The 57,671-nt window shown below is 72.5% G+C and carries 48 protein-coding genes (1 of these 48 running past the window's edge); 18 read left to right on the top strand and 30 right to left on the bottom strand.

What is annotated here, in order from left to right; translation table 11 throughout:
• Positions 1 to 105, bottom strand: the beginning of a protein-coding gene (gene glmS / locus IG05_RS0132600) for a glutamine--fructose-6-phosphate transaminase (isomerizing) (protein ID WP_030347656.1). 1,713 nt of this gene lie to the left of the window's left edge; the window shows 105 of its 1,818 coding nt (coding positions 1–105); it begins with the start codon at positions 103 to 105; its stop codon lies off the left edge, out of view.
• Positions 106 to 151: 46 nt separating this feature from the next.
• The gene (locus tag IG05_RS0132595) at positions 152 to 409 is read right to left on the bottom strand and encodes a hypothetical protein (protein WP_030347655.1); all 258 of its coding nucleotides are present in this window, start codon (positions 407 to 409) and stop codon (positions 152 to 154) included.
• 165 nt (positions 410 to 574) lie between these two features.
• Here IG05_RS0132595 and IG05_RS0132590 point away from each other — a divergent pair, with 165 nt between their 5' ends.
• Positions 575 to 2,146 carry a purple acid phosphatase family protein gene (locus IG05_RS0132590; protein ID WP_030347654.1) on the top strand — a complete coding sequence of 524 codons (1,572 nt, stop codon included), beginning with the start codon at positions 575 to 577 and terminating at the stop codon, positions 2,144 to 2,146.
• Positions 2,147 to 2,196: 50 nt separating this feature from the next.
• Here IG05_RS0132590 and IG05_RS0132585 read toward each other — a convergent pair whose 3' ends face one another.
• Positions 2,197 to 3,069: a DUF4429 domain-containing protein gene (locus tag IG05_RS0132585; RefSeq protein WP_030347653.1), complete on the bottom strand. Its 873-nt coding sequence runs from the start codon at positions 3,067 to 3,069 to the stop codon at positions 2,197 to 2,199.
• Between the two features lie 96 nt (positions 3,070 to 3,165).
• Here IG05_RS0132585 and IG05_RS0132580 point away from each other — a divergent pair, with 96 nt between their 5' ends.
• Positions 3,166 to 4,767, top strand: coding sequence for a beta-N-acetylhexosaminidase (locus IG05_RS0132580; protein WP_030347652.1), 1,602 nt, complete (start codon positions 3,166 to 3,168; stop codon positions 4,765 to 4,767).
• A 60-nt stretch (positions 4,768 to 4,827) separates the two neighbouring features.
• On the opposite strand, the gene IG05_RS0132575 is transcribed toward IG05_RS0132580, so the two are convergent.
• The 6 genes from IG05_RS0132575 to IG05_RS0132550 form a co-directional block, all read right to left on the bottom strand.
• Positions 4,828 to 6,597: an IucA/IucC family protein gene (locus IG05_RS0132575; RefSeq protein WP_030347651.1), complete on the bottom strand. Its 1,770-nt coding sequence runs from the start codon at positions 6,595 to 6,597 to the stop codon at positions 4,828 to 4,830.
• The gene (locus tag IG05_RS0132570; RefSeq protein ID WP_030347650.1) at positions 6,594 to 7,121 is read right to left on the bottom strand and encodes a GNAT family N-acetyltransferase; all 528 of its coding nucleotides are present in this window, start codon (positions 7,119 to 7,121) and stop codon (positions 6,594 to 6,596) included. Before IG05_RS0132570 ends, IG05_RS0132575 begins: the two co-directional genes overlap by 4 nt.
• Positions 7,118 to 8,404: a lysine N(6)-hydroxylase/L-ornithine N(5)-oxygenase family protein gene (locus IG05_RS0132565; protein WP_030347649.1), complete on the bottom strand. Its 1,287-nt coding sequence runs from the start codon at positions 8,402 to 8,404 to the stop codon at positions 7,118 to 7,120. The genes IG05_RS0132570 and IG05_RS0132565 overlap by 4 nt, the downstream gene beginning before the upstream one ends.
• Positions 8,388 to 9,830: a lysine decarboxylase DesA gene (gene desA, locus IG05_RS0132560; RefSeq protein ID WP_030347648.1), complete on the bottom strand. Its 1,443-nt coding sequence runs from the start codon at positions 9,828 to 9,830 to the stop codon at positions 8,388 to 8,390. Before desA ends, IG05_RS0132565 begins: the two co-directional genes overlap by 17 nt.
• Positions 9,831 to 9,947: 117 nt before the next feature.
• Positions 9,948 to 10,790: a siderophore-interacting protein gene (locus IG05_RS0132555; protein WP_030347647.1), complete on the bottom strand. Its 843-nt coding sequence runs from the start codon at positions 10,788 to 10,790 to the stop codon at positions 9,948 to 9,950.
• Positions 10,791 to 10,831: 41 nt separating this feature from the next.
• Entirely contained in the window at positions 10,832 to 11,878 is a 1,047-nt protein-coding gene (locus IG05_RS0132550) for an ABC transporter substrate-binding protein (protein WP_030347646.1), read from the bottom strand.
• 423 nt (positions 11,879 to 12,301) lie between these two features.
• On the opposite strand from IG05_RS0132550, the gene IG05_RS48565 reads away from it, so the two are divergent.
• Positions 12,302 to 12,475 (top strand): hypothetical protein, encoded by a 174-nt coding sequence (locus tag IG05_RS48565; RefSeq protein WP_199808420.1) that lies wholly within the window; start codon positions 12,302 to 12,304, stop codon positions 12,473 to 12,475.
• Between the two features lie 39 nt (positions 12,476 to 12,514).
• On the opposite strand, the gene IG05_RS0132540 is transcribed toward IG05_RS48565, so the two are convergent.
• From IG05_RS0132540 to IG05_RS0132525, 4 genes are read right to left on the bottom strand one after another with little or no spacing between them, the layout of a single operon-like run.
• Positions 12,515 to 13,675 (bottom strand): acyl-CoA dehydrogenase family protein, encoded by a 1,161-nt coding sequence (locus IG05_RS0132540; protein WP_030347645.1) that lies wholly within the window; start codon positions 13,673 to 13,675, stop codon positions 12,515 to 12,517.
• 5 nt (positions 13,676 to 13,680) lie between these two features.
• On the bottom strand, positions 13,681 to 14,622 hold the full coding sequence (locus IG05_RS0132535) for a hydroxymethylglutaryl-CoA lyase (protein ID WP_030347644.1): 942 nt from the start codon (positions 14,620 to 14,622) through the stop codon (positions 13,681 to 13,683).
• Positions 14,619 to 16,535: a biotin carboxylase N-terminal domain-containing protein gene (locus tag IG05_RS0132530; RefSeq protein WP_030347643.1), complete on the bottom strand. Its 1,917-nt coding sequence runs from the start codon at positions 16,533 to 16,535 to the stop codon at positions 14,619 to 14,621. The genes IG05_RS0132535 and IG05_RS0132530 overlap by 4 nt, the downstream gene beginning before the upstream one ends.
• A gap of 11 nt (positions 16,536 to 16,546) precedes the next feature.
• A complete protein-coding gene (locus IG05_RS0132525; protein WP_030347642.1) occupies positions 16,547 to 18,163 on the bottom strand; it encodes a carboxyl transferase domain-containing protein in 1,617 nt (538 codons plus the stop codon).
• A gap of 97 nt (positions 18,164 to 18,260) precedes the next feature.
• Between IG05_RS0132525 and IG05_RS0132520 the strand changes: the two genes are divergently transcribed.
• The 3 genes from IG05_RS0132520 (at position 18,261) to tesB (ending at position 21,663) form a co-directional block, all read left to right on the top strand.
• Complete coding sequence (locus IG05_RS0132520) at positions 18,261 to 18,857, top strand: TetR/AcrR family transcriptional regulator (RefSeq protein WP_030347641.1); 597 nt, start codon at positions 18,261 to 18,263, stop codon at positions 18,855 to 18,857.
• Between the two features lie 735 nt (positions 18,858 to 19,592).
• Positions 19,593 to 20,750 (top strand): acyl-CoA dehydrogenase family protein, encoded by a 1,158-nt coding sequence (locus IG05_RS0132515; RefSeq protein ID WP_030347640.1) that lies wholly within the window; start codon positions 19,593 to 19,595, stop codon positions 20,748 to 20,750.
• 46 nt (positions 20,751 to 20,796) lie between these two features.
• Positions 20,797 to 21,663 (top strand): acyl-CoA thioesterase II, encoded by an 867-nt coding sequence (tesB, locus tag IG05_RS0132510; RefSeq protein WP_030347639.1) that lies wholly within the window; start codon positions 20,797 to 20,799, stop codon positions 21,661 to 21,663.
• Between the two features lie 336 nt (positions 21,664 to 21,999).
• Here tesB and IG05_RS48045 read toward each other — a convergent pair whose 3' ends face one another.
• The 3 genes from IG05_RS48045 to IG05_RS0132495 all read right to left on the bottom strand — a co-directional run bounded on the left by IG05_RS48045 (position 22,000) and on the right by IG05_RS0132495 (position 25,092).
• Complete coding sequence (locus tag IG05_RS48045; protein WP_158839068.1) at positions 22,000 to 22,425, bottom strand: hypothetical protein; 426 nt, start codon at positions 22,423 to 22,425, stop codon at positions 22,000 to 22,002.
• Positions 22,426 to 22,500: 75 nt separating this feature from the next.
• Complete coding sequence (locus IG05_RS0132500; RefSeq protein ID WP_030347637.1) at positions 22,501 to 23,289, bottom strand: phosphatase; 789 nt, start codon at positions 23,287 to 23,289, stop codon at positions 22,501 to 22,503.
• A 72-nt stretch (positions 23,290 to 23,361) separates the two neighbouring features.
• The gene (locus IG05_RS0132495) at positions 23,362 to 25,092 is read right to left on the bottom strand and encodes a PucR family transcriptional regulator (RefSeq protein ID WP_063760118.1); all 1,731 of its coding nucleotides are present in this window, start codon (positions 25,090 to 25,092) and stop codon (positions 23,362 to 23,364) included.
• Between the two features lie 190 nt (positions 25,093 to 25,282).
• Here IG05_RS0132495 and IG05_RS0132490 point away from each other — a divergent pair, with 190 nt between their 5' ends.
• Genes IG05_RS0132490 through IG05_RS0132480 form a run of 3 tightly spaced genes read left to right on the top strand, consistent with a single transcriptional unit; the run spans position 25,283 to position 29,462 of the window.
• Complete coding sequence (locus tag IG05_RS0132490; protein ID WP_030347635.1) at positions 25,283 to 26,743, top strand: sodium:solute symporter; 1,461 nt, start codon at positions 25,283 to 25,285, stop codon at positions 26,741 to 26,743.
• A 56-nt stretch (positions 26,744 to 26,799) separates the two neighbouring features.
• The gene (speB, locus tag IG05_RS0132485) at positions 26,800 to 27,780 is read left to right on the top strand and encodes an agmatinase (protein ID WP_030347634.1); all 981 of its coding nucleotides are present in this window, start codon (positions 26,800 to 26,802) and stop codon (positions 27,778 to 27,780) included.
• Positions 27,777 to 29,462, top strand: coding sequence for a thiamine pyrophosphate-binding protein (locus tag IG05_RS0132480; protein ID WP_030347633.1), 1,686 nt, complete (start codon positions 27,777 to 27,779; stop codon positions 29,460 to 29,462). The genes speB and IG05_RS0132480 overlap by 4 nt, the downstream gene beginning before the upstream one ends.
• Positions 29,463 to 29,509: 47 nt before the next feature.
• On the opposite strand, the gene IG05_RS0132475 is transcribed toward IG05_RS0132480, so the two are convergent.
• Both IG05_RS0132475 and IG05_RS0132470 read right to left on the bottom strand, forming a co-directional pair.
• On the bottom strand, positions 29,510 to 29,716 hold the full coding sequence (locus IG05_RS0132475) for a DUF397 domain-containing protein (RefSeq protein WP_030347632.1): 207 nt from the start codon (positions 29,714 to 29,716) through the stop codon (positions 29,510 to 29,512).
• A gap of 8 nt (positions 29,717 to 29,724) precedes the next feature.
• A complete protein-coding gene (locus IG05_RS0132470; protein ID WP_030347631.1) occupies positions 29,725 to 30,576 on the bottom strand; it encodes a helix-turn-helix domain-containing protein in 852 nt (283 codons plus the stop codon).
• 207 nt (positions 30,577 to 30,783) lie between these two features.
• Here IG05_RS0132470 and IG05_RS0132465 point away from each other — a divergent pair, with 207 nt between their 5' ends.
• The gene (locus tag IG05_RS0132465; protein WP_030347630.1) at positions 30,784 to 31,188 is read left to right on the top strand and encodes an ATP-binding protein; all 405 of its coding nucleotides are present in this window, start codon (positions 30,784 to 30,786) and stop codon (positions 31,186 to 31,188) included.
• A 60-nt stretch (positions 31,189 to 31,248) separates the two neighbouring features.
• On the opposite strand, the gene IG05_RS0132460 is transcribed toward IG05_RS0132465, so the two are convergent.
• On the bottom strand, positions 31,249 to 31,605 hold the full coding sequence (locus IG05_RS0132460; protein WP_030347629.1) for a peptidase inhibitor family I36 protein: 357 nt from the start codon (positions 31,603 to 31,605) through the stop codon (positions 31,249 to 31,251).
• A 331-nt stretch (positions 31,606 to 31,936) separates the two neighbouring features.
• Between IG05_RS0132460 and IG05_RS0132455 the strand changes: the two genes are divergently transcribed.
• Complete coding sequence (locus IG05_RS0132455) at positions 31,937 to 32,860, top strand: serine hydrolase (protein ID WP_030347628.1); 924 nt, start codon at positions 31,937 to 31,939, stop codon at positions 32,858 to 32,860.
• A 21-nt stretch (positions 32,861 to 32,881) separates the two neighbouring features.
• Here IG05_RS0132455 and IG05_RS0132450 read toward each other — a convergent pair whose 3' ends face one another.
• The gene (locus IG05_RS0132450; protein WP_030347627.1) at positions 32,882 to 33,259 is read right to left on the bottom strand and encodes a hypothetical protein; all 378 of its coding nucleotides are present in this window, start codon (positions 33,257 to 33,259) and stop codon (positions 32,882 to 32,884) included.
• A gap of 290 nt (positions 33,260 to 33,549) precedes the next feature.
• On the opposite strand from IG05_RS0132450, the gene IG05_RS0132445 reads away from it, so the two are divergent.
• The 4 genes from IG05_RS0132445 to IG05_RS0132430 all read left to right on the top strand — a co-directional run bounded on the left by IG05_RS0132445 (position 33,550) and on the right by IG05_RS0132430 (position 40,368).
• Positions 33,550 to 34,470, top strand: coding sequence for a serine hydrolase (locus IG05_RS0132445; RefSeq protein ID WP_030347626.1), 921 nt, complete (start codon positions 33,550 to 33,552; stop codon positions 34,468 to 34,470).
• Positions 34,471 to 34,604: 134 nt separating this feature from the next.
• On the top strand, positions 34,605 to 38,324 hold the full coding sequence (locus IG05_RS0132440; RefSeq protein ID WP_030347625.1) for an ABC transporter ATP-binding protein: 3,720 nt from the start codon (positions 34,605 to 34,607) through the stop codon (positions 38,322 to 38,324).
• Positions 38,325 to 38,429: 105 nt separating this feature from the next.
• Positions 38,430 to 38,837, top strand: a complete 408-nt coding sequence (locus IG05_RS0132435; protein ID WP_030347624.1) for a hypothetical protein — start codon at positions 38,430 to 38,432, stop codon at positions 38,835 to 38,837.
• 115 nt (positions 38,838 to 38,952) lie between these two features.
• The gene (locus tag IG05_RS0132430) at positions 38,953 to 40,368 is read left to right on the top strand and encodes a S28 family serine protease (RefSeq protein ID WP_030347623.1); all 1,416 of its coding nucleotides are present in this window, start codon (positions 38,953 to 38,955) and stop codon (positions 40,366 to 40,368) included.
• 7 nt (positions 40,369 to 40,375) lie between these two features.
• Here the strand turns inward: IG05_RS0132430 and IG05_RS0132425 are convergent, their stop codons facing one another.
• The 5 genes from IG05_RS0132425 to IG05_RS0132405 all read right to left on the bottom strand — a co-directional run bounded on the left by IG05_RS0132425 (position 40,376) and on the right by IG05_RS0132405 (position 46,357).
• On the bottom strand, positions 40,376 to 42,208 hold the full coding sequence (locus IG05_RS0132425) for a glycoside hydrolase family 3 protein (protein ID WP_030347622.1): 1,833 nt from the start codon (positions 42,206 to 42,208) through the stop codon (positions 40,376 to 40,378).
• A 172-nt stretch (positions 42,209 to 42,380) separates the two neighbouring features.
• Entirely contained in the window at positions 42,381 to 43,622 is a 1,242-nt protein-coding gene (locus IG05_RS0132420; protein ID WP_030347621.1) for an MFS transporter, read from the bottom strand.
• 100 nt (positions 43,623 to 43,722) lie between these two features.
• Entirely contained in the window at positions 43,723 to 44,523 is an 801-nt protein-coding gene (locus IG05_RS0132415; protein ID WP_030347620.1) for a sugar phosphate isomerase/epimerase family protein, read from the bottom strand.
• 76 nt (positions 44,524 to 44,599) lie between these two features.
• On the bottom strand, positions 44,600 to 45,196 hold the full coding sequence (locus tag IG05_RS0132410; RefSeq protein WP_030347619.1) for a dihydrofolate reductase family protein: 597 nt from the start codon (positions 45,194 to 45,196) through the stop codon (positions 44,600 to 44,602).
• A gap of 114 nt (positions 45,197 to 45,310) precedes the next feature.
• Entirely contained in the window at positions 45,311 to 46,357 is a 1,047-nt protein-coding gene (locus IG05_RS0132405; protein ID WP_030347618.1) for a LacI family DNA-binding transcriptional regulator, read from the bottom strand.
• Positions 46,358 to 46,568: 211 nt separating this feature from the next.
• On the opposite strand from IG05_RS0132405, the gene IG05_RS0132400 reads away from it, so the two are divergent.
• The 3 genes from IG05_RS0132400 to IG05_RS0132390 are packed head-to-tail and all read left to right on the top strand — an operon-like array spanning position 46,569 to position 49,704.
• Positions 46,569 to 47,720 (top strand): Gfo/Idh/MocA family protein, encoded by a 1,152-nt coding sequence (locus IG05_RS0132400; RefSeq protein ID WP_030347617.1) that lies wholly within the window; start codon positions 46,569 to 46,571, stop codon positions 47,718 to 47,720.
• Positions 47,717 to 48,871, top strand: coding sequence for a dihydrodipicolinate synthase family protein (locus tag IG05_RS0132395; protein WP_030347616.1), 1,155 nt, complete (start codon positions 47,717 to 47,719; stop codon positions 48,869 to 48,871). The genes IG05_RS0132400 and IG05_RS0132395 overlap by 4 nt, the downstream gene beginning before the upstream one ends.
• Before the next feature lie 32 nt (positions 48,872 to 48,903).
• Complete coding sequence (locus IG05_RS0132390; protein WP_051790524.1) at positions 48,904 to 49,704, top strand: sugar phosphate isomerase/epimerase family protein; 801 nt, start codon at positions 48,904 to 48,906, stop codon at positions 49,702 to 49,704.
• A 206-nt stretch (positions 49,705 to 49,910) separates the two neighbouring features.
• Here IG05_RS0132390 and rbsD read toward each other — a convergent pair whose 3' ends face one another.
• The 5 genes from rbsD to IG05_RS0132365 all read right to left on the bottom strand — a co-directional run bounded on the left by rbsD (position 49,911) and on the right by IG05_RS0132365 (position 55,811).
• Positions 49,911 to 50,300, bottom strand: coding sequence for a D-ribose pyranase (gene rbsD, locus IG05_RS0132385; RefSeq protein WP_030347614.1), 390 nt, complete (start codon positions 50,298 to 50,300; stop codon positions 49,911 to 49,913).
• Positions 50,297 to 51,199: a ribokinase gene (locus tag IG05_RS0132380; RefSeq protein WP_030347613.1), complete on the bottom strand. Its 903-nt coding sequence runs from the start codon at positions 51,197 to 51,199 to the stop codon at positions 50,297 to 50,299. The genes rbsD and IG05_RS0132380 overlap by 4 nt, the downstream gene beginning before the upstream one ends.
• Positions 51,200 to 51,293: 94 nt before the next feature.
• Complete coding sequence (locus IG05_RS0132375; RefSeq protein WP_030347612.1) at positions 51,294 to 53,243, bottom strand: substrate-binding domain-containing protein; 1,950 nt, start codon at positions 53,241 to 53,243, stop codon at positions 51,294 to 51,296.
• Complete coding sequence (locus IG05_RS0132370; RefSeq protein WP_030347611.1) at positions 53,233 to 54,753, bottom strand: sugar ABC transporter ATP-binding protein; 1,521 nt, start codon at positions 54,751 to 54,753, stop codon at positions 53,233 to 53,235. Before IG05_RS0132370 ends, IG05_RS0132375 begins: the two co-directional genes overlap by 11 nt.
• Positions 54,750 to 55,811: a LacI family DNA-binding transcriptional regulator gene (locus IG05_RS0132365; RefSeq protein WP_030347610.1), complete on the bottom strand. Its 1,062-nt coding sequence runs from the start codon at positions 55,809 to 55,811 to the stop codon at positions 54,750 to 54,752. The genes IG05_RS0132370 and IG05_RS0132365 overlap by 4 nt, the downstream gene beginning before the upstream one ends.
• Positions 55,812 to 57,671 lie beyond the last annotated feature (1,860 nt).

Genomic DNA, 57,671 nt, shown 5'->3' with positions numbered 1-57,671 from the left:
GACGATGCCCGCGGAGTCGTAGCCGCGGTACTCCAGGCGCTGGAGACCCTCCAGCAGGAGGGGGGCGACGTCACGCTTCCCGATGTATCCGACAATTCCGCACATATATAGAGGTATCCCTTGGCTGTCGCTGGTCCGGCCCCGGCTGGTTTCAGCCGTAGACCATGCGGCGCAGCTGCCTGAGCGTCAGCTCCGGCGGCGCCACCGCCCGGTATTTCAGGTCCGCCTCGATCCGTTCGAAGATCTCCGTGTTCACCAGGCCCTGGGCCTGGAGTTCACGGTGGCGGCGGCGGACGTACTCCTGGGCCGTCTCGTCGAAATAGGCGAGCACGTCCTGGACCACGCGCAGCGCCTCGCCCCGGCTGAGGGGCGTGGACCGCGTCAGGTGATCAAGAAGTTCGTCGTGCACCCGGTAGATCCTGGAGTACCGGCGGCTCTTTCGCAAGAATCGTGCCCGATTCCGGGCAAGCGACTGTTGAGAGTCTTATGGGGCTCTGTTCGTAAGCTGTCCATCCTGCGTCTTGTGACTCGTTGCCCGAACGGGCGAGTTTCAGACGCCATGGACATTCCTCGTATGGGAGTACCCGAGAAGCTGGCCGCGCGCATGAGCATGGCCGAGCAGCATGAGTACCTGCGCGCCAGATTCTCGCGGCGCACCATGATCAGGGGCGGCGCCGTCACGCTGGGCGCCGTCACCGGGGGCGCGTTCGTGCCGGGCGCCACCGCCCAGGCCGCCGTGCCCGCCCAGCGCACCGCCCCCGCCCCCGCCGCCGCGACCGTCGACGGTTCCCACGTCGCCCCCTTCGGCCGCCACCTGGCCTGGGGCAACGACCCGCGCACCGAGATCACCGTCTCCTGGCAGGTCCCGGTCGCCGTCAAGAAGCCGTTCATCCGCATCGGCGCCCACCCCTGGGACCTCTCCCGCAGGATCGAGGCCGAGGTCCGCACCCTGTACACCCCGGCCGGTGTCGGTGCGAGCGGCGACCACACCCAGTACTACCTGCACGCCAAGCTGACCCACCTGCGCCCCGGCCGGACCTACTACTACGGCGTCGGCCACCAGGGCTTCGACCCGGCCGCACCCCACCTGCTGGGCACCGTGGGCACCTTCACCACCGCCCCCGCCCACAAGGCGCCGTTCACCTTCACCGCCTTCGGCGACGAGGGCGTCGGCTACCACGGCCTGGCCAACAACAGCCTCCTGCTGGGGCAGAACCCGGCCTTCCACCTGCACGCCGGCGACATCGCCTACGCCGACCCCTCCGGCGCGGGCAAGACCACCGACACCGGCTTCGACGCGCGCACCTGGGACTCCTTCCTGGCCCAGACCGAGTCGGTCGCCAAGCAGGTCCCGTGGATGCCCGCGTACGGCAACCACGACATGGAGGCCTGGTACTCGGCGAACGGCTACGGCGGCGAGGAGGCCCGCTGGAACCTCCCGGACAACGGCCCCGACAAGAAGCACCTGCCGGGCGTCTACTCCTTCGTCTACGGCAACACGGCGGTCATCTCGCTCGACGCCAACGACATCTCCTTCGAGATCCCGGCGAACCTGGGCATATCCGGCGGAACGCAGACGAAATGGCTGGAAGGCCAGCTGAAGAAGTTCCGCGCCTCGAAGGACGTGGACTTCGTCGTCGTCTTCTTCCATCACTGCGCCTACTGCACCTCCACCGCGCACGCCTCCGAGGGCGGGGTGCGCCAGGAGTGGGTGCCGCTGTTCGAGAAGTACACGGTGGACCTGGTCATCAACGGCCACAACCACCAGTACGAGCGCACCGACGTGATCAAGGCGGGCAAGGTCGCCAAGAAGCTGCCGATCGGCGGCACCGCCTACCCCGAGACCGACGGCGTGGTCTACGTCACCGCCGGCGCGGCCGGGCGCAGCCTGTACGCCTTCTCCGCCCCGGACTCCTACGAGGGCCACGAGCACGAGGCCGAGTCCGTGGCCTCCTTCGTCAACACCAAGGACGGCAAGGTGAACGAGACCGTCGCCTGGTCCCGGGTGCGGTACCTGAACTACTCCTTCCTGCGCGTGGACGTCGCGCCCGCGCCCAAGGGCCGGCACGCCACGCTGAAGGTGTCGGGCATCGCCGAGACCGGCGACCGCATCGACCACTTCACGGTGTCACGCAGGGCCAAGTAGGCAGGGCCAAGTCGGCGGGTCCAAGCAGGCACCCGTGGCGCAGGCGGTCCTCACAGGCGTTTGAGGACCGCCTGCTTCGCCAGGGTGAACTCCTCGTCCGTCAGCACCCCGTCGCGGTGCAGTTCGCCCAGCTCGCGCAGCCGGCGCAGCAGCGCGTCGTGGTCCTCCCCGGCCCGCTCCCCGGACGGCTGCGGCGGGATGCCCCGCGGGCCGGGGCCGGCCGCCGAGGGGTGCGGCAGGCGCGCCTGCACGGCCGCCGCCACCAAGGCCATCAGCGGGTCCTTCCTGAAGCCCCACAGCTCGACCGCGTTCGGGTCGTACTTGGGCGCAGCCGTGACCGGGGCGCCGCGCACCAGGAACCGCAGATGCCCGTTCTCCAGGCCGGCCGCCGGCTGCCACTCCACGCCGGTGACGTCCGCGAGGGGGATCGTGCGGGGGCCCGCGGAGGCCTTGGCGTCCTCCGTCTTCCAGTTCCACTCCAGCCGCACCCGCTCCCCGTCGAAGCCCGCCGTGCCGTCCCCGGCCGAGACGGACACCGGCACCGGCGGGCCCGGCAGCAGGTAGGCGTCCGCCGGCTCCGGGGAAATCCCCTCCAGCAGCAGGGCGTTGCGCAGCTCGTCGGCGACGTACTCGGCGACGCCGTACCGGTCGGGCTCCACGGCCAGCCGGTACGGGTCGTGCGCCTCGGCCAGCCGGCCGGCGGTGGCCTGGAGCAGGGGGTCGGCGCCGTCGCGCAGCCGCAGCCTGAGCCGGCCGGCCTTCCGGCCCTGCTCGAACGAGACACCGGCCAACGCGCCCAGCGGTACGACGAGTTCGCCCAGCTCGCGGCGGAGCAGGCCCACGTTCTTGTCCCGGCCGGGGGTGATGCGCAGGGCGTCGCCGTCGAAGACCCAGGTGCCGTCCTTCTGGATGATTTCCGCCATGCGGGGATTGTTTCACCCGATCTGCGGGAGAGTGGTCTCGACCACGTCGGACGGTCAGCCCCGTCCGGCGGTCGATCCCCTCCGAAGGGAGCGCAGGTGAGACGGAACCACGGCACGACTCCCCGAACCCCCCGCGTCCTCGGCGCCCTGCTGCCGCTCGCGGCGGCCGGCGCCCTCACCCTGGGCACGGCGCCCACGGCGGAGGCCGCCGCCCCGGTCCCGCTGGACCGGGTGGTCCCGGCGCCGGCCTCGGTCACCCCGGGCGGCACGCCGTACCGCATCACCCGGGCGACCGGCGTGCGTGTCGACGGCCCGGCCGAGGTCCGCCGGATCGGCGCCTACCTGGCCGGCCTGCTGCGGCCCGCCACCGGCTACCCGCTGCCGGTCACCGACCGCGGCACCGGCGGCATCCGGCTCCGGCTGGCCGGCGGCGGCTTCGGCGCCGAGGGCTACCGGCTGACGAGCGGTGCCGGCGGGGTCACCCTCACGGCGAGCACCCCCGCCGGGCTCTTCCACGGTGTGCAGACCCTGCGCCAGCTCCTGCCGGCCGCCGTCGAGAAGAGCACCGTGCAGCCCGGACCGTGGCGGATCGCCGGCGGCACCGTGCAGGACCGCCCGCGCTACGCCTACCGGGGCGCCATGCTGGACGTCGCCCGGCACTTCTTCACGGTCGCCCAGGTCAAGCGCTACATCGACCACCTGGCCCTCTACAAGTTCAACGAGCTGCACCTGCACCTGAGCGACGACCAGGGCTGGCGCATCGCCGTCGACTCCTGGCCGCGCCTGACCACCTACGGCGGCTCCACCCAGGTCGGCGGCGGCAGGGGCGGCTTCTACACCAAGGCCGACTACCGGGAGATCGTCCGGTACGCGGCGGCCCGCTACCTGGAGGTCGTGCCCGAGATCGACATGCCCGGCCACACCAACGCGGCCCTCGCCTCCTACGCGCAGCTCAACTGCGACGGCGTGGCACCCCCGCTGTACACCGGCACCCAGGTCGGCTTCAGCTCGCTGTGCGTGCCCCGGCAGGTCACCTACGACTTCGTGGACGACGTGATCCGGGAGCTGGCCGCCCTGACCCCCGGCCGCTACCTGCACATCGGCGGCGACGAGGCGCACTCCACGAGCCACGCCGACTACGTCGCCTTCATGGACCGCGTGCAGCCGGTCGTCGCCCGGTACGGCAAGACGGTCATCGGCTGGCACCAGCTCACCGGCGCCCGTCCGGCCCGCGGGGCCCTCGCCCAGTACTGGGGCCTGGACGGCACGAGCGCGGCGGAGAAGGCGCAGGTCGCGCAGGCCGCCCGGAACGGCACGGGCCTGATCCTGTCCCCGGCCGACCGGGTCTACCTCGACATGAAGTACACGAGCGCCACCAGGCTCGGCACCAAGTGGGCGGGCCTGGTGGAGGTGCGGCGCTCCTACGACTGGGACCCCGGCGCCTACCTGCCGGGCGTCCCGGCCTCGGCGATCCGGGGCGTCGAGGCGCCGCTGTGGTCCGAGACCCTCACCACGACCGCCGACATCGAGTACATGGCGTTCCCGCGCCTCGCCGGCGCCGCCGAGCTGGGCTGGTCACCGCCGGCCACGCACAGCTGGACCGCCTACCGGGCGCGGCTGGCCGCGCAGGCCCCGCGCTGGGACGCCCTCGGCATCCGCTACTACCGCTCCCCGCAGGTGCCCTGGCCGGCCCGCTGACCACGGCGACGGGCACCCCGCGGGACCGTACCGCGGGGCGCCCGTCCGTCCGTGCCGCCGTCAGAAGCCGGCGATGGGGTTGCGCAGGCTGCCGACCAGCTGGAGCGCGCCGGACGGGTCGGCGAGATCCACCATCTGGCGGTTGTCGCGCAGTTGGAGGCGGTTGAGGCAGGACAGGGCGAACTCGGGGGCGAACATGTCGTACCGGCGGAACCTGTCGGCCAGTTCCGGGTTCGCCTCCTGGTACTCGCGGGTGACCTCGGCGACCGTGCGCCAGAAGTCGTCCTCCGCCAGGACGCCCTCGGCGGCGAGGTGGGCGGCGAGGAAGCGGAAGAAGCAGTCGAAGACGTCCGTGAAGACGGACAGCAGCTTCTTGTCCTCGGGGACCTCGACGCGGATCCGCCGCACCTCCGGCGGCAGTGCCGCGTCCGGGTCCATGACGGCGATCTCCTCGGCGATGTCCTTGAAGACCGCCCGCTGCACGGCGCCGTCCTTCAGCACCAGGACGACGTTCTCACCGTGCGGCATGAACACCAGGTCGTACGCGTAGAAGCTGTGCAGCAGCGGGGTGTAGTAGGCCCGCAGGTACCGCCGCAGCCACTCGGCCGGCGTCAGGCCCGAGCGTTCGACCAACGCGCCCGCGAGGGAGGCGCCCCGGTGGTCGACGTGCAGCAGGGAGGCCATGGTCGCGAGGGTCTCGCCGTCCCGCAGCGCGGGCACCGGGCTCTCCCGCCACAGCGCGGCCAGCATCTTGCGGTACGGCGAGTGGCGGTCGGTGGCCCGCTCGTACTCCAGGTGCCGGTAGCCGACGGCGGCCCGCTCCCGGATGATCGTCAGACCGGTGGACCTCAGCACCGGGTCGCCGTCGATCAGCCGGGCCAGCCAGTCGTTGATCGCCGGGGTCGCCTCCATGTAGGCGGCCGACAGACCGCGCATGAAGCCCATGTTGAGCACGGACAGAGCCGTCTTCACATAGTGCTTGTGCGGGGCGCTGGTGTTGAAGAAGGTCCGGATCGACTGCTGGGCCAGGTACTCGTCGTCGCCCTCGCCGAGGCAGACCAGCAGCTCACGGGCCACCTCGGCGGCGAACGTGACGCTCAGCTTGTTCCACCACTGCCACGGGTGGACCGGCATGAACAGATAGTCGGCCGGGTCCAGGCCCCGGTCGGTGAGGACGGCACGGAACCGCTCCACCGTCTTCTCGCCCAGCTCCGCCCGCAGGAACGACTCGTACTCGATCCCGGCGCCGGCCGTGAACGCGGCCCGCGAGCGGTGCGCGGCCAGCCACACCAGCCGGACCGGGCTCGCCGTCTCGGGGGCGTACGACAGGTACTCGTGCACGCCGAAGCCGAGCCGCCCGTTGTTCGCGACGAAGCACGGGTGGCCCTCGGTCATGCCGGTCTCGACGTCCTGGAAGCCGCCGCGGGCCAGCTCGGCGGAGGTCACCTGCGGCTTGGCGAGCTTGTAGCAGGTGCTCGACAGGGTCGAGGAGATCTCCTCCAGGTACACCGGCAGGATCTCGTCGCTCAGCCCCAGGGAGTCCTTCAGCTCGATGAAGAAGTCCATTGCGGCCGGCGGGAGTTGCTCGCCGTCGCGGTGCCGGGTGAGGGAGCCGGGGTCGATCTCCCAGTGGTCCAGGGCCCGCCGCACGGCCCGGAAGCGGTAGCTGGTGAGCCCGTCGTCGCTGCGGACGACGTACCCCTCGCCGTCCTCCTGCGGGGTGATCAGCCGCTCGTGCGCGAACTCGGCGAGCGCCTTGCGCAGCAGCAGCCGGTTGGCGGTCGCCCAGCGCTCGGGGGACAGATGGGCCACGGCGTCGGCGAGGGTCATGCGGTCACCGCCTTCTCGAACTGTTCGCGGGTGCAGAAACTCAGCAGGGCCCGCTTCTCCGGCTTGTCGATCTCCCGTTCGGGCACGAAGCCGACGGCCGCGTTCAGGGCGTGCACGGCCGTGTTGCGGACGTCCGGCTCGACGACGACCCGCCGCACCGACGGGTCCTCGAAGAGACGGAACATCACGGCGGTGAGGACGGCCCGGGTGAACCCGTGCACGGGGGTGTCGGTGGCCGGGGTCAGGAAGTGCATGCCGACATCGCCCGACCGCGGCTCGTACAGCCCGGCCAGCTCCCGGTGCGCGGGGTCGTACTGCTCCATCAGGAAGGCGGGCGTGCCGTCCGCGGCGAGGCCGAGCAGCGCGTGGTGGTGCTCGTCCGCCGCGATCTCCATGTAGGCGCGTTCGACGTCCTCCAGCCGCGCGTCCTGCATCATCCAGAACGCGGCCTTGGGGTGGGTGACCCACTCGTGCAGCAGCTCGGCGTCCGTCAGCGGGTCGACGGGGCGGAACGTGAAGGTCATACGGCGAACTCCTGGAAGGCGATGGTCTTCTCGACCGGGTAGTACTCCGTGCCGAGCAGCTCACGGATGATGTACGCGTTCCGGTACGCGCCCATGCCCAGGTCGGGGCTGGTGACGCTGTGCGTGTGGACGCCGGCGTTCTGGAGGAAGACCCCGCGGCCGGTGACGTCGACGGCGTAGTTGCGGGCGACGTCGAAGCGGCCGTGCCCGTCGAAGAGCAGGCGGTCGCGGACCGGGTCCAGGAAGGCCGGCGGGGTGTAGTGGTAGCCGGTGGCCAGGACCAGGCCCTCGGTACGGATCTCGAAGTCCTTGCCCTGCTCGTCCTGGTGGAAGCCGAGCGTGTACGTGCCGTCCCGGTACGCCGCCGTGCGCAGCGTGGAGTTGGTGAGCAGCCGGGTGGGCACCGGCCGGTCGCCGCTCTCGACGTCCTTCTGGTACAGCAGGTCGTAGATCGAGTCGACGAGGTCCGAGTTGATGCCCTTGAACAGGCCCTTCTGCTGCTTCTCCAGCCGGTAGCGGGTCTCCTCGGGCAGCGCCCGGAAGTAGTCGACGTAGTCCGGGGAGGTCATCTCCAGGGTCAGCTTGGTGTACTCCAGCGGGAAGAACCGCGGGGAGCGCGTGACCCAGTTGAGCTGGTAGCCGTGGACGTCGATCCCGGAGAGCAGCTCGAAGTAGATCTCGGCCGCGCTCTGCCCGCTGCCGACGATCGTGACGGACTTCTTCTTCAGCAGCTCCGCCTTGCGGTGCATGTAACGGGAGGTGTGCAGGAAGTCCCCGCCGAGTTCCCGGCACGCCTCCGGCACGAAGGGGGCGGTGCCGGTGCCGAGCACCAGGTGCCGGGCGCGGTAGATGTCCCCGGCGTCGGTGCGGACGACGTACAGCTCGTCCTCGTACGTCACCTCGGTGACCGTGGTGCCGAAGCGGACGCTGCTCAGCTGAGCGGCGGCCCAGCGGCAGTAGTCGTCGTACTCGACCCGCAGCGGGTAGAAGTTCTCGCGGATGTAGAACGAGTACAGTCTGCCCTTCTCCTTCAGGTAGTTCAGGAAGGAGTACGGCGAGGTCGGGTCGGCCAGCGTGACCAGGTCCGACATGAACGGGGTCTGGAGGTGGGCGCCGTCCAGGAACATGCCGGCGTGCCACTCGAAGTCGGGCTTGGACTCCAGGAAGACGCCGTCCAGTTCGGCGATCGGCTCGGTCAGGCAGGCGAGGCCGAGGTTGAAGGGGCCGAGCCCGATGCCCACGAAGTCGTGGGTGCGGTGCGGGACTTCAGGACGCGCGGTCAAGGGACTCTCCCAGGTACTGCTCGGCATGGCCGGCGATCAGATCGAGGACGGCGGCGATGTCGGCCGTCCGCGTCTCGGGGTTGAGCAGGGTGAACTTCAGGTAGTGGCGGCCGGCCACCTTGGTGCCCGCGACCACCGCGTCACCGGAGGCGAACAGGGCCTTGCGGGCGTAGAGGTTGGCGCGGTCGATCTCGGCGGGGTCGGTGACGGCCGCCGGGACGTAGCGGAAGACGAGGGTGGACAGGCCGGGCTCGGCGACGACGTCGTAGCGGGGGTCGGCGGCCAGCAGCTTCCAGCCCTCCCGGGCCAGGTCGCACACCTCGTCGAAGAGCTGCCCGATGCCGTCGGCGCCCATCGTGCGCAGCGTCATCCACAGCTTGAGGGCGTCGAAGCGGCGGGTGGTCTGGAGGGACTTGTCCACCTGGTTGGGGATACGTTCCTGCACCATGCGGCGCGGGTTGAGGTACTCCGCGTGGTAGGTGGCGTGCCGCAGCGTGGCTCCGTCCCGGACCAGCAGGGCGGAGGAACTGACCGGCTGGAAGAAGGACTTGTGGTAGTCGACGGTCACCGAGTCGGCCCGTTCGATGCCCTCGATGCGGTCCCGGTACTTCAGGGAGGCGAGCAGACCGCAGCCGTAGGCCGCGTCCACGTGCATCCAGACGCCGTACTGGGCGCACAGGCCGGCGATCTCCGGCAGCGGGTCGATGGAGCCGAAGTCGGTGGTGCCGGCGGTGGCCACGACGGCCATGGGGACCAGGCCGTCGCTCGCGCAGCGCTCCAGCGCGTGGGCGAGGGCGACCGTCTGCAGGCGCTTGTCGTGGTCGACGGGGATCACGACGACGGCGTCCGGCCCGAGGCCGAGCAGTTTGGCGGACTTCTGCACGCTGAAGTGGCTGACCTCGGAGGTGAAGATCCGCAGTTTCGCGAGGCTGTCGGCCTTGGCCTCCTCCCGGGCCAGCAGCAGCGCCTGGAGGTTGGACTGGGTGCCGCCGGAGGTGAAGACGCCGTCGGCGGCCGGGCCCAGGCCGGTGCGGGCGGCCGTCCAGTCGATCAGTTTGCGCTCGATGAGGGTGCCGCCGGCCGACTGGTCCCAGGTGTCCAGCGAGGAGTTGACCGCGGAGAGCACGGCCTCGCCGAGCACCGCCGGGATGACGACCGGGCAGTTGAGGTGGGCGAGGTAGCGGGGGTGGTGGAAGTAGACGGCGTCCCGGAGGTAGACGTCCTCCAGCTCGTCCAGCACGGCGGTGGTGTCGCCCAGCGGGCGGTCCAGGTCGATCGCGTCGATGGCGGGGGAGAGGGCGTCCACGCCGACGCCGGTGAACGGACGGTCGGTGGTGGCGAGTTTGGCCGCCACCCGCTCGACTCCTTCGGTCACGGAGCGGCGGTAGTGCTCCGCGGTGAGGCCATTGAGCAGGTGCGAGCGCATGGGAGGGTCCTCCGAGGGGACGGTCCGTCGGGATCAACTTAGGCTAGCCTAACCTAAGTTCCATGGTCCGGGGCGCACTTCTCCGCAACCGGTGGCCCGGAAGGGGTGCGCCCGCCGCTATTCCGCGGCCCGGAGCTGTTCCTCCGTCATGCCCTGCCGCCAGTAGCCGACGAAGGTGACCCGCCGCCGGTCCACCCCGCGTTCGCCGACGAAGTACCGCCGCAGGGCCTTCACCCGGCCGGACTCGCCCGCGAGCCACACGTACGCCCGCTCGGTGCCGGTGATCCGGGCGGCCCGTACGGCGTCGACGGCCATGGGGGCCCCGTCGTGCCGTACGAGCCACGTGATCTCCGCGTCCGCCGCGGTGCGCACGTCCTGGACGTCACCGGCGTGCGGCACCTCCAGCCAGGCCCGGACCCGGGTGCCGGCTGGCAGGGCCTCCAGGATCGCGGTCGCGGCCGGTACGGCGGTCTCGTCGCCGCACAACACGACGAGCCCGGTGTCCCCGGGCGGGCGGAACCGGATCGCCCGGTTGTCGGCGACGGCGGGCCCGAGCAGCAGCACCCGGTCGCCCGCGGCGGCCCGCGCGGCCCAGCGGGAGGCCGGCCCGGCGGGCGTGGCGGCACCCGGCTCGACCCCGTGCAGCGCGAAGTCGACGTCGACCTCGTCGGGGTCCCGGCGCAGCGCCCTGAGCGTGTACGAACGCATCACCGCCCGTACGTCGTCCGGCAGTTCGCGCCATCCCTGCCACCAGCCGTCGCCCAGCTCCAGCGGGACGACGGGCTCGTCCTGCCCGGGGTGCGGGAGGAAGAGCGACAGGGACTGGTCCCGCCCGTCGGAGTGGAAGGCGTGCAGATCGGCTCCGCCGAAGGTGACCCGGACCAGAGACGGACCGAGCCGCCTCGTCCGTACGACCTGAAGGGCGAAAAAACGGAACGGGGCGGCTACGGCCGTCGTCATCTGCGGCTCCTGAGAGTGGGGGTCCAGGGCTCTGTCGGGGGTCAGCTGACCTTCTTGGCCTTTTCGAGGGCTTCGGCCAGGTTCGTCAGCAGCGGCACGCACTTGTCGTACGACAGGATCGGCTCGGGGGAGCGGGGGATGACCTGCCCGGCCTTGACCGCGGGCAGCTTCTTCCAGGTGGCCTTGGTGATGTCCGCGGGCTGGATGGCCGAGGAGCGGTCGTCCATCATGATGATGTCGGCCTGGTACTTGTCGACGTTCTCCCAGCTGAGCGACTCGTACCAGCCGCCGCCCTGCTTCTTGGCGCTCTCCGGCGGTTCCACGAAGTTCACGCCGAGGGCTTTGAAGTACTCCAGGTCGACGGAGAGGTCGGTGCCGGAGACGTAGAACAGCTGGTCGCTCGCGGAACCGGCCATCACCTTGAGGCCGGGCTTGGCCTTGGCGGCCGCGCGCAGCCGGGCGGCGGCGTCCTCGAAGCGCTTCTTGGCACCGGCGGCCTTCGCGGCCTTCATGTCGGCGCCGAGCGACTCGGCGAGGTCCCACATGCGCTGCAGCGGCTGCGTGAGCTGGCGGTCGTAGACGGAGATGCCGACGCTGGGGGCCAGCTGGGCGATCTTCTTCTTCGATTCCTCGGGGACGTACCAGAGGGTGCCGGCGTCGTCGAACATCGTGGTGACGAGCACGTCCGGGGCGAGGGAGGCGTACTTCTCGATGCTGAACTGGCCCCAGGCGTTGCCCAGGACCGTCACCTTGCTGATGTCCATGTCGCCGGCCTGGACGTCGGGCTTGCCGGCGGTGGTCTTCGTCGGGCCGAAGACGCCCTTCACCTGGATGCCGTAGTCGTACAGCGCGGCACCGGCACCGGTGAACGCGACGATGTTCGCGGGGACCTTGTCCAGCTTCACGGTCGTGCCGCGGTCGTCCCTGAAGGACCAGGGCCCGGACTTCCCGCCCTTCGCCTCCGTGCCCGAGCCGCCGTCTTCGCCCTTGTCGTCCCCGCAGGCGGCGAGCGCGGCACCGAGACCGAGGGCGCCGCCGGCGGCGAGCAGGCCGCGGCGAGTGAGGTGGGGAGCACGGGCAAGGGGCATGGGTATGACTGCTTTCGAACGGGGCGGAGCGCCCGCCGGACAAGTTTCAAGGTAGGTTAGCCTAACCTCAGCTGATGTCCAGTGGGTGTCCGACCGCCCGGCCGCCCGGTGCGGGCCCTGTGGACGGCCCCTGGAGCCCGGGGAGTTGGCGGTACGCGGGACAGGCCGGGGGCCGCGCGGCTACAGTCGGCACCGCACGGTCGGCACAGCCGGCTGCGACGGGAACGGGTCCGACGTCCCTTTCGGGCGTGGCGGCCGGCACAGCCGGCCCCGCGTCAATCGCGACAACCGCATATACGGCCTGTACGTCGGCAGGGCCTCAGTTGGTCATCCGTATTCCGGGTGGTCGGCCTGAGACACCTGCCCTCCCGCATGCGGTTCGCCCTCAGCTCGGCCACCCTCCGGCGCAGGAGGAACCCGAGCGTGGATCTGCAGATCATCCTGGTGATTCTGGGCACGGCAGGCGTCGTGTCCGCTGCCCTGTCCGCCCTGAAGGGACTCCTGGACCAGGTGCCCGACGTGATCCGCTCCTGGCGCCGCGTCGTCGACGAGGCCCGGCGCACCCGCGCGGACGACGACGGTGACGGCACGCGATGACACGGGACCGGCGGCCGTGCGCCACCGGTCCCGTACGGCTCAGCTCACCAGCCCCAGTTCGCGGGCGATCAGCATGCGCTGGACCTCGCTCGTGCCCTCGCCGATCTCCAGGATCTTGGAGTCGCGCCACATGCGGGCCACCGGGTACTCGTTCATGAAGCCGTACCCGCCGTGGATCTGGGTGGCGTCGCGGGCGTTGTCCACGGCGACCGTGGAGGAGTACAGCTTGGCCAGGGCCGCCTCCTTCTTGAAGGGTTCGCCGGCGACCAGGCGGCTGGCCGCGTCGCGCCAGGCCAGGCGGGCCGTGTGGGCCTTCATCTCCATGTCGGCGATCTTGAACTGGATGGCCTGGTTGGCGCCGATGGGCCTGCCGAAGGCGTGGCGTTCCCTGGCGTACTTCACCGACTCGTCCACACAGCCCTGGGCCAGGCCCGTGCCGAGGGCGGCGATCGCGATGCGGCCCTCGTCCAGGATGCGCAGGAACTGGGCGTAGCCGCGGCCCTGTTCGCCCAGCAGGTTGGCGGCGGGCACCCGGACGTCGGCGAAGGACAGCTCACGGGTGTCGGAGGCGTTCCAGCCGACCTTCGAGTACGGCGGCGCCACCGTGAAGCCCGGCGTGCCGGCCGGGACGATGATCGCCGAGATCTCCGGCCTGCCGTCCGGCTTGCGGCCGGTCACCGCGGTCACCGTCACCAGGCCCGTGATGTCCGTACCGGAGTTGGTGATGAAGCACTTCGTGCCGTTGATCACCCACTCGTCGGTGTCCGGGTCCAGGCGGGCCGTCGTACGGGTCGCCCCCGCGTCGCTGCCGCCGTCCGGCTCGGTCAGGCCGAACGCGCCCAGGATCTCGCCGGAACAGAGCCGGGGCAGCCACCGCCGCTTCTGCTCCTCCGTGCCGAAGAGGTGGATCGGCATCGCGCCCAGCGACACCCCCGCCTCCAGCGTGATGGCCACCGAGGAGTCGACGCGGGCCAGCTCCTCCAGCACCAGGCCCAGGGCCAGGTAGTCGCCGCCCATCCCGCCGTGCTCCTCCGGGAACGGCAGCCCGAACAGGCCCATGCGGCCCATCTCCCGGACGATCTCGTACGGGAACTCGTGCCGCTCGTAGAAGTCGCCGATCTTCGGCGCCACGACGTCGTGCGCGAACTGCTCGACCGTACGGCGGAGTTCCTCCAGCTCGGGGCTGAGGCGGTGGTCCATGCTGATCACTGGTCCTTGTGGGAGAGAGCGCGGACGGTACGGGACGGGCTGGGCCGGCCCAGCTGTTCGGCCATCCACACGCTGGTGGCGGTCAGACGGCCGAGGTCGACCCCGGTCTCGATGCCGAGTCCGTGCAGCATCCAGACGAGGTCTTCGGTGGCGAGGTTGCCGGTGGCGGACTTGGCGTACGGGCAGCCGCCGAGCCCGCCCGCGGAGGCGTCGACCGTGGTCACGCCGTGCTGCAGCGCGGCCAGCGTGTTGGCGAGCGCCTGTCCGTAGGTGTCGTGGAAGTGCACGCCGATCACGTTCGCCGGCACGCCCTTCTCGTTCAGCAGGGAGAGCAGTGCCTGCACATGACCCGGGGTGGCCACCCCGATCGTGTCGCCGAGGCTCAGCTCGTCACAGCCCATGTCCCGCAGGGCCGTGCAGACGTGGGCCACCTGGTGCAGCGGCACCGCGCCCTCCCACGGGTCGCCGAAGCACATCGACACATAGCCGCGCACGTGCACGCCCCGGTCCTTGGCCTGCCGCACCACCGGCTCGAACACCGCGAGGGACTCGTCCAGCGTGCGGTTGAGGTTGGCCTTCGCGAAGGACTCGGTGGCACTGGCGAACACGGCGACGCGCCCGGCACCGAGGGCCAGCGCCCGGTCCAGCCCGCGCTGGTTGGGCACCAGCACCGGCAGGTCGGCGTCGAGGTCACGGACCAGCGGGAACAGTTCCTCGGCGTCCGCCAGCTGGGGCACCCACTTGGGGTGCACGAAGCTCGTCGCCTCGATCGTGGTCAGGCCCGCGCCGGCCAGCCGGCGGATGAACTCCGCCTTCACCGCCGTCGGCACGGCCGTCTTCTCGTTCTGCAGTCCGTCGCGCGCGCCGACCTCGTGGATCCGCACCCGCGCGGGCAGGCCCGGGGCCGGCACGGCCATGGGCAGTCCCTCTGCGGTCACCGCGCCACCTCCTCGTGCGGTGCGATGACGGCCAGCACCTGGTCCATGGCGACCGTGGTGCCCGGCGTCACGTCCAGTTCGGCGACCGTGCCGTCGTGCGGGGCGGAGATGACGTGCTCCATCTTCATCGCCTCCACCACCAGCAGGCTCTGCCCGGCGGCGACCTCGTCCCCGACGGCCACCTTCACCACCGTCACCGTGCCGGGCATGGGCGCGGTCAGCGAGTCGGCGCCCGCGTGGGCCGAGCGGTTCAGGGACGCGGCGACCGGGTCGTGGTCGCGCACGTGCCAGGCGTCGCCGTCGCGGCCCAGCCAGTCGCCGGCGCGGCGGAAGGTGTGCCGGACGCCGTCGAGGGTGACGGACACCCGGTCCCCGGTGACCGTGTGGACACCGCGGGGCGTGTGGGTCACCGGTTCCTGCACCCGCAGCGGGAAGGACGGCGGCTTCGGGGTGCCGCCCAGCCGCCAGCCGCTCGGCACCGAGAACGGGTCGGTCCAGCCCTCCGCGCGCGGTTGCAGCGCCGCGAGCCGCACGGCCGCCGCCGCCTCGTACACCTCCTCCGGCACCTCGGCGGGGAGCAGCTCGTCCACCACCCGCTCCACCAGACCGGTGTCAAGCTCGCCCGCCACCACCGCCGGGTGGGCCAGCAGCCGGCGCAGGAAGCCCGCGTTGGTCTGCACGCCCAGCGTGACCGTCTCCGCGAGGGCCGCCCGCAGCCGGCGCAGCGCCGTCGCGCGGTCGGGGCCGTAGGCGATCACCTTGGACAGCATCGGGTCGTAGAGGCTGCCCACCTCCGTGCCCTCGCTCAGCCCGGAGTCGGTGCGGACGCCGTCGCCCTGGGGCTCGTCGAGCAGCAGCACCGTGCCGCCGGACGGGAGGAACCCGCGCGCGGGGTCCTCGGCGCAGATCCGGGCCTCCACCGCGTGTCCGGTCAGGCGCAGGTCCTCCTGCGCGAAGCCCAGCCGCTCCCCGGCCGCCACCCGCAGCTGCCACTCGACCAGGTCGAGCCCGGTGACGAGTTCGGTGACCGGGTGCTCCACCTGGAGACGGGTGTTCATCTCCATGAAGTAGTACGACGACGGGTCGCCGCCCGGCACGATGAACTCCACCGTGCCCGCGCCCCGGTACCCGCACGAGCGGGCCGCCTGCACGGCCGCCGCGCCCATCGCGGCCCGGGTCTCCTCGTCCAGCAGGACGCTCGGCGCCTCCTCGATGATCTTCTGGTGGCGCCGCTGGAGGGAGCACTCGCGCTCGCCGAGGTGGACCACGTTGCCGTGGCCGTCGGCCAGCACCTGGATCTCGATGTGCCGGGGCCGGTCGACCCACCGCTCCACCAGCAGGGTGTCGTCGCCGAAGGAGGCACGGGCCTCGCGGCGGGCTGCGGCGATCTCCTCCTCCAGCACGCTCAGGTCCCGCACCAGCCGCATGCCCTTGCCGCCACCGCCGGCCGACGGCTTCAGCAGCACCGGCGCCCCCAGCTCGCGGGCCGCCGCCGCCAGTTCCGGGTCACGTCCGCCGGGTACGACCGGCACCCCGGCCGCCTTCACCGTCTCCTTGGCGCGGATCTTGTCGCCCATGAGCGCGATCGCGTCGGCGGGCGGGCCGATGAAGACCAGCCCCGCCTCCTCGCACGCGCGGGCGAATCCCGCGTTCTCGGCGAGGAAGCCGTACCCCGGGTGGACGGCCTGGGCGCCGGTGCGGGCGGCGGCCTCCAGCAGCCGCTCCACCGACAGATAGCTCTCGGCGGCCGGCGCCGGACCGATCCGGACCGCCGTGTCGGCCTCCCGGACGTGCCGTGCGTCGGCGTCGGCGTCGGAGAAGACCGCCACCGAGCGCACGCCCAGCGAGCGGAGCGTACGGATGACGCGTACGGCGATCTCGCCCCGGTTGGCCACCAGCACTGTGTCGAACACGGTTCCCCTCCTCACATCCGGAAGACGCCGAACTGGGGCTCTCCCAGGGGCGCGTTGGCGCAGGCCGTCAGGGCCAGTCCGAGGACCTGACGGGTGTCCAGCGGGTCGATCACGCCGTCGTCCCACAGGCGGGCGGTGGCGTAGTAGGCGTTGCCCTGGCGCTCGTACTGCGCGCGGACCGGCGCCTTGAAGGCCTCTTCCTCCTCGGCCGGCCACTCCTCGCCGCGCGCCTCCAACTGGTCGCGCTTGACGGTGGCCAGGACGCTGGCGGCCTGCTCGCCGCCCATGACGGAGATCTTGGCGTTGGGCCACATCCACAGGAAGCGGGGCGAGTAGGCCCGGCCGCACATGGAGTAGTTGCCCGCGCCGTAGGAGCCGCCGACGACGACCGTCAGCTTCGGCACGCGGGTGCAGGCCACCGCGGTCACCATCTTGGCGCCGTGCTTGGCGATGCCGCCCGCCTCGTAGTCCTTGCCGACCATGAAGCCGGAGATGTTCTGGAGGAACACCAGCGGGATGCCGCGCTGGTCGCACAGCTCGATGAAGTGGGCGCCCTTCTGGGCGGACTCGGCGAACAGGATGCCGTTGTTGGCGACGATCCCGACCGGGTGGCCGTGGATCCGGGCGAACCCGGTGACCAGGGTCTGCCCGAACTCGCTCTTGAACTCGGCGAACCGGGAGCCGTCGACCACGCGCGCGATGATCTCGCGGACGTCGTAGGGGGTGCGGGAGTCGACCGGGACGGCGCCGTACAGCCCGTAGGGGTCGGCCTTGGGCTCGACGGACGGCTGGACCTCCCAGGGCAGGGAGCGCCGGGCGGGCAGCGTGGCCACGATGTTCCGGACGATCCGCAGGGCGTGCGCGTCGTCCTCCGCGAGGTGGTCGGTGACCCCGGAGACCCGGGAGTGCACCTCGCCGCCGCCCAGCTCCTCGGCGGTGACGACCTCGCCGGTGGCCGCCTTCACCAGGGGCGGCCCGCCGAGGAAGATCGTGCCCTGGTTGCGGACGATCACGGCCTCGTCGCTCATCGCCGGGACGTACGCCCCGCCTGCCGTGCAGGAGCCGAGGACGGCCGCGATCTGCGGGATGCCGGCGCCGGACATCCGGGCCTGGTTGTAGAAGATCCGGCCGAAGTGGTCCCGGTCGGGGAAGACCTCGTCCTGCATCGGCAGGAAGGCCCCGCCGGAGTCGACCAGGTAGACGCACGGCAGCCGGTTGTCCAGGGCCACCTCCTGCGCGCGCAGGTGCTTCTTCACCGTCATCGGGTAGTACGTGCCGCCCTTGACCGTGGCGTCGTTGGCGACGATCACGCACTCGCGCCCGCCGACCCGGCCGATCCCGGCGATCACCCCGGCGGCCGGGGCCTGCCCCTCGTACATCCCGTCGGCCGCGAGCGGGGCCAGCTCCAGGAAGGGCGAGCCCGGGTCGAGCAGCGTGTCCACCCTGTCCCTCGGCAGCAGCTTGCCGCGCGCGGTGTGCCGCGCCCGCGCCTTCTCGCCGCCGCCGAGGGCAGCCGCGGCCAGCTTGGCGCGCAGCTCCTCCACGAGGGCGAGATGGGCCTGTTCATTGGCCCGCCAGGCCTCCGACGCGGGGTCTGCCGCGCTCGTCAGCTCCGGTGCCTCCTGCATCCTGCGGTCCCCTCACCCGGTGATCGAACCGGTTAATGAGCGTTAACCATTTCCTTCAGGTTAACGACCGCTAACCTCGCTGTCTAGAATTGACCGCATGGTCACCAGAACCGACGCCACGACCCGCCGCGAGCAGATCCTCAAGGAGGCCGCCCGGCTCTTCGCCGAGCGCGGTTTCCACGGCGTCGGTGTCGACGAGATAGGCGCCGCGGTCGGCATCAGCGGCCCCGGTCTGTACCGGCACTTCCCGGGCAAGGACGCGATGCTCGCCGAGCTGCTGGTCGGCATCAGCGGGCAGCTGCTCACCGGTGCCAAGCGGCGGCTGGCCGAGGCCGACGGGGTGCCGGCGGGCCGCGTCCTCGACTCCCTGATCGAGGGCCACATCGACTTCGCCCTGGACGACCGCCCGCTCATCACCCTGCACGACCGCGAGCTGGACCGGCTGCGCGACAGCGACCGCAAGCTGGTGCGGCAGCTCCAGCGGCAGTACGTCGAGCTGTGGGTGGAGGTGGTCCGCGAGGTGTACCCCGGGCTGACCGAGCCGGCCGCCCGCTCCGCCGTCCACTCGGTCTTCGGCCTGCTGAACTCCACCCCCCACCTCGGCCGCGCCGGCACGCTCCCCGGCCGCCAGACGACGGCGGCGCTGCTGCACCGGATGGCGCGCGGTGCCTTCGGGGCGGCCGGCCAGGAGTAGCGGGACCGGACTGTTCCCGCAGGTCAGTGCCGTGAACTGAGGCTCCCCTGCGCCGACTGGAGGGGGAGCCGTGAGGACCGGCACGGCCCGCGGAGGGACGCGTACGAGGGCGCTGAGGGACGCGTACGAGGGTGCTCAGGGACGCGTGCGAGAGCGCTGCGGGCGGGTTGCCGCGCTCGCCGTCGCGGGGGCGCTGACGGCCCGGCCTGGGGTGACCGGGCGCGGGACTGTGCGCAGGGGCGCGGCCTGGCCGGGACCGGGAACGCGATCGGCTTCCCGCACGTCCGGGCCGGCACCGCGTGCTGGGTGAGCCCGCCCGTCCAGGAGAACGTCACCGGCCCGCCGCTCAAGCTGCTGCGCACCGAGTGGGCCGCACGTGCCGGCGGGCCTGCGGGTGCTGCGCCACGGCGTGGTCGCGGTCGCCGAGACGGGCGGCCGGAATCTGTTCGTCTCGGCCGACGAGGACTTCGCGGACCCGGTCCCCGGGCTGCGGGTGCACGCCGCCCGGCCGGTCCGCGTGCCGTCGCACGGCCGCGGGGACGCCCACGTGCCGGCCCGGGCCGAGGTGACCGGCCCCGTCCACGAGGACCTGTCCGGCTGTCGCGTGTGGTACCGCCAGGGCGGGCGTGACGAGCGTTACGGCGGAACCCCCCTGGACGGGGTTCCGTACTCACCGGTACGGTTGAGTGAGCAAGCGCTTAGACATGCCGATGTCAGGTACGTGGAGGTGGCGGCGTGCGCCGTACGGTGTTCAACGAGGATCACGAGGCGTTCCGGGAGACCATCCGCGCCTTCATCGAGGCCGAGGTCGTCCCGGTGTACGACGAGTGGTTCGCCGCCGGCCAGGCGCCGCGCGACTTCTACTACAAGCTCGGCGAGCTGGGCGTCTTCGGCATCAGCGTGCCCGAGGAGTTCGGCGGCGCGGGCATCGACAGCCACAAGTTCGAGGCCGTCCTCTACGAGGAGACCGCCCGCGCGGGCGTCCAGTTCGGCGGCTCCGGCGTGCACGTGCTGCTCGCCCTGCCGTACCTGAAGATGCTGGCCACCGACGAGCAGAAGAAGCGCTACCTGCCGAAGTTCGTCACCGGCGAGGAGATGTGGGCCATCGCGATGACCGAGCCGGGCACCGGCTCCGACCTCGCGGGCATGAAGTCCACCGCCAGGCTCTCCGAGGACGGCACGCACTACGTCCTCAACGGTGCCAAGACCTTCATCACCGGCGGCGTCCACGCCGACCGCGTGATCGTGTGCGCCCGCACCGCCGCGCCCACCGCCGAGGACCGCCGGCACGGCATCTCCCTGTTCGCCGTGGACACCAAGTCCGAGGGCTACTCCGTCGGCCGCAAGCTGGACAAGCTGGGCCTGAAGACGTCCGACACCGCCGAACTGGCCTTCGTCGACGTCAAGGTCCCGGTCGAGGACCTGCTCGGCGAGGAGAACAAGGGCTTCTACTACCTCGGCCACAACCTGGCCTCCGAGCGCTGGGGCATCGCCTTCGGCGCCTACGCGCAGGCCAAGGCCGCCGTCCGGTTCGCCAAGCAGTACGTGCAGGAGCGCACCGTCTTCGGCAAGCCGGTCGCGCACTTCCAGAACACCAAGTTCGAGCTGGCCGCCTGCCAGGCCGAGGTGGACGCGGCCGAGGCCGTCGCCGACCGCGCCACGGAGGCGCTGGACGCCGGCGAGCTGACGCCCGCCGAGGCCGCCTCCGCCAAGCTGTTCTGCACCGAGGTCGCCCACCGCGTCATCGACCGCTGCCTCCAGCTGCACGGCGGCTACGGCTACATGAACGAGTACCCGATCGCCCGTCTGTACGCGGACAACCGCGTCAACCGCATCTACGGCGGCACCAGCGAGATCATGAAGACGATCATCGCCAAGGACATGGGTCTGTAAGGCCCACGGCACCGACACGTGATCACTGGCCGGTACAACTGACGCCATGAGCCAGGCACTCCAGGATCTCCTCGATCTGCTCGACCTGGAGCAGATCGAGGAGAACATCTTCCGCGGCCGGTCCCGCTCCGCCGTCGTCCCGCGCGTCTTCGGCGGGCAGGTCGCGGCGCAGGCGCTGGTCGCCGCCGGGCGGACGGTCCCCGCGGACCGGCCCGCCCACTCCCTGCACGCGTACTTCCTGCGCCCCGGCGACCCGGGCGCGCCGATCGTCTACACCGTGGACCGCATCCGGGACGGCCGGTCCTTCACCACCCGCCGGGTGGTCGCCGTCCAGCACGGCAAGCCGATCTTCCACCTCTCGGCCTCCTTCCAGGCGTACGAGGCGGGGCTGGAGCACCAGGCGCCCATGCCCGCCGCGCCCGACCCGGCGAGCCTGCCCACCTCCCACGAGCGGCTGCGCGGCTACGGCCACCTCGCGCCCGAGGTGGTGGAGCGGTTCCTGGAGGCCCGCGAGGCGATCGACCTGAGGTACGTGGACGAGCCGCCGTACGGGCAGTACGGCGAGCCGCGCGAGCCGCACTCCCAGGTGTGGTTCCGCACCAACGGCAAGCTCGACGACGACCCGCTGCTCCACGTCGTCCTCGCCACCTACGTCTCCGACATGACCCTGCTCGACTCCGTGCTGCTCGCCCACGGGCGCGGCGGCTGGGCCGTCGGGGACGTCGTCGGCGCGTCCCTGGACCACGCGATGTGGTTCCACCGGCCCTTCCGAGCCGACGAATGGCTGCTGTACGACCAGGAGTCCCCGTCCGCGCACGGTGGCCGCGGCCTCGGTCAGGCCCGCATCTACACCCAGGACGGACGGCTCGCCATCTCCGTCATCCAGGAGGGCGTGGTCCGCGTCCCGCGGTGACGGCCCGCGGCCCCGCCGCAGGTCGGGGGACCTGCCACGGCTCTCCGGCAGGGACCGCCGGCCCGCACCCGGGAAGGTGTGACCGGGTGGTGCCGCTCCCGAGATGACGTGTGGCCCGTGCGGCAGTAGGCTCCTTTAGTGAAAGCCGCAACGAACGGCCTGCCCGGCACAGCCGGTGCGCCCGGCACCCGGGACCCCTGACGCCGTTTCGTATCACTTTCTGCGGTTACCTCGACCGCGCCGCATCCTCACATCTCGCAGCGGCGTGGCCATCCACCTCGCGCCTTCCGCAGGGAGCCGCGAGAGACGATGGAGATGGAAGGTATTCCCATGCGATCACAGCGCACGAGGCGCCTTGTCGCGTTGTCCGCCTCCGGCCTCCTGCTGGCCGGCGGAGCCGCGATCGGCACAGCCGGGGCCGCCTCTGCCGCGGAGCACAGCGACCACGGCTCCTACAGCAGCAGCTGGGGAGACAACGACAACGGACGTCACGGCGACCACAACTCGTGGGGCGACGATGACGACGACGACTACGGCTACGGCGGCGACCACGGCGACTACGGCGGTGACCACGGCGGCTACGGCGGTGACCACGGCGGTGGCGACCACGGTGGCGGCGGTGACCACGGTGGCGGCGGTGACCACGGCGGCGGCGGTGACCACGGCGGTGGCGGCGGCGACCACGGTGGCGGCGGTGGCGGCCACGGCGGCGGTGGCGGCGGTGGCGGCCACGGAGGAGGTGGTGGGCACTGACCCGACCACGCACTGACTCCGGCGTGCGGTCCCGGCAGCGGGACCGCACGTCACGCCTGTCGTGCCGTCAGATGTGGCGGCCCGTCAGGCCAGGCCCGCCTCGGCGAGCAGATATGCCGTCATGGGGTCGTAGTAGCGCGGGCTGACCACGTGGTCGTCCAGCGGCACCACGACCTGGACGGTGCCCTCGGACTCGGCGAGGAACAGCGCCGGGTCGTTGCAGTCGGCGTACCCGACGGAGTCGACGCCGTGCCGGCCCGCGTACCCGGCCCAGCCGTGGTCGGCGACCACCAGATCGGGCAGCGGCCGCCCCTCGCGCTCAAGTCCCGTCAGGATGGCCCGCATCGGCTCGCCCGAGTGGGTGTGCCACAGCGAGGCCCCGTGCTCCAGCACCGCCACGTCCGCGAACTGCATGACGTACCCCTCCTCCGTCTGCAGCCCGTCCGGGATGACCACGATCTCGCAGCCGGCGGCACGCAACGCGGCGGCCGTGGCCCGGTGCACGTCCAGCAGACCGCCCGGGTGCCCGGTCGCGAACAGCACCCGCTGCCGCCCCTCGGCCGCCTTGCGCAGCCGCGCCGCCATCCGGTCCAGCGCGTCCACGGTCAGCTCGGGGTCGATGGTGTCCTGTCCGTACCGGTACTCGGGGTCGTCGTTGACCCCCACCCGCTCGGCCATCACCGCGAGGACGTCCTGCTCGTCCGTCCAGCGGTCGCCCAGCTCCAGACCGAGCCAGTAGCCCCGGACACCGTTGGCGAGCTGGCGGTAGTGGGAGAGGTTGTTCTCGCGGGGCGTGGCGACGTCCCCCGCGATACGGGTGCGCACCAGGTGGTCGACGAGCTGGGCGCGGCTGGGTGTCCCGGATATCGGCATGTCCTCCATTGTGAGGCAGCCCGCGGCCCGCGTCCTTGGCATACCGCCCGCTGGGACGGGGGTCACTCGGCCTCAGGTGCGCCGCAGGGCGAACCACAGCTCCATCCGGACGTCCGGGTCGTCCAGGTCCGCGGCCAACAGGGCGGCGCAGCGGGCGATCCGCTGCCGCACGGTGTTGCGGTGCACCCCGAGCGCCACCGCCGTACGGTCCCAACTGCCGTGCAGCGACAGCCAGGTGCGCAGGGTCTCGGCGAGCGCGGCCTGCCCCGCGAGGGGAGCGAGCAGCGTACGGGCGTGCGTGTCGGCGTCCGCCGCCGGCACCAGGTCCGCCAGCGCCGGCCGGGCCGCGTGCCGGACCAGCGGGGTGCGGGTCGCGCGGGCCCGGGCGAGGGCCCGGGCGGCCTGGGTGTCGGCGGCCGGCCACTGCGCCGGCCCGGCCGCGGCACTCACCCCGAGTGTCCAGCCCGACTGCGGCGCCGGCTCCCGGTCCGCCGGTACCAGTACCCGTACGACGTCGTCGGCGAGGTCGACCAGCGGTGAGCCCAGGGCGGCGCCGAGCGCGGAGGCGGCGACCGCGTCCGGCGCCTGTGCCTCCGGCCGCGCGTGGACGACGAGCCACTGCGCGTTGCCGAGCAGCGGGGCCACCTGCTCGGGCGGGGCGCCCAGCAGCAGCCGCACGAGCGCGGAGGACCGGGCCGCCCCGGCCGCGCTCTGGTGCTCACCGGTCAGCAGGGACAGCAGCACGGCGGCGACGGAGGCGATGGTGTGGTCCCCCGGGTCCCGCCGGGAGGCGGCCACCCCGAGCACGAACCCGGCACCGGCCCCGAGCGCGTACACCGCGAGGTGCGTCGGGCCGCACGTGTCGGTGGCGGAGGTGGGATGCGGGCGGCCGGCTGTGGGGGAGGCGGCGCCGGCTGTGGCTGTGGGGGAGGCCGCGGGCGCGGGGGCGAGCGGTGCGGTGGAGCTGGGCCGCGGCCGGCCCTGGGGGCCGGCCGGCGGTGCCGCCGGGCCCGGTGCGGAGGCGGGGTGCGGGCGGGTGGCCGGTGCGGTGGAGGCGGGCCTGGGCCGGGCCGCCGGTCCGGCCGGTGCCGTCGTCGGACCTGGTGCGGTGGCGGGGTGCGGGCGGCCGGGGTCCGCCGGTGCCGGGGGAGCCGGCCGCACCACCCCGGCCAGCTGCGCCAGTGCCGTCCGTGCGGCCTCCGGGGTCTGCGGGCCCGCCGCGGCGACCTCCGTGCCGTCGGGGCCGTACAGCACCGCCCGGCCGCCCAGCCGCTGGGCCAGCCGGCGCAGGACGGAGGGGACCGGATCCGGCCGGGACGCGGCTGCCGCGAGGCTCTGCTGGGCCTCGGTGACCCGGCGCAGTTCCGCCAGCCGGGCCTGCGCCATCAGCTGCCACACCGCCCGGGCCACGCCGGAGAACGTGGTCTGCGGCGGGACCTCCAGCAGCGGCAGGCCGTACCGCTCGCAGGCGGCGACCAGGGCGCGCGGGACCGTGTCGTGCACCGGGGCCAGCCCGAAGCCGAGGGCCGCGCCGCCCGCCGCCACGATCCGGGAGACGTAGTCCTCGAAGTACGTGCCCGAGCCGGCCGCCTCCGGGATGTGCACGCCGGCGGTCAGCAGCAGCTCGCCACCGAGCAGGTACGGGTACGGGTCGGCCATCTCCGAGGTGTGCGCCCAGTGGATCACGATCCCCGGATCCGCCGGCCCGGCGATCTGCCGCAGCGCGAGGTCCTCGCGGGCCAGCAGCGCCTGGAGCGGTACCGGTGGGGTCGGTGGGACCGCTGGGGCGATCGTCTCCGGCATGGTGTGCGTTCCCTCCATCCGGCCCCGTCCATATGGATGAAACGTACTCTTCGCAGTCGCTTTCCGGCCACCTAGTGTCAGGTGGGCACGGCAGCCGCGGGTACGGGCGGATGTCCCCGCGAGCCGCTGCCGGCACATCACGAAGCATCTGCACGACACGCCACCGGACAGTGCGCGAAGGAGGGCCGTCATGGCCGTCGACTACACAGTGATCGTCGTCTATCTCGCCGGCATGCTGGCCATGGGCTGGTGGGGCATGCGCCGCGCCAAGTCCAAGAGCGAGTTCCTGGTGGCCGGCCGGCGCCTCGGCCCCGTCATGTACTCCGGCACCATGGCGGCGATCGTCCTCGGCGGCGCCTCCACCATCGGCGGGGTGGGCCTCGGCTACCGGTACGGCCTCTCCGGCGCCTGGATGGTCTTCACCATCGGCCTCGGCCTGCTCGCCCTGTCCGTCTTCTTCTCCGCGCGCATCGCCCGCCTGAAGGTCTACACGGTCTCCGAGATGCTCGACCTGCGCTACGGCGGCCGGGCCGGCGTGATCTCCGGCGTGGTCATGTGGGCGTACACCCTGATGCTCGCGGTGACCTCGACCATCGCCTACGCCACGATCTTCGACGTCCTGTTCGACATGAACCGGACCGTCGCGATCGTCCTCGGCGGTTCGATCGTCGTCGCGTACTCCACCCTCGGCGGCATGTGGTCCATCACGCTGACCGACATGGTGCAGTTCGTGGTCAAGACGATCGGCGTGCTCCTGCTCCTGCTGCCGATGGCCGTCGTCAAGGCGGGCGGCTTCGCCGAGATGAAGGCCAAGCTGCCGACCTCGTACTTCGACCCGCTGGGCATCGGCGGCGAGACGATCTTCACCTACGTCCTCATCTACACGTTCGGCATGCTGATCGGCCAGGACATCTGGCAGCGCGTGTTCACCGCCCGCGGCGACAGGACGGCCAAGTGGGGCGGCACGGTGGCCGGCACCTACTGCCTGGCCTACGCCCTGGCCGGCGCGGTGATCGGCACCGCCGCCAAGGTGCTCTACCCCACGCTGGGCAGCCCCGACGACGCCTTCGCCACCATCGTCAAGGACGAGCTCCCGGTCGGCGTGCGCGGCCTGGTCCTGGCCGCCGCCCTCGCCGCCGTGATGTCCACCTCCTCCGGCGCCCTGATCGCCTGCGCCACGGTCGCCAACAACGACATCTGGTCCCGCCTGCGCGGTGCCGTCCGCCGCGGCGGCGCGGAGCACGGCGAGGTCAAGGGCAACCGCGCCTTCATCCTGCTGATGGGCCTCGCCGTGATCGGCACGGCGATCGCGCTGAACAACGTGGTCGAGGCGCTCACCGTCGCCTACAACCTCCTCGTCGGCGGCCTGCTCGTGCCGATCCTCGGCGGCCTGCTGTGGAAGCGCGGCACGGTCCAGGGCGCGCTGGCCTCCGTCGCCGTCGGCGGCCTCGCCGTCCTCGGCCTGATGGCCGGCTACGGCATCCTCGCCAACGAACCCGTCTACTACGGCCTGCTGGCCTCCCTCGCGGTCTACGTCGCCGTCTCCCTGGCGACCAGGCCCACCGACGAGACGGTCCTCGCCGCCTGGCGCGAGCGCCTCGCCGGACGATCCCCCGAACTCGTGTCCGAACCGGTCCCGACTCCCCAGTAGAGTCATAGGGAAAGCAGTACAAGCGCGATGAAGCGCTGGAAAGAAGGCAATTCACCATGAGCAGCAACGAGACGCCCCGCGGCCCCGTCGACTCCTCCCGCATCCCGCGGTACGCCGGACCGGCGACCTTCGCCCGGCTGCCCCGCCTGGACGAGGTCGGCACCGCCGACGTCGCCGTGGTCGGTGTGCCGTTCGACTCCGGCGTCTCGTACCGGCCGGGCGCCCGCTTCGGCGGCAACGCCATCCGCGAGGCGTCCCGGCTGCTGCGCCCGTACAACCCGGCGCAGGACGCCTCCCCGTTCGCCCTCGCGCAGGTCGCCGACGGCGGCGACATCGCCGTGAACCCGTTCAACATCAACGAGGCAGTCGACACCATCGAGGCCGCCGCGGACGACCTGCTCGGCACCGGCGCCCGCCTGATGACCCTCGGCGGCGACCACACCATCGCCCTGCCGCTGCTGCGCTCGGTGGCGAAGAAGCACGGCCCGGTCGCCCTGCTCCACTTCGACGCCCACCTGGACACCTGGGACACCTACTTCGGCGCCGAGTACACCCACGGCACCCCGTTCCGCCGCGCGGTGGAGGAGGGCATCCTCGACACCTCGGCGCTGTCGCACGTGGGCACCCGCGGCCCGCTGTACGGCAAGCAGGACCTCACCGACGACGAGAAGATGGGCTTCGGCATCGTCACCTCGGCGGACGTCTACCGCCGGGGCGCCGACGAGGTGGCCGACCAGCTGCGCCAGCGCATCGGCGACCGCCCGCTGTACATCTCCATCGACATCGACTGCCTCGACCCGGCGCACGCGCCCGGCACCGGCACCCCGGAGGCGGGCGGCATGACCTCCCGCGAGCTGCTGGAGATCCTGCGCGGGCTGGCGGGCTGCAACCTGGTCTCGGCGGACGTCGTCGAGGTCGCCCCGGCCTACGACCACGCGGAGATCACCTCGGTCGCGGCCTCCCACACGGCGTACGAACTGACCACCATCATGAGCCGCCAGATCGCGGCGGCCCGGAAGGACGCGGAAGCGAAGTGACCCACGACCACGACCTGGTACTCCGCCCGACGACGGCGCAGATCACCGCCGCCCTGAACCCACCCCCGGGGCGCAACGGCGGAGACCTGGTCGTGGAGACGCTGGCCGGGCTCGGCGCCACCACGGTCTTCGGCCTGCCCGGCCAGCACGCCCTCGGCATGTTCGACGCCCTGCGCCGCTCGGCGCTGCGCTACGTGGGCCTGCGGGTGGAGAACAACGCGGGCTTCGCGGCCGACGCCTACGGCAGGATCACCGGCGAGGCGGCCCCGCTGCTGCTCTCGACGGGCCCGGGCGCGCTGACGTCACTGGCCGCCCTCCAGGAGGCGGCGGCCGCCTCCGCCCCCGTCCTGGCGATCAGCAGCCAGATCCCGACGGCGGGCCTGGGCGGCGGCCGGCACGGCTACCTCCACGAACTCCCCGACCAGGCGGCCTCGTTCCGCGGGGTCGTCAAGTCGGTCCACACCGTCCGCACCCCGTCGCAGATCCCCTCCGCGATCGCGGCGGCCTGGAAGTCGGCGCTGACCGCCCCGCACGGCCCGGTGTGGGTGGAGATCCCGCAGGACGTCCTGCTCGCGCAGACCTCGCTGCCGGTGGTGACGGCGATGGACGCGACCCCGGACGAGCTGCTCCCGCGCCCCGAACTCACCGCGGTGGCCGCCGACCTGCTGTCCCGCGCGGCCCGCCCGGCGATCATCGCGGGCGGCGGGGTCGTCCGTGCCGACGCGTCCGGCAAGCTGCTCCGGCTGGCCGAGCGGCTCCAGGCGCCGGTCGTGACGACGTTCGGCGGCAAGGGCGCGTTCCCCTGGAACCACCCCCTGTCGATGCAGTCCTGGCTGGAGGACCGGCACACGACGGACTTCCTGGAGGACGCGGACGTCCTGCTGGTGGTCGGCTCCGGCCTCGGCGAACTGTCCTCCAACTACCACACGTTCAGGCCCCGGGGCCGGGTGGTCCAGATCGAGGCGGACCTCGGCAAACTGGAGTCCAACCACCCGTCCCTCGGCATCCACGCGGACGCCCGGCTTGCCCTCCAGGCCCTGCTGGAGACGGTCGAGGAGCGCACGGACGCCTCCGCACCGGAGCGGGTGCGGGAGCTGCTGGCGAAGGTCGCCGACCGCATCGCGGGCCAGGAACTCACCCTGGAGCAGGACGTGCTGGCCTCGGTCCGCCGCGCCCTCCCCGCCGGCTCCCCGTCCTTCTGGGACATGACGATCCTGGCCTACTGGGCCTGGTCCGCCTTCGACGCGCAGGGCCCCAACACCATGCACTCGGCGCAGGGTGCCGGCGGCCTCGGCTACGGCTTCCCGGCGGCCCTGGGCGCGGCGGCGGCGGACCCGACCCGCCCGGTGCTGGCGGTGTCCGGCGACGGCGGTGCCCTGTACTCCATCGCCGAACTGGCCACGGCCCGCCAGTACGGCCTCCCCGTCACCTGGCTCATCGTCGACGACGGCGGGTACGGCATCCTCCGCGAGTACATGACGGACGCCTTCGGCCAGGCGACGGCGACGGAACTGACCCGCCCGGACTACGTGTCCCTCGCGGAATCCTTCGGCGTCCCGGCCGTCCGCACGACACCGGCGAGCCTGGCGGAGGACCTGGCCAAGGCCCTGTCCGAGCCGGGCCCCTCGGTGGTCGTACTCCCCGCGGTGCTGCGGATGTTCGCGCCGACGCACCTGGGCTGATCGGGGAGGCGGCGGCATCAGCGACGGCGGGGCGAGCCCGACCGGCCCTAGATCGGCCGGACCCACCCGGCGCGCTCTTCCAGGGCTTCGACGAAGCGGATGAAGGAGCCGGCGGGGAAGACGAGGGTGGCCCTGGCCGGAGCCTTCGAGTCCCGGACGGCTATGTGGGCGTCGAGGTCGGCCACTTCGACGCAGGCGTTTCCTTCGCCACCGCCGGAGAAGGACGACTTCCGCCATATCAAGGGGGTGGTCATGGTGCGCCTCACAGCTCCTTGGCCAGCTTGTGGATGAAGTCACGAGAACGCTCGGGTTCGAGCGACACAGCTTTTACCCTACGGAAGAGCGTTCGAAAGCGGTCCAGTTGGGCTTGGGCGTCGATGAAGACCGTTCCGTTGGGGCTGTCGCGCACCACGGTGTCCAGCTGGGGAACGGGGCCGCCCGCGTACACCATGGCGCTCCCCGCACCTGCGAAGGCGTCCAGCTCGAAAGGGATGACCCGCACGCTGACGTGAGGGGCGTAGGACAGTTCCAGTATGCGGCTGAGCTGAGCCCGGGTCGCGGCGCGGTCGCCGACCCTGATGCGTAGCGCCGCTTCATGGATCACGGTGTCGTACGGGATCGCGTCGGGACGCTCGATGATGACCCTTCGCCTCATACGGTGCTCCACCCGGCGTTCCAGATCGCTCTCCGGAAACTCCGGGTTCACGTACGAGAAGAGGGCGCGTGCGTATTCCTCGGTCTGCAGGAGGCCTGGGACGTGCAGGAAGTCCACGTCCCACCGACAGGTCGCGTGATGCTCCAGTTCGGAGAGGTCCAGGAAGGAGTTGGGCAGCGAGCCCCGGTACTCCTCCCACCAGCCACTCGTCCGGTCGCAGGCCATGGCCACCAGCGCTTCGATCAACGCGGTGTCCGTGCAGGCGTAGTGCGCGGCAAGTCGACGTACACGCTCACCGCTCACGCCTGCCGTGCCGAACTCGATCTGACTCATCTGAGCCGAGTCCGTCCCGAGCAGCGCAGCTGCCTCGCGCCCCTTGAGCCCTGCGGCTTCGCGTAGTTTCCGCAGCTCCGCACCCAGACGCGCTTGGCGTGCGGTGACTTCTTTCCTGCGCGCCATGCCCTGCCCTCTCGTGCACAACTTCCCCGGGGAACAGCCCCGTTCGTGGGTACGTTACGACAACGACTTGCAGGGTCCCAAATTGTGACCCTACTGTCGGTGACGTAGCGCACACACAGCGGAAGCGCACCGCCCCGTCCTGCCATGACGGCCGCGGCAGAGCCACCGCGTGCGGAAACCCCACCCCACGACCGGAGTTGACGACGCATGCCCGAAACCTGGGACTACACGCTCTACATCCCCAACGACCTCAGAGCCGTGACCGTCAGCCGCGGCACCCTGCGCCTGATCCTCACGCTGCACGGTCTGGCCGGCCTGGCCGACACGGCGGAGCTCCTCGCGACGGAGCTGGTGTCGAACGCCGTACAGCACACGAAGGGGCCGGCCGCGCTCAGGGTCCGCCGCACCCCGGAGGGCGTGGTGTGGATCGGCGCGTGGGACACCGACCCCGCACCGCCGGATCCGCCCCGGCCGCTGGACCAGGTCGCGGAACTGGAGGGAGGGCGGGGGCTGGGGCTCGTGAGGGCCTGCGCGGACTACTGGGGCTGGCAGCCGTCGGCCCGGTTCGGGGACCGGGGGAAGTACGTGTGGTGCGAACTGGGCGCTGCCTGAGGACGCCACCGAGGCCTGCGGCGGCCACTCCGCCCCAGGCCTCGTCGGCTGTCGAAGGCCTCAGCAGCCGCCCGGCCCCACCCCGTCCATCCGGCCGCCGAAGTCGCCCCGGTACATGGAGCGCCAGTCGCCGTTGAAGACGTCGCGCTTCTCCACCGGACCCCAGTTGGTGAAGCAGGCGCGGGTCGAGGCGACGAAGGAGCCCACGTTGTCGTGGAGGTTCGGCGGCAGGTCGCGGTAGCCGCTGCGGGCCGTCCACTCCCAGTAGTCGCCGCCGAAGCCCTCACCGCTCCAGAAGCAGACGGAACCGTCGGGGCAGGCGGGCTGGGCGGCGCGGGCCGACGCGGCTTGCGCGGGCAGCAGTGCGGCGGTCAACGCGAGGGCGGCTGCCAGCGTCCAGGAGCGGAGTTGCTTCATGGCTCTCCAGAGGGGAGTCGGGGCGCCCGGCCGTGCACCGGGCACCGCCATGGTGGGGGCCGTCCCCCGGAACACGCCCGGGAGCAAGATCGCTGTCGCCGGTGTGGGGGAAGAAGTGGGACTAGTAGGACCGTAGGCGCCGCTGTCCTACCCCTATGGGCCCTCGGAGACCGCTCCGCCGCCCCGGCCTCGGTGAGAGCCGGGTAAAGAACTGCCGTTCCCCGAACGGGTGTACAACTTTCGACCGTCATGGCGAGTCCCTTCATACAGCGCACGGGTGCGCTCAACGGCGTTCAGGGGGACGCCCGTACGACCTTCAAGGGGACTTTCCATGACTCACCGGACCTCCGGCCGGGCGGGTGCGCTCGCGGCCGCCGTCAGTGCCGCGCTGCTCATACCGGCCGTGACCGCCGCCACTCCGGCCGCCGCGGTCACGCCCACCGTGACCTGCACGTCCGCCAAGGCGGGTTTGGCCGCCAAGCTGAAGAAGGACATCACGGCCGCCCTGGCGAACCGCAAGGGCACCGTCGCCGTCGGCCTGTACGACCGCAGCACCAAGACCACCTGCACCCTGCGGGCCACCAGCGCCTACGACTCGGCCAGCACCGTGAAGGTCACCGTGCTCGCCACGCTGCTGTGGGACGCCAAGAAGCACAACCGGTACCTGACGGCCACCGAGCAGTCGCTCGCCAAGGCCATGATCACCCAGTCCGACAACACCGCCACCAGCAAGCTCTGGAAGCAGCTCGGCCTGACGAAGATCAAGGGCTTCCTGTCCGCCGCCGGCATGACCAAGACCGTGCCCGGCACCGGCGGTTACTGGGGCCTGACCCAGGAGAACGTCAACGACGAGCAGAAGCTGCTCACACTGGTCACCGCCAAGAACAGCGTGCTGAGCGACAACGCCCGCGCCTACATCCTCAAGCTGATGGGCCAGGTCGTCTCCTCCCAGCGCTGGGGCACCCCGGCCGGAGCGCCGTCGTCCGTCTCGGTGCACGTGAAGAACGGCTGGCTGCAGCGCTCCACGCACGGCTGGCGGGTGCACAGCCTGGGCACCTTCAACGGCGCCGGCCACGACTACACGATCACCGTGCTGACGCAGGACAACAGCACCATGAGCTACGGGGTCACCACCATCCAGAACGTCGCCAAGGCGATCCACAAGGACCTGGTGCCGACCACCTCCGGGGTCACCCGCTACACCCCGACCACCTCGCCGAGCGAGGCGTTCGTCGCCGTACCGCCGCAGGGCTGAGCCCGGGCCGCCGGCCGGGGCCTAGTCGGCCGGCACGGTGAGCGTCACGGTGTCGCCGGCGGTGACGGCGAAGGTGCCGTTGCGGCCGGCGGCCACCGTGTCGCTGTGGACGACCGTGCCCGACGCGGTCCGCTCCGTCAGGCCGAGGGTCCGGTCCGTGAGATTGGTGACCGCGAACTGCGTGGCCCCGGCCTGGACTCCGTCGCCCTGCTCGGTGATGCCCGGCAGGAACACGAAGGTCTGCACGCTCACCAGGTTGCCCGTACTGCCCTTCTGCACGATCAGCACGTCCCCGGTGGCCGCTGCCGCCGGGGCCGTCGAGGCCGCGACGGCCCCGGTCCCCGCCAGCAGTGCGAGGACGGCGCCGATCGCGCGGCGTCTGCCGGTTGTGGTCCCCATCGTCTTCCCCTCCCTGGTCGGGCCGGGCCCCGGGACGGGACGACGGCCGTGGCGCCGAGCCTCGTCGAACGGTGACGGCCCACGGAAGGGGCGCAGCGGGGCGCGCGCAGGCACACGGACGGCGCGAGGCCCCGGCCAACCGGCCTCCGTGGTGCGCGCGTTGGCCGCCGCCCCGTCCCCGCCGGCGGGCCGCCGACCCGGTGGCCGACCCCCTTGTTCGTGCGAACTCCCGCCCTGCGAACATGCGTACCCGCACGACGCCCGACCGACGTCACAAGGGGGAAGCCTTCATGACCCACCGGATATCCCGCGGAACCGGGGCATTCACGACCGCCTTCGGTGCCACGCTGCTCGTCTGCGCCACCGCCCTTCCGGCCGCGGCCGCGCCGACGGCCGCGGTCGACTGCACGTCCGCCAAGGCGGGCCTGGCCGCCAAACTGAAGAAGGACATCACGGCGGCCCTCGCGCACCGCGAGGGCACCGTCGCCCTCGGCCTGTACGACCGCTCGACCGGCACCACCTGCACCCTGAACGCCACGACCGCCTTCGACTCGGCCAGCACCGTGAAGGTCACCGTGCTCGCCACGCTGCTGTGGGACGCGAAGAAGAGCAACCGGTACCTGACCGACACCGAGGACGAACTCGCCACGGCCATGATCACCGAGTCGGACAACGACGCGACCAGCAAGCTGTGGAAGCAACTGGGCACGGCGAAGATCCAGGGCTTCCTGACGGCGGCCGGCATGACGAAGACCGTGCCGGGTGCGGACGGCTACTGGGGTCTGACCCAGGAGAACGTCACCGACGAACAGAAGCTGCTCAGGCTCGTCACCGCCCGGAACGGCTTGCTGAGCGACAACGCCCGCGCCTACATGCTGAAGCTGATGGGCCAGGTCGTCGCGGACCAGCGCTGGGGCACCCCGGCCGGAGCGCCGTCGTCCGTCTCGGTGCACGTGAAGAACGGCTGGCTGGAGCGCTCCACGCACGGCTGGCGGGTGCACAGCCTGGGCACCTTCAACGGCGCCGGCCACGACTACACGATCACCGTGCTGACGCAGGACGACAGCACCATGGACTACGGCGTGGCCACCATCCAGAACGTCGCCAGGGCGATCCACAAGGACCTGGTGCCGGCCGCCCCGGGTGTCACCCGCTACACCCCGACCGACTCGCCGAGCGAGGCGTTCGTCGCCGTACCGCCGCAGGGCTGATGCCGTCCGGGACGGTCCGCGCCGCACGGTCACCGGGGCCGGACCCAGCGGAGCGGTTTGTTGCGGAGGGATGAAATCCGCTTGTTGCGACGTTGGTGTCTTCCGGAAGAGCAGGTCTGACGGAAGGCACCGGCGTGGCAGCGCAACGGGGATGGGCACGACGCCTGGCGGGGTACGCCTGGCGGTATCCGAAGGACGTCGTCCTGGCCCTCGGCTCGTCCCTCGCCGGCATGGCCGTGCTGGCCGTCGTCCCGCTGATCACCAAGGTGATCATCGACGACGTGATCGGCGCCCGCACGCGCGCCATGGCTCCCTGGGCCGGTGCCCTCGTCGGCGCGGCCCTCCTCGTCTACGCCCTCACCTACATCCGCCGCTTCTACGGCGGCCGGCTCGCCCTGGACGTCCAGCACGACCTGCGGACCGAGATGTACGGCACGATCACCCGGCTCGACGGCCGCCGCCAGGACGAGCTGTCCACCGGGCAGGTCGTCGGCCGCGCCACCAGCGACCTCCAGCTCATCCAGGGCCTGCTCTTCATGCTCCCGATGACCATCGGGAACGTCTTGCTCTTCCTGATCTCCCTGGTGATCATGGGGTGGCTGTCGCTGCCGCTGACCCTGGTCGCCCTGGCCGTCGCGCCCGCCCTCGCCTGGATCGCCCGCCGCAGCCGCAGCAAACTGCACCCCGCCACCTGGTACGCCCAGGCACAGGCCGCCGCCGTGGCCGGCGTGGTCGACGGCGCGGTGAGCGGTGTCCGCGTGGTGAAGGGCTTCGGGCAGGAGGACCAGGAGACCGGCAAGCTGCGCGAGGTCGGCCGCCGGCTGTTCGCGGGCCGCCTGCGCACGATCCGCCTGAACAGCAGGTACACCCCGGCCCTCCAGGCCGTGCCCGCGCTCGGCCAGGTCGCCATGCTGGCCCTCGGCGGCTGGCTGGCCGTACGTGGTCACATCACGCTGGGCACCTTCGTCGCCTTCTCCACCTACCTGGCCCAGCTGGTCGGCCCGGTCCGCATGCTCGCGATGGTCCTCACGGTCGGCCAGCAGGCCCGGGCCGGCACCGAGCGGGTCCTGGAGCTGATCGACACCGAGCCCACGCTGAAGGACGGCACCAAGGAGCTGCCCGCCGACGCGCCCGCGACCGTCGAGTTCGACGACGTGTCCTTCGGCTACGACCACGAGCGTCCGGTGCTGGACGGGCTGAGCTTCGAGATACGGCCCGGCGAGACCCTCGCCGTCGTCGGCTCCTCCGGCTCCGGCAAGTCCACCCTCTCCCTGCTCCTGCCGCGCTTCTACGACGTCAACCACGGCGCCGTCCTCATCGGCGGCCACGACGTGCGCGAGCTGACCCTGGACTCACTGCGGGCCGCGATCGGCCTGGTCCCTGAAGATTCGTTCCTCTTCTCCGACACCGTCCGCAGCAACATCGCCTACGGCCGCCCGGACGCCACCCAGGAGGAGATCGAGGCCGCCGCCCGCGCCGCCCAGGCGGACCGTTTCATCAGGGAGCTGCCCGACGGCTACGACACCAAGGTCGGCGAGCAGGGCCTGACCCTCTCCGGCGGCCAGCGCCAGCGCGTCGCCCTCGCCCGCGCCCTGCTCACCGACCCCCGCCTGCTGGTCCTGGACGACGCCACCTCGGCCGTGGACGCCCGGGTCGAGCACGAGATCCACGAGGCCCTGGGACACGTGATGCGGGGCCGTACGACCCTGCTCATCGCCCACCGCCGCTCCACCCTGAACCTCGCCGACCGCATCGCGGTCCTCGACGGCGGCCGGCTCGCCGACCTCGGCACCCACGAGGAGCTCCAGGAGCGCTCGGCCCTCTACCGCCGGCTGCTCACCGACCCCGACGAGCTGGGCGGGGTCTCCCCGGGCCACGCCCTCCCGGCCGAGCCGCGCGAGGACACCTCCGTCCGGGACGAGCTGGACGCCGAGTTCGACGCCGAGCGCGGGGTGACCCCCCGGCTGTGGACCGGCGACCGCGAACCCAAGGACACGGCCCTGTCCGGCACCCCGGCCACCCCGGAGCTGCTCGCCCAGGTGGAGGCGCTGCCCCCCGCCACCGACACCCCGGACATCGACGAGGGCCGCGCGGTCCTGCCCGAGGACTCCTACGGCCTGCGCCGCCTGCTGCGCGGCTTCGGGCTGCCCCTGCTGGTCAGCCTGCTGCTGGTCGCCGTGGACGCGGGCGCCGGCCTGCTGCTGCCGGTGCTGATCCGGCACGGCATCGACTCGGGCGTGACCAAGGCGGCGATCGGCGCGGTGTGGGCGGCCGCCCTGCTCGCCCTGCTGACCGTGCTGGTGCAGTGGGCCGCGCAGACCGGCGAGACCCGGCTGACGGGCCGTACCGGCGAGCGCGTGCTGTACACGCTGCGGCTGAAGATCTTCGCGCAGCTCCAGCGGCTCGGCCTGGACTACTACGAGCGCGAGCTGACCGGCCGGATCATGACCCGGATGACGACGGACGTCGACGCACTCTCCTCGTTCCTCCAGACCGGCCTGGTCACCGCGTTCGTGTCGGTCGTCACCTTCTTCGGGATCATGGTCGCCCTGCTGGTGCTCGACCTCCAGCTCGCGCTGGTCGTCTTCGCGACCCTGCCCCCGCTGTTCGTGGCCACCTTCTTCTTCCGCCGGGCGAGCGTGAAGGCGTACGAACTCGCCCGCGAGCGGGTCTCCACGGTGAACGCCGACCTCCAGGAGACCGTGGCCGGGCTGCGGATCGTGCAGGCCTTCCGGCGGGAGCGGGACGGCGGGCACCGGTTCGCCGAGCGCAGCGACTCCTACCGGCGCGCCCGCATCCGCGGCCAGTGGCTGATATCGGTCTACTTCCCGTTCGTGCAGCTGCTGTCCTCGGTCGCCGCCGCGGCCGTGCTGATCGCGGGCGCGGGCCGGGTGGAGGCGGCCACGCTGACGACGGGCGCCCTGGTGGCGTACCTGCTCTACATCGACCTGTTCTTCGCGCCGGTCCAGCAGCTCTCCCAGGTCTTCGACGGCTACCAGCAGGCCACCGTCTCGCTGGGCCGCATCCAGGAGCTGCTGCGGGAGCCGACGTCCACGCGGTCCGCCGCCGAACCCCTCGACGTGCTGTCCCTGCGCGGTGACATCGCCTTCGAGGGGGTGCACTTCGCGTACGGCGACGAGGAGGAGGCGCTGTCCGGCATCGACCTGACGGTGCCGGCCGGGCAGACGGTCGCGTTCGTCGGCGAGACAGGCGCCGGCAAGTCGACCCTGGTCAAGCTGGTCGCGCGGTTCTACGACCCGACCGCCGGGCGGGTCACGGTCGACGGCACGGACCTGCGCGCCCTGGACCTCACCGCCTACCGGCACCGGCTCGGGGTCGTGCCGCAGGAGGCGTACCTCTTCCCGGGCACCATCCGCGACGCCATCGCCTACGGCCGCCCCGACGCCACCGACGCCGAGGTGGAGGCGGCGGCCCGCGCGGTCGGTGCGCACGAGATGATCGCCACCCTGGAGGGCGGCTATCTGCACGAGGTCGCCGAGCGCGGCCGCAACCTCTCCGCCGGCCAGCGCCAGCTCATCGCGCTGGCCCGCGCCGAACTGGTCGACCCGGACATCCTGCTGCTGGACGAGGCCACGGCCGCCCTGGACCTGGCCACCGAGGCCCAGGTCAACCAGGCCACCGACCGGCTGGCGGGCCGCCGTACGACGCTGGTCGTCGCGCACCGGCTCACCACCGCGGCCCGCGCGGACCGGGTGGTGGTGATGGACCGCGGCCGGGTCGCGGAGGACGGCACCCACGAGGAGCTGCTGGCCCGCGGCGGCCGGTACGCCGAGCTGTGGCGGACCTTCGTCGGCCGGTCCGAGCCGGAGGAGCCGGTCGGCGCGTCCCGATGAGACCCGTGGCCGATCGCTGACGGTCGTGCAACCATCCGACACACCTATGCGTCCGTACATCAGTACGGGCACTAGGGAGTGTGTGCGATTACGGGGAGGACGACAGTGGACAGTGGTGCGACAGTCCGACGGCTGCGCAGGCGACTGGCGCTCGGCGCGGCCGTGCTGGCCGCGTCGGGGGCGCTCACGCTCACGGCGACGGGGGCCGCGCAGGCTGCGGGACCGGGCGGCACCTGCGCCGGACGCGAGGTGAAGACCCTGCCGTTCAAGACCGGGGTCACCCACGTCTACCAGCGCAACGGCTACGTCTGTGCCGTCACCGTGGCCAGAGACCCCGGCTCCGCCCGGACCATGTCGGTCAGCGTGCAGGCCCGCGGCAACCGGCCCGTCGTCGACCAGGGCCGCTACCGGTACCACGCCGGCCCGGTGACCGTGCACGCCGGCCACCGCTGCGTCTGGATCAAGGGCACGGTGGGCCGGTACTCGGCCAGCTCCGGCTGGATCCTGTGCTGAACCGCTGAACCGCTGAACCGGGCTTTTCGCTGACGGGCACTCAACACCCCCTGGTGTGAGGCAAGTCGCTGGGATAACTTCCGGCGCACATCTGTCTCACAAGGGGAGAGTGCGCATGCGCAAGGCGCTCAGATGGCTGCTGGCGCTCACGGTCTTCATAGGCACGCTGAGCACGGCGGCCGGCGCGGCCACCGCCGCCGAGCCCGAGCCCACCGACATCAAGGACCGGCTCCTGTCGATACCCGGCATGAGCCTCGTCCAGGAGAAGCCGTACCCCGGCTACCGCTACTTCGTCCTGAACTTCACCCAGCCGATCGACCACCGCCACCCGGACCGGGGCACCTTCCAGCAGCGCATCACCGTGCTGCACCGGGACATGGCCCGCCCGACGGTCTTCTACACCAGCGGCTACAACGTCTCCACCACCCCCTCGCGCCGCGAGCCCACCCAGATCGTGGACGGCAACCAGGTCTCCCTGGAGTACCGCTTCTTCACCCCGTCCCGCCCCGACCCGGCCGACTGGTCCAAGCTGGACATCTGGCAGGCGGCGAGCGACCAGCACCGCGTGTACGAGGCCCTGAAGCCGGTCTACTCCGCCAACTGGCTGGCCACCGGCGGCTCCAAGGGCGGCATGACGGCCACCTACTACGAGCGCTTCTACCCGCGTGACATGGACGGCGTGGTGGCCTACGTCGCCCCCGACGACGTCGTGAACGACGAGGACTCGGCGTACGACCGCTTCTTCGAGCGGGTCGGCACCAAGGAGTGCCGGGACCGGCTGAACGCCGTCCAGCGGGAGGCGCTGGTGCGCCGCGAGCCGCTGGAGAAGAAGTACGCGGCGTACGCGGCGGAGAAGGGCTACACCTTCGCCACCATCGGCAGTCTGGACAAGGCCTACGAGGCGGTCGTCCTGGACTACGTCTGGGGCTTCTGGCAGTACAGCCTCCTCAAGGACTGCGACACCGTCCCTGCGAACGCGGCCACCGCGACCGACGAGGAGATCTGGAACTCGGTCGACACCATCTCCGGCTTCTCCGCCTACACCGACCAGGGCCTGGAGACGTTCACGCCGTACTACTACCAGGCCGGCACCCAACTGGGCGCGCCGACCATCCACTTCCCGCACATCGACAAGCGCCTGATCCGGTACGGCTACCAGCCGCCGCGCAACTTCGTGCCCCGCTCCATCCCGATGCGCTTCCATCCGCAGGCGATGCGGGACGTGGACACGTGGGTCCGCCACCACGCGCACCACATGCTCTTCGTCTACGGCCAGAACGACCCCTGGGGCTCGGAACGCTTCCGCCCCGGCGCGGGCGCCCGCGACTCCTACGTCTTCACGGCCCCCGGCATGAACCACGGCGCGAACGTGGCGGGCCTGGTCGCGGACCAGAAGAGCCTCGCCACGGCCCGCATCCTGGACTGGGCGGGACTGCCCCCGTCCACCGTGTCCCAGGCGAAGCCGCTGGCCCGGTACGACGCGAAACTGGACGCCCGGAACGCGGAACGGGAGCCCGCGCCGCGCCCGTGACCGCCGGCTAGTACGTCAGCCCGTACCCGATCGGGTACAGCACCCGGCTCGGGTCGTCCGGCCGCTGGACCGGCACCGGGAGCTTCCCGCGGGGTCGTACCCGGCCGGCGATCACCCGTGCGGCGGCGCGCAGTTCGACGTCCGTCCAGCAGTAGGCGGCCAGGAAGGCCGGGACGGACGGCAGCTGGGCGACGTCGTACGGGTTGCGGACGGCCACCGCGACCACCGGCCTGCCGGTGCCCAGCAGGCGCTCCACCAGGGTGCGCTGGGTGCTGGAGGCGGTCACGTTGTAGGTGGCCACGACCACCGCGTCCGCGTCCCGGGCGGCCGCGACCGCCTTGTCGACGGCCGCCGCGGAGGGGGCGGTGCCGGTGGACAGGGCCGTGGCGGTGAAGCCCAGTTCGGTGAGGGCGGCGGCCAGGACGCCGGTGGGCGGGCCGGTGGTGCCGGACGGGGAGGCGGGGTCGGCGCCGACGACCAGGAGCCTGCGCTGCCGGCGGCGGTCCAGGGGCAGCGTGCCGGCCTCGTTGACGAGCAGGGTGGTGGTGCGTTCGGCGATGCGGCCGGCCCTGGCGAGGTGGGCCTCGGTGCCCACCGTGCCGTCGACGCCCGCCGGGTCGGCCCAGGGGTCGTCGAGGAGCCCGCGCCGGTCCTTCAGCCGCAGGATCCGCAGGATCGATTCGTCCAGCCGGGCCTCGGTCAGCTCGCCCTCCCGCACGGCCGTCAGCACCGCGTTCCAGGCCACGTCCAGCGACGGCGGGTTGAGCAGCTGGTCCACACCGGCCTTGAGGGCGAGCACCGGCACCCGGTCGTCGCCGTACTTGGTGCGCACGCCCTGCATGCCGAGGGAGTCGGTGATCACGACCCCGTCGTACCCGAGTTCCCCGCGCAGGATGCCGGTGACGATCGGCTGCGACAGGGTCGCCGGGTCGCCGGAGCCGTCCAGCGCCGGGAACTGGATGTGCGCGGTCATCACCGAGTCGATGCCCGCCCGGACCGCGGCCCGGAACGGCACCGCGTCCAGCTCCTCCCACAGCTCCCGGCTGTGCGTGATGACCGGGAAGCCGTAGTGGCTGTCGACGGCGGTGTCCCCGTGGCCCGGGAAGTGCTTGGCGGTCGCCGCGACCCCGGCCGACTGGTAGCCCCTCACCTCGGCGGCGACCAGCTCGGCGACCGCGTCCGGGTCGGCGCCGAAGGAGCGGACGCCGATGACCGGGTTGGCCGGGTTGACGTTCACGTCGGCGTCGGGGGAGTAGTCCTGGTTGATGCCCATCGCGCGCAGCTCGGCACCCGAGATCCGGCCCAGGGTGCGCGCGTCGGAGCGGGAGCCGCCCGCGCCGATCGCCATGGCGCCGGGGAAGAGCGTGGCGGGCTTGCCGACCCGGCAGACGGCCCCGTGCTCCTGGTCGGTGGCGATGAGGACCGGCAGACCGCGCGGCTGGTCCAGCGAGGCCCGCTGGATGCCGTTGGACAGGTCCGCGATCTGGTGCGGGTCACGGGTGTTGTGCGCCCAGGTGAAGTAGATGATGCCGCCGACGCGGTACTTCGCGATCAGCTCGGCGGCGGTGCGGACGCCGATCTCCTTGAGGTTGGCGTCGATGTCGGCCTGGTCGGGGGCGGTGGCGGAGTGGCCGTAGACCCGCATCACGAAGAGCTGGCCGACCTTCTCCTCCAGGGTCATGCGGGAGATCAGGGCGCGCAGCCGGCGGTCGCCCGGGGTGGCGGCGTGGGCGGTCGCCGGTACGGTCAGCGCGGCGGTGAGGCCCGCGGTGGCGGTGAGGACGGCGCGTCTGGACGGCCGTGCGGTGCTTCCCGTGCTTCCCGTGCTGGTGTCGTGCACGTGCGCTCCTTCCAGAGGAGAACCGCTGAAGGAAACTTCCGAGGAGTCACCAATATCCGGGAAGTTTCTTTCCGTCAAGGGAATGCACAGTAACCAGGAAGGGGCCGCCGACCGCGCATTCCCGGGGCGCGTCCGGCCCCTGGTCAGCCGGGACCGCGTCCCGGCGCCCCCCTCACGCCTCGTCCGGCACCCCGGCAGTCCGGTCGCGCAGTTCCGGGGTCGTCGTGGCGACCGCCGCCACCGCCAGGACGCACAGCAGACCGCCGCTGAGCAGGGCGGTCGTGCCCGAGGTCCAGCCGGCCAGCAGGCCGCCGCGCACGTTGCCGAGGCTCGGGCCCGCCTGCCCGACGATCTGCTCGGCCGCCGTGACCCGGCCGAGCAGCGCGTCCGGGGTGCGGGTCTGCACGATCGTGGAGCGGGAGACCACCGCCGTGGCGTCCGCCGCACCGGCCAGCGCGAGCAGGGCCAGACCCAGCCAGGGGCTGCCGGCCAGGCCGAACAGGACCAGCGCCGCGCCCCAGGTGGCGGACGCGCACAGCATCACCGGGCCCGGCCGGGCGAGCCGGGTCAGCGGGCCGGACAGCGCGGTCGCCGTGACACCGCCCACCGCCAGCGCCGACAGGAACAGGCCCAGGGTGCGCGGATCGCCGCCGAACCGCTCGGCGTTGACCAGCGGGAACAGGCTCACCGGGAACGAGAGCACGGTCGCGGCGAGGTCGGTGACCAGCGCGCCCCGCACCACCCGGTGCCCGGCCAGGAACCGCAGCCCGTCCAGCACCCCGTGCACCCCGCCCCGCGAGGGCTCGCCCTGCGGCGGCAGCGCGGGCAGCCCGCGGGCGCCGTGGAAGGCGAGGCCGAAGCTGAGGGCGTCCAGCAGATAGCAGACGCCGATGCCGAACCAGCCCAGCAGCAGCCCGGCCAGCGCCGGACCGAGCAGCATCATCGACTGGCCCGTGACCTGCTGCAGCGCCAGCCCGGCGGCCACCTGCTCCTTGGGCAGCAGCCGCGGTACGAAGACCCCGGCGGCCGGGGCGCCGAGCGCGCCGAAGGCGGACTGCACGGCGACGAGCAGCAGGACGACCGCCACCGGCACGTGCCCGGTGAAGCCCTGCACGGCCAGCAGCAGCGAGCAGACCGCCTGGCCGACGGTCGCGGCGAGGAAGAGCCGGCGCCGGTCGGCCCGGTCCGCCCAGGCCCCGGCGAACAGCCCGAACACCACCAGCGGCAGCGCCTGCGCCAGACCCACCGCACCGGTCCAGGCGGTGCTGCGGGTCATGTCCCAGACCTGGTACATGACCGTCACCATGGTCATGAACCCGCCGAGCACGGACACCGTCCGCCCGATCAGCAGCCGCCGGAAGACGGGGGAGGTGCGCAGCGGCCGTACGTCCATCAGCGAGCGGGTGAGGCTCACGAGCGGAAGCGGGCGCACGGCCCCGATAGCTGGATCACCGGGGGAGGCTAACCGCGGGCCCGGGCGCCCGCCAGCCGTTTTCTCCGTACCGGACCCCGGGTCAGGCCGCCTCGCCCAGCAGCCGCGCCAGATGCTCCCGGCCGGCGCCGAGCAGTTCCGGGAGCGGAGCGGCGCCCTCGTACCAGCGCTTCTCGTACTCCCAGCACAGCCAGCCGTCCCAGCCCTGCCGGGACAGCACGTCCACGCACTCGGTGAGCGGCAGCACCCCCGTGCCGAGCGGCAGCGGGGTGGTGTCCTCGGCGGAGGCGATGTCCTTGACCTGGACGTAGCCCAGGTGCGGGGCGAGCGCCGCGTACGTCTCCGACGGCTGCTCGCCGCCCAGCCACGTGTGCATCACGTCCCACAGCGCGCCCGCCTGCCGGTGCCCGACCGGGCCGAGGATCCGGATCACGTCGGCGCCCGTGCGGTGCGAGTCGTGGGTCTCCAGCAGGATCCGCACGCCCAGCGCGGAGGCGTCCTCGGCGGCGGTGCCGAGCCGCCGGGCGGCGATCGCGTCGGACTCCTCGCGGGGCCGGTCCGGATCGGCGCCGGGGAGGACCCGGACGAAGGGCGCGCCCAGGTCGTGGGCCAGCCGGAGCAGGTCCCGGATCTCCGCCAGGACCGGCGCGTCGTCGCCCGGGGCGGCAAGACGCGCGTACCCCGCGATGCCGAGCGCCTCGACGCCCGCGCTCCGGAACAGGGCCGCGGTCTCGGCGCGTTCGGCGGGCGCCAGGCCCGGGTGCACCGGCTCCTCCGGGTGGGCGCGCAGTTCGACGCCGTGGTAGCCGTGGGTGGTCGCGAGCGCGAGGACCTCCCGGACGGGGAGGCCGGGGACACCGAGAGTGGAGAACGCCAGCTTCATGGTCACGGACCCTACTCGCTCCCACGCCCTCACCCCAGCCGTGCCCCGCCCTCCGGCGGCGGCGCCCGCCTCCCGCCTACGCGTCGCCGGCCGGCCGGTACACGTTCAGCTGGGCCCCCGTCTTCGCGGTGGTCGACGACACCAGCTCCCAGGACCGCTTGCCCCCGTCCGCCGGGAAGACGGACTTGCCGCCGCCGAGCAGCACCGGCATGACCGCGAGCTGCAACTCGTCCACCAGCCCGGCCCCGATCAGCGCCCGCACCAGCGTGGGGCTGCCCATCATCGCCAGGTCCCCGCCCTCGGCGGCCCGCAGCTCCCGCACCTTCCCCAGAGCCTGCGCACCCGGGACCCGCTCGGTGTTCTCCCAGCTCAGCTCCTCGTCCCCGAGGGTGTCGGAGACGACGTACTTGCGCATCGAGTTGAGCCGGTCGGCGAAGGGGTCGCCCGCCCGCCCGGGCCACGCGGCGGCCATGGTCAGATACGTCCGCCGCCCGTACAGCAGCGCCTCCGCCCGCTCCAGCCCCGCGGCGAACGCCCCGCCGAGCACCTCCGGGTCGAAGAAGGGATGCGACCAGCCCCCGTGCGCGAACCCCCCGTCGGTGTCCTCCTCCGGGCCGCCCGGCGCCTGGACGACTCCGTCGAGGCTGATGAACTCGGTGACGACGACACGCATGGGTGGCTCCTCGGAGGTTTTCCGTTGCTTACGACGATGTAGACGGCCGGCGGCGCGAGAAGTCATCGGTGCCGTCCGGAAATATCGGCGGCGCCGCTCCGGCACCCCGCACCCCTACTCCCGCGGAACCCCGGAGGACCCCCGCACCATCAACTCCCCCCGCACCGAGGCGATCCCCCCGGGCGGCGGCTCCTCCCGGCCCATCGCGATGCGTCCGGCCCGCGCCCCCGCCTCCGACAGCGGCAGCCGGACCGTCGTGAGGGACGGCACCGCGTCGATGCTGAAGGGCAGGTCGTCGAAGCCGGCCACCGAGACGTCCCCGGGGATGCGCAGGCCGGACTCGCGCAGGGCCGCGCAGGCGCCGAGTGCGACGGAGTCGTTCGCGGCGACGATCGCCGTCAGGGAGGGGTCGCGGCGCAGCAGCTCCAGCGTTGCCTCGTAACCGGACCGGCGGTCGTAGCGGCCGTGCACCGTCCGGCGCGGGTCGTCCTCGATGCCCGCCGCCGTGAGCGCGGCGCGGTGGCCCTCCAGCCGGTGCCGGGTGGTGGTGCGTTCCTCGGGGCCCGCGATGTAGCCGAGCCGGCGGTGGCCGAGGCCGATGAGGTGGTCGGTCAGCGCGCGGGCGCCGCCCCGGTTGTCGAAGGTGAGCGCCACGGCCTGGGTGTCGGGGGCCGGCGGGCGCCCGCACAGCACCACCCGGGTCCCGGCCTCCGCCAGCTTGCGCAGTTTTCCGGCGACCGCAGCCGCGTGCGGCGCGTCCTCCACGGCCCCGCCGGTCAGCACCACGGCCGCGGCCCGCTGCCGCTGGAGCAGGGTGAGGTAGGTCAGTTCCCGCTCGGGGGAGCCGCCGGTGTTGCAGACGACCGCCAGGCGCTCGCCCCCCGCGCGACCGCCCGGCCCGCCGATCTCGGCCTGGATCGCGCTCGCCATGATCCCGAAGAACGGGTCTGCGATGTCGTTGACGAGGATGCCGACCAGGTCGGAGGTGGCCGCGGCGAGCGCGCTGGCGGGGCCGTTGAGGACGTAGTCCAGCTCGTCCACCGCCCGCAGCACCCGTTCGCGCGTGGACGCGGCGACCGGGTAGTTGCCGTTCAGCACGCGCGACACCGTCGCGGGGGAGACCTGGGCGCGGGCCGCCACGTCCGCCAGGGTCACCGTCATCTCGTCGTCCTCCGGTCACGCGTCATGTCGTACGCCCACGTAGACAGCCAGGCACACGTCGTGGTTCCGAGCAGACCTTAAGGCCACGGCCCCCGGTTGTTCGCCCCCTCGAACAACTCGAAGGGGACACGGTCTTGTACAGACCACGTCCAGAGGCTAGCTTCTCCTCGATAGAAAGCGCTTGCTAAACCGGCCCGCGAAGGGGACTCACGTGACACGTAAGACGGTGCGTATCGCCATGAACGGCGTGACCGGGCGCATGGGCTACCGCCAGCACCTCGTCCGGTCGATCCTCGCCCTGCGCGAACAGGGCGGCCTCGACCTCGGCGACGGCACCGTGCTCTGGCCCGAACCCATCCTGCTCGGCCGCCGCGAACACGCCCTGCGCGAGATCGCCGAGCGGCACGGACTCGACCACGTCTCCACCGACCTGGACGCCGTCCTCGCCGACCCGGACGTCGACGTCTACTTCGACGCCCAGGTCACCTCCGCCCGCGAGGAGGCCCTCACCAAGGCGATCGCGGCCGGCAAGCACGTCTACACCGAGAAGCCCACCGCCACCGGCCTGGACGGCGCCCTCGCCCTCGCCCGCCTCGCCCACGACAAGGGCGTCAAGCACGGAGTCGTCCAGGACAAGATCTTCCTGCCGGGCCTGCTGAAGCTGAAGCGGCTCATCGACGGCGGCTTCTTCGGCCGGATCCTCTCCGTGCGCGGCGAGTTCGGCTACTGGGTCTTCGAGGGCGACTGGCAGCCCGCCCAGCGCCCCTCCTGGAACTACCGGGCCGAGGACGGCGGCGGCATCGTCGTCGACATGTTCCCGCACTGGGAGTACGTCCTGCACGAGCTGTTCGGCCGCGTGAAGTCCGTCCAGGCCCTCGCCACCACTCACATCCCGCAGCGCTGGGACGAACAGGGCAAGCCCTACGACGCCACCGCCGACGACGCCGCCTACGGCGTCTTCGAGCTGGAGGGCGGCGCCATCGCCCAGATCAACTCCTCGTGGGCGGTCCGCGTCCACCGCGACGAACTCGTGGAGTTCCAGGTCGACGGCACCGAGGGCTCGGCCGTCGCGGGCCTGCGCGACTGCCGCGTCCAGCACCGCAGCGCCACCCCCAAACCCGTGTGGAACCCGGACGTCCCCGCCACCGAGGTCTTCCGCGACCAGTGGCAGCAGGTGCCCGACAACACCGAGTTCGACAACGGCTTCAAGGCCCAGTGGGAGCTGTTCCTCAAGCACGTGTACACCGACGCCCCCTACCACTGGGACCTGCTGGCCGGCGCCCGCGGCGTGCAGCTCGCCGAGCTGGGCCTGAGGTCCTCCGCCAAGGGCCGCCGCATCGACGTACCGGAGATCGCCCTGTGACCCTCCACCTTCCCGCGGCGGACGGCACCCTGCGCGCCTACGAACCCCGCACCGAGCCGCCGGCCTTCCCCGCCGGCACCCCCTTCACCTCCCGTACGGTCTTCTCCGCGGCCCACGTCGTCGCCGACCCGTACGCCGACGTCTCCCCGGACGCGCCGGCCGCCGTCGACTGGGACGCCACCCTCGCCTTCCGCCGCCACCTGTGGTCCCACGGGCTCGGTGTCGCCGAGGCCATGGACACCGCCCAGCGCGGGATGGGCCTGGACTGGGCGGGGGCGGCCGAGCTGATCCGGCGCAGCGCCGCCGAGGCCGCGGCGGTCGGCGGCCTGATCGCCTGCGGTGCCGGCACCGACCAGCTGACCGGCCCGGCGACCATCGACGAGGTCCGCGCGGCCTACGAGGAGCAGCTCGCGGTCGTCGAGGAGGCCGGCGCCCGGGTCGTCCTCATGGCGTCCCGCGCCCTGGCGGCGGCGGCCCGGGGCCCCGAGGACTACCAGGAGGTCTACGGCCACCTCCTGCGCCAGGCCGCCGAACCGGTGATCCTGCACTGGCTGGGCCCGATGTTCGACCCGGCCCTGGAGGGCTACTGGGGCTCGGCCGGCCTGGACGCGGCCACCGAGACCTTCCTGGAGGTCGTCGCCGCCCACCCCGACAAGGTCGACGGCGTCAAGATCTCCCTGCTGGACGCGCAGCGCGAGATCGACCTCAGACGGCGGCTGCCCCAGGGGGTGCGCTGCTACACGGGCGACGACTTCCACTACCCGGAGCTGATCGCGGGCGACGACCAGGGCTTCAGCCACGCCCTGCTCGGTGTCTTCGACCCGCTGGGCCCGCTCGCGGCACGGGCGGTACGCGTCCTGGACACCGGGGACGTCCAGGGCTTCCGCGAACTCCTCGACCCGAGCGTGGAGTTGTCCCGCCACCTCTTCCAGGCCCCCACCCGCTTCTACAAGACGGGTGTGGTCCTGCTCGCCTGGCTCGCCGGCCACCAGGACCACTTCACCATGGTCGGCGGCCTCCAGTCGGCGCGCTCCCTGCCGCACCTGGCCCGCGCCTACGAACTCGCCGACACGCTCGGCCTGTTCCCGGACCCCGAGCTGGCGGAGGAGCGCATGGGGAACCTGCTGAGCGTGTACGGGGTGGGCCGGTGAGCCAGGACCTCGCGCGTTTCTCCGTCAACCAGATGACGGTCCGGCAGCTGTCCCTGCCCGAACTGGCCGACGCCTGCACCGCCCTGGGCATCGGCCAGGTCGGCCTGTGGCGGGAACCGGTCCGGGCGTACGGCCTGGCGGCGACCGCCAGGCTGGTCCGCGACGCCGGCCTGACGGTGACCACGCTGTGCCGGGGCGGCTTCCTCACGGCGACCGACCCCGCCGGGCGGGCCGCGGCACTGGCCGACAACCACGCGGCCGTCGACGAGGCCGCCGCGCTCGGCACGGACACCCTGGTCCTCGTCTCCGGCGGCCTCCCGGCGGGCAGCAAGGACCTGCACGGCGCCCGGGAGCGCATCGCGGACGCCCTCGCGGTCCTCGCCCCGTACGCGGCCGAACGCGGGGTACGGCTCGCCATCGAGCCCCTGCACCCCATGTACGCCGCCGACCGCTGCGTGGTCTCCACCCTCGCCCAGGCCCTGGACCTCGCCGAACGCTTTCCCGCGCAGCAGGTCGGGGTGGCCGTGGACACGTACCACGTGTGGTGGGACGACCAGGCGCCCGCCCAGATCGCCCGCGCGGGCGCGGCCGGCCGCATCCACACCTTCCAGCTCGCCGACTGGACCACCCCGCTGCCCGAGGGCGTCCTCAACGGCCGCGGCCAGATCGGCGACGGCTCGATCGACATGCGCGCGTGGAAGGGATACGTGGAGGCCGCCGGCTACACCGGGCCCATCGAGGTCGAGCTGTTCAACGAGGGCCTGTGGGCCCAGGACGGCCGGAAGGTCCTCGCCCGGACGGCGGAGCGGTTCGTGGAGCACGTGATCCGCTAGCGGGCCGGCGCGGGAAGAACCGCGGAAACGGGTGCAACCATTCCGCCGCCTGCGGTGTCGTACATGGCGTCGGAACCACGGGGGACCCGGGGGGGTTGCGGGTTCCGACGGGGAGGGGAGAGCGAGGGGGCGTGTCCGGGCCCGCGGGCCCGGACACGCCCCCTCGAAACGTCCGCGGCGGCCGGCTGGAAGTCCGCGGCGGCCGGTTAGAAGAACACCCCGCAGCGCAGCAGCACGTTCGCGTACGGCCGGGCCTCCCCGGTGCGGACGATCAGCCGGGCCCCGGCCGCCCGCTCCTTCAACTCCTCGTGCGGGACGAGCACCAGCTTCGGGAGGCGGCCCGCCAGCAGCCCGGCCGCCGCCGGATTGGCCGCCCGTACCTCCCGCGCCGCCGTGGCGCCCTCCACCACCAGCTCGGCCAGCAGACCGTCCAGCACCTCGGCGAACGACGGGACCCCGGCCCGGAACGCCAGGTCCACGACCCGGGGCCCCTCCGGTGTCGGCATGCCCGCGTCGCAGACCAGCACCTCGTGCCCGTGGCCCAGTCCGGCCAGCGCACCGGCCAGCTGCCGGTTGAGGATCCCCGCCTTCTTCACAGCGCGTCCACCTCCGCCGCCGTCGGGTACGACTCCTGCGCGCCCCGCTTCGTCACGGCCGCCGCGCCGACCCGGGCCGCGTACGCCGCCGCCTCCGCCAGGGTCGCGCCCGTGCCCAGCCTCCAGGCCAGCGCCGCCGTGAACGCGTCCCCGGCACCGGTGGTGTCCACCGCGTCCACCGTCACCGACGGCACCCGGGTCACCCCCGAGGCGTCGCCCGCCAGCGCCCCCTGCGCGCCCAGCGTCACCACCACCGAGCGCGGCCCCCCGGCCAGCAGCAGCCGGGCCCAGTCCGCCGGGTCGTCGCTCACACAGGCGGCACCGAGGAGCACCCGCGCCTCGTGCTCGTTCACGATCAGCGGGTCGCAGGCCGCCAGCACCTCAGCGGGCAGCTCCCGCGGCGGGGACGGGTTCAGCACGAAGCGGCTGCCCGGCGCCAGGTTCCGCACCACCTCCACGACCGTCTCCAGCGGGATCTCCAGCTGCGCCGACACCACCCGGGAGGCGTGGAGGAGGCCCGTCGCCGCCCGCACGTCCGCGGGCAGCAGACGGGAGTTGGCGCCCGGCGACACCACGATGCTGTTGTCACCGGAGGGGTCCACGGTGATCAGCGCGACCCCCGTCGGGGCCCCGCCCGCCAGCACCCCCGCCGTGTCCACCCCGGCCGCGCGCAGGGAGTCGAGCAGCAGCCGGCCGTGGCCGTCGTCGCCGACCCGCGCCAGCAGCGCCGTACCGGCACCCAGCCGGGCGGCGGCGACCGCCTGGTTGGCGCCCTTGCCGCCCGGGTGCACGGCCAGGTCGCCGCCGAGCACCGTCTCGCCGGCGGCCGGCCGCCGCTCGACACCGATCACCAGGTCGGCGTTGGCCGAGCCCACGACCAGAAGGTCGTAGTCGTACATCAGTTGACTCCCCTGAGAGATGACCCGGGGCGGACGGCCGGCACCCGAGGTGTACGCCACCCCTGGGTACGGCCGCCCGCCCGGTCGTCCGTTGTCAGCCGCTGAAGCCGGCCACGTCGTCCTTCGTGACCACCTTCACCGGCACCTTCACCGTCGGCTCCACCTTCTCGCCCCGGATGGCCTTGAGGGCGTTGTCCACGGCGATCCGGCCCAGCTGCGAGGGCTGCTGGGCGACGGACGCGTACAGCGTGCCGCCCTCGACCGCCTTCAGCCCGTCCGGGGTGCCGTCGAAACCGACCACCTGCACCGAGCGGCCGGCCTTCGAGCCGAGCGCCTTGACCGCGCCCAGGGCCATCTCGTCGTTGGCGGCGATGACGCCCTGCACGTCCGGGTGGGCCTGGAGCAGGTTCGACATCACGTCGAGGCCCTTGGTGCGGTCGAAGTCGGCGGGCTGCTGGGCCAGCACCCGGATGCCCGGGTAGGCCCTGAGGCCCCGCGCGAACCCCGCCGCCCGTTCCCGCGCCGCCGACGTGCCGGCCTGGCCCTGGAGGACGACGATCTTCCCCCTGCCGCCCAGCTTCTCCGCGAGGGTCTTCGCCGCCAGCTCGCCACCGGCGACGTTGTCCGAGGCCACCAGGGTGTCCACGGACGCCTTGTTGACGCCGCGGTCGACGGCCACGACCGGGATCCCCGCCTTGCCGGCGGCCGTGACGGAGTTGCCCGCCGCGTCCGAGTCCACCGGGTTGACGATGATGCCGTCCAGCTTGGAACCGGTGAAGTTCTGCAACTGGTTGGCCTGCTGGGAGGCGTCGTTCTGGGCGTCGGTGACGGTCAGGTCCACCCCCAGCTTCTCCGCCTCGGCCTGGGCGCCCGACCGGATCTGCACGAAGAACGGGTTGTTGAGCGTGGACAGCGACAGGCCCAGCTTCGGGTTCGCGGACGACGGGGAACCGCCGTGCAGGAACGAGGTGGCGCCGACGACGGCCACCGTGACCACGGCGGCCAGCCCGTACGTCACCGCCTGCCGGCCCTTCGGCCCGCCCGCACCGGCCGCCACCGGAGTCGCCCCGGCCCTGCGGCGCACGGTGTCCAGCAGCACCGCCAGCGCGATCACGACGCCGATCACGACCTGCTGCCAGAACGCCGACACCGACAGCAGGTTGAGGCCGTTGCGGAGCACCGCCAGGATCAGCGCGCCGATCAGCGTGCCGGACGCCTTGCCGGTGCCGCCGGCCAGCGAGGCACCGCCGATGACGACCGCGGCGATCGCGTCCAGCTCGTAGCCGTCGGCGGCCTGCGGCTGCGCCGAGGACAGCCGGGCGGCCAGCACGACGCCCGCGACGGCGGCGAACAGCCCGGACAGGGCGTAGATGGCGAGCTTCTGCCGGTGCACGCGCAGGCCCGACAGCCGCGCGGCCTCCTCGTTGCCGCCGATCGCGTACATGGACCGGCCGATGTACGTCCGCCCCAGCACCAGCGCGGCGAGCAGCCCCATCACCACCATGACCAGCACCGGCACCGGCAGCCAGCCACCGAGGGTGTCCCCGAGGTGGGACACCGAGTCCGGGAACGCGATGGGGGAGCCCTGCGAGATCACCAGGGCCAGACCGCGGCCCACCGAGAGCATGGCCAGCGTCGCGATGAACGGCGGCAACTTGCCGTAGGCGATGAGGAAACCGTTCACCAGGCCGGCGACGACACCCGTGGCGACCGCCATCAGCACCGCGAGCACGACCGGCACCCCGTGCGAGGTCGCGCTCCAGGCCAGCACCGTCGCCGACAGCGCGGCCACCGAACCCACGGACAGATCGATGCCCGCGGAGACGATCACGAACGTCACACCGAAGGCCAGGATCGCCGTCACCGCCGCCTGGACGCCGATGTTCAGCAGGTTGTCCGTCGTCAGGAAGTCGCCGGACAGCGCCGACAGGGCGATGACGAGGACGATCAGCGCGGTGAGCGCGCCGTTGTCGAGGAGCAGCCGGCGAAAGGCCCCCGGGGCGCCACTCGCGCCCGTCGTGCTCTTGAGCGTGTCAGTGGCCACGGGTGGCCTCCCGTTCGGTGGTAGGGGTGCTCACGGCGAGGGACATCACCGCGTCCTGCGTGGCCTCGCCGGCGGCCAGTTCACCGGCGATCCGGCCCTGGGCCATCACCAGCACCCGGTCGCTCATGCCGAGCACCTCGGGCAGATCGCTGGAGATCATCAGGACGGCGGCCCCGGCGGCCGTCAGCTCGTTGATCAGCTGGTAGATCTCGACCTTGGCGCCGACGTCGATACCGCGCGTCGGCTCGTCCAGGATCAGCACCTTGGTGTCGGCCAGCAGCCACTTGCCGATGACGACCTTCTGCTGGTTGCCGCCCGACAGGGTCCGGACCCGCTGCCCGAGCCCCGCCATCCGCACCTTCAGCTGCCCGGCGATCCGCTCCGCGGCGGCGGACTGCGCCTTGCGGTCGACGAGTCCCGCCCGGGTGGCGGACCGCAGCGTGACGAGCCCCAGGTTCTCCTCGACGGAGGCGTCCAGCACCAGCCCCTGGCCCTTGCGGTCCTCCGGTACGAGCCCGATCCCGGCCGCCATCGCCGCGTTCACGTCGTGCCGCCTGACCCGCGTGCCCGCAACCCGCACGGCCCCGTGGTCGTACGGATCGGCGCCGAACACCGCCCGCACCACCTCCGTCCGCCCGGCGCCCACGAGGCCCGCGATGCCGACGACCTCGCCGGCGTGCACCTCGAAGCTCACGTCGTGGAAGACACCGTCCCGGCCGAGCCCCTCGACGGACAGCAGCGGGGCACCCTTCTCCGGCCTCTGCCGCGGGTACTGCTGCTCGATGGACCGCCCCACCATCAGCCGCACCAACTCGTCCTCCGGCGTGGCGGCGGGCACCTGTCCCACGCTCCGCCCGTCCCGGATGACGGTGACCCGGTCGCCCAGGGCGGCGATCTCCTCCAGGTGATGGGTGATGAACACGACCCCCACGCCGTCCGCGCGCAGCGACCGCACGATGGCGAAGAGCCTCTCCACCTCCTCCGAGGTGAGCACGGCGGTCGGCTCGTCCATGACGAGCACGCGCGCGTCGAGGCTGAGAGCCTTGGCGATCTCCACCATCTGCAGCCGCGCGATCCCCAGTTCCCGCACCCGCGCGCGGGGCGAGACGCGGACCCCGACCCGCTTCAGCAGCGTTTCGGCCTCGGCCTCCATCCGCTTGCGGTCGATCATCCCGAAGCGGCGCGGCTGCCGCCCCAGGAAGATGTTCTCGGCGACGGTCAGATCGGGCACCAGGTTGAACTCCTGGTAGATGGTGGCGATCCCGAGCCGCTCGGAGTCCTGCGCACCGTGGATGCGCACCTCCTCACCGTCTACGAGGATCCGGCCGGCGTCGGGGGTGTAGGCCCCGGAGAGCATCTTGATCAGCGTGCTCTTGCCGGCGCCGTTCTCACCGAGCAGCACATGGACCTCACCCCGGCGCAGGTCGAAGTCGACGCCGTCGAGCGCGACCACGCCGGGGAAGGTCTTGCGTATGCCCTCGATGCGCAGCGACTCGTCCGGGTTGCTCACGACGTGCTCCTTTGCACTGGGGAGGGGGACTGCGAGGGGGACTGCGCGGGGAATGCGTCCCGAGGTGCGGCCGCTCCGCACGAGCGGCGCACGACGAGCCGCGCGGGCAGCGTCACCGACTGCGGGGCACGCCCCTCGATCCGGTCGACCAGCGCGTGTACGGCGGCCCGCCCCAGCTCACCGGTGGGCTGGGCGATCGCGGTGACCGGCGGATCGGTGTGCACGAACCAGGGGATGTCGTCGAACGCGGCCAGCGCGATGTCGTCCGGCACGCGCAGCCCCCGCGCGCGTACGGCGTCCAGCGCGCCGAGCGCCATCAGGTTGTCGGCCGCGAAGACGACCTCGGGCGGCTCCGGCAGGTCCAGGAACCCCTCGGTGACCCGCCGCCCGCTCTCCGCCTGGAAGTCGCCCTGCCCCGTGTAGGCGTCCGGCAGGGCGAGCCCGTACTCGGCGAGGGCGGCCCGGAAGGCCTCGACCCGCTCGCTGCCGGTGGTGGTCGCGGCGGGCCCGGCGATGATGGCGAGCCGCCGGTGCCCGAGCCCGTGCAGATGGGCGACGAGGTCCCGTACGGCCGCACGCCCGTCGGCCCGCACCACCGGCACGTCGACGCCCGGGATCCACCGGTCGACGAACACCATGGGGGTCCCGGCCCGGGCGGCGTCGAGCATCAGCGGCGACCCGCCGTCGGTGGGCGACACCAGCAGCCCGTCGATCCGCCGGTCGAGCAGGTTGCGCACGTGGTGGTCCTGCAACTCCGGCCGCTCGTCGGCGTTACCGATGATCACGCTGTACCCGAGCGCCCGGGCCTCCTCCTCGACGGAGCGGGCCAGCTCGGTGAAGTAGGGATTCATCACGTCGCTGATCACGAGACCGAGGGTGTGCGTCTGATCGGTCCGCAGCGACCGGGCGACGGCATTGGGCCGGTACCCCAGCTCCGCCACGGCCCCCATGACCCGGGCCCGCGCCTCGGCGCTGACGGACGGATGCCCGTTCAGCACCCGCGACACGGTCGCCACGGACACCCCCGCCGCAGCGGCGACATCCTTGATGCTCGCCATCGCCGGCGCCACCTCCTCGTGACTCGTGGAATCGATTACATCCCTCGGCTCAGGAAGGATTGGAATCGATTACACGGGGGCTGGGCAAGAGGCGGAGGATGGCCGAAACCCAATCGTGACCGGGGGCTGGACGGGGGTGCTGGGCGGGGTACGGATCACCGTCGGCGGCGGTGTTTGGCGCCCCGGTCACCGCAGCGGATCCCGACGCCCCCGCCGTTCGCCGCCAGTGCCCCCGTTGCAGTGGAGCTGTTCGCCTCCGTTGGTCAGGCCGAGGAAGTTGTCACGTGACCGTGGGGCCGCCCGCTTCTCCGGCCAGTGTCGTGCTTCCGCGAGCCGAGTAAAGGGCGCTGCGCGTCGCCTCCGGCGATGGCCCTCCGGGCCACCCTTGACTCGGCCCGCTCCAGCACGGGGTGGAAGCGAGCGGGCAGCCCAGGGAAAGTGGCCGGCTCAGGCCCACCGCCCCCTCACGCCGGCTGCGTTCGCATCGTCGGCAGGAACGCACACGCGCCTCGCCTGCACGCCGGGTGCGTTCGGCGGCTTGCGGCCCGGTGAGGGGGGTGCACTCTCACCTCGCGTGCACGCCGGGTGAGCTTGGCGGCTCGCGGCGAGTGGGTGGTGCGCGGTCTCGCCTCGCCTGCACGCCGGGTGCGTTCGGCGGCTCCCGGTCCAGTGAGGGGGGCGCACTCTCACCTCGCGTGCACGCGGGGTGGGTTCGGCGGCTTGCGGTGAGTGGGTGGTGCGCGGTCGCGCCTCGTCTGCACGTCGGGTGGGTTCGGCAGCTTGAGGCCAGGTGAGGGGGCGCACTCCCACCTCGCGTGCACGCCGGGTGAGCTTGGCGGCGAGCGGCCCGTCGGCAAGGCGCCCCCTGGCCCCGCACGAACGTCGTCGGGGGTCGATGGGGGGACTCGACCCCGTCGGGCCCATGGGCCCCCCACGCCACACGAGATCGGCGATTGGCGGACTTGGGCCAAGCCGTCGAGGCCTCCGCACGCTGACCTGCCCTTCCCTCCCACCCCGTGGCACAAATCCGCCAATCACGACGGGGAGATAGCGGACAGGCTCCGTTCCCGTACCGGAAGGAACCGCAGCCGCCCGGCTCACCCGCAGGCCATGGCCGCAAGCCGCCAAGCTCACCCGGCGTGCTGGCGAGGCGGGGCCGCGCAGCCACTCACCATGCGCAAGCCGCCAAGCTCACCCGGCGTGCTGGCGAGGCGGGGCCGCGCATCCGCCCACCATGCGTAAGTCGCCGAGGCCACCCGGCGTCCATGCGGGACGCGACCGCGCAGCCACCCACCACGCGTAAGCCGCCAAGCTCACCCGGCGTCCATGCGGGACGCGACCGCGCACCCACCCCCCACTCACCCGTAAGCCGCCAAACTCACCCGGCGTGCAGGCGAGGCGCGACCGCGCACCCACCCCCCCCCACTCACCCGTAAGCCGCCAAACTCACCCGGCGTCCATGCGGGACGCGACCGCGCACCCCGCCGACGGCGCCGTTTGGCTCACCCGAGGGCCCGGTGCCGGGCTGGGCCACCGCTGTTCCGGGTCGCTCGCTCGCTTCTTGCCCGGGCTGGAGTGGGCCGGGTCAAGGGTGGGCCGGAGGCCCATCGCCGAAGGCGACGCGCAGCGCCCTTGACGCGGACCGCGGAAGCACGACACTGGCCCAGAAGCGAGCGGCCCAACGGTCACGTGCTCACTCGCCGGTGAACAACTCCGTCGCCTCGGCCGCGTGGACGGCGCGCTGGGCCCAGACCTCCAGTCGACCGAGGTCCGTGCAGGCCAGCACCCGCTCCCGGACGGCGTCGGACACCGGGATGCCCCGCCATTCCAGGATGCGGAGGGTCATTTCCTGGCGGTCCT

The organism is Streptomyces sp. NRRL S-1022 (genome assembly GCF_000720135.1).
Lineage (GTDB): Bacteria > Actinomycetota > Actinomycetes > Streptomycetales > Streptomycetaceae > Streptomyces.
The sequence above is the reverse complement of the archived record's forward strand: the minus strand, read 5'-3'. Positions and strand labels throughout refer to the sequence as shown.

Coding starts and splice junctions, on each gene's coding strand:
- IG05_RS0132590 (WP_030347654.1), top strand. CDS start 575: ATGGGAGTACCCGAGAAGCTGGCCGCGCGCATGAGCATGGCCGAGCAG.
- IG05_RS0132585 (WP_030347653.1), bottom strand. CDS start 3,069: ATGGCGGAAATCATCCAGAAGGACGGCACCTGGGTCTTCGACGGCGAC.
- IG05_RS0132575 (WP_030347651.1), bottom strand. CDS start 6,597: ATGACCCTCGCCGACGCCGTGGCCCATCTGTCCCCCGAGCGCTGGGCG.
- IG05_RS0132570 (WP_030347650.1), bottom strand. CDS start 7,121: ATGACCTTCACGTTCCGCCCCGTCGACCCGCTGACGGACGCCGAGCTG.
- desA (WP_030347648.1), bottom strand. CDS start 9,830: ATGCGCTCGCACCTGCTCAATGGCCTCACCGCGGAGCACTACCGCCGC.
- IG05_RS0132555 (WP_030347647.1), bottom strand. CDS start 10,790: ATGACGACGGCCGTAGCCGCCCCGTTCCGTTTTTTCGCCCTTCAGGTC.
- IG05_RS0132550 (WP_030347646.1), bottom strand. CDS start 11,878: ATGCCCCTTGCCCGTGCTCCCCACCTCACTCGCCGCGGCCTGCTCGCC.
- IG05_RS0132540 (WP_030347645.1), bottom strand. CDS start 13,675: ATGGACCACCGCCTCAGCCCCGAGCTGGAGGAACTCCGCCGTACGGTC.
- IG05_RS0132525 (WP_030347642.1), bottom strand. CDS start 18,163: ATGCAGGAGGCACCGGAGCTGACGAGCGCGGCAGACCCCGCGTCGGAG.
- IG05_RS0132520 (WP_030347641.1), top strand. CDS start 18,261: ATGGTCACCAGAACCGACGCCACGACCCGCCGCGAGCAGATCCTCAAG.
- tesB (WP_030347639.1), top strand. CDS start 20,797: ATGAGCCAGGCACTCCAGGATCTCCTCGATCTGCTCGACCTGGAGCAG.
- IG05_RS0132500 (WP_030347637.1), bottom strand. CDS start 23,289: ATGCCGATATCCGGGACACCCAGCCGCGCCCAGCTCGTCGACCACCTG.
- IG05_RS0132495 (WP_063760118.1), bottom strand. CDS start 25,092: ATGCCGGAGACGATCGCCCCAGCGGTCCCACCGACCCCACCGGTACCG.
- IG05_RS0132490 (WP_030347635.1), top strand. CDS start 25,283: ATGGCCGTCGACTACACAGTGATCGTCGTCTATCTCGCCGGCATGCTG.
- speB (WP_030347634.1), top strand. CDS start 26,800: ATGAGCAGCAACGAGACGCCCCGCGGCCCCGTCGACTCCTCCCGCATC.
- IG05_RS0132475 (WP_030347632.1), bottom strand. CDS start 29,716: ATGACCACCCCCTTGATATGGCGGAAGTCGTCCTTCTCCGGCGGTGGC.
- IG05_RS0132470 (WP_030347631.1), bottom strand. CDS start 30,576: ATGGCGCGCAGGAAAGAAGTCACCGCACGCCAAGCGCGTCTGGGTGCG.
- IG05_RS0132465 (WP_030347630.1), top strand. CDS start 30,784: ATGCCCGAAACCTGGGACTACACGCTCTACATCCCCAACGACCTCAGA.
- IG05_RS0132460 (WP_030347629.1), bottom strand. CDS start 31,605: ATGAAGCAACTCCGCTCCTGGACGCTGGCAGCCGCCCTCGCGTTGACC.
- IG05_RS0132455 (WP_030347628.1), top strand. CDS start 31,937: ATGACTCACCGGACCTCCGGCCGGGCGGGTGCGCTCGCGGCCGCCGTC.
- IG05_RS0132450 (WP_030347627.1), bottom strand. CDS start 33,259: ATGGGGACCACAACCGGCAGACGCCGCGCGATCGGCGCCGTCCTCGCA.
- IG05_RS0132445 (WP_030347626.1), top strand. CDS start 33,550: ATGACCCACCGGATATCCCGCGGAACCGGGGCATTCACGACCGCCTTC.
- IG05_RS0132430 (WP_030347623.1), top strand. CDS start 38,953: ATGCGCAAGGCGCTCAGATGGCTGCTGGCGCTCACGGTCTTCATAGGC.
- IG05_RS0132415 (WP_030347620.1), bottom strand. CDS start 44,523: ATGAAGCTGGCGTTCTCCACTCTCGGTGTCCCCGGCCTCCCCGTCCGG.
- IG05_RS0132410 (WP_030347619.1), bottom strand. CDS start 45,196: ATGCGTGTCGTCGTCACCGAGTTCATCAGCCTCGACGGAGTCGTCCAG.
- IG05_RS0132405 (WP_030347618.1), bottom strand. CDS start 46,357: ATGACGGTGACCCTGGCGGACGTGGCGGCCCGCGCCCAGGTCTCCCCC.
- IG05_RS0132390 (WP_051790524.1), top strand. CDS start 48,904: ATGACGGTCCGGCAGCTGTCCCTGCCCGAACTGGCCGACGCCTGCACC.
- IG05_RS0132380 (WP_030347613.1), bottom strand. CDS start 51,199: ATGTACGACTACGACCTTCTGGTCGTGGGCTCGGCCAACGCCGACCTG.
- IG05_RS0132365 (WP_030347610.1), bottom strand. CDS start 55,811: ATGGCGAGCATCAAGGATGTCGCCGCTGCGGCGGGGGTGTCCGTGGCG.